This window comes from Streptomyces cinereoruber, from assembly GCF_009299385.1.
GTDB lineage: Bacteria > Actinomycetota > Actinomycetes > Streptomycetales > Streptomycetaceae > Streptomyces > Streptomyces bikiniensis.
Genome location: NZ_CP023693.1, coordinates 4,536,565 through 4,591,809 on the forward strand (window position 1 = coordinate 4,536,565; position 55,245 = coordinate 4,591,809).

61 protein-coding genes (2 of these 61 cut by a window edge) are annotated in these 55,245 nt (G+C 70.1%); 55 read left to right on the forward strand and 6 right to left on the reverse strand.

The features are described from left to right. Window positions 1–2,092: the 3' portion of a DNA-directed RNA polymerase subunit beta gene (gene rpoB / locus CP977_RS20550; RefSeq protein WP_062752790.1), read on the forward strand. Its footprint begins 1,391 nt before the window's first position; 2,092 of the gene's 3,483 nt are visible here — the last part of the coding sequence; its start codon lies beyond the left edge, outside the window; its stop codon occupies window positions 2,090–2,092. Window positions 2,093–2,192: 100 nt separating this feature from the next. Then, complete coding sequence (locus CP977_RS20555; protein WP_109185162.1) at window positions 2,193–6,092, forward strand: DNA-directed RNA polymerase subunit beta'; 3,900 nt, start codon at window positions 2,193–2,195, stop codon at window positions 6,090–6,092. A gap of 446 nt (window positions 6,093–6,538) precedes the next feature. Here the strand turns inward: CP977_RS20555 and CP977_RS20560 are convergent, their stop codons facing one another. Further along, window positions 6,539–8,488, reverse strand: coding sequence for an Lsr2 family DNA-binding protein (locus CP977_RS20560; RefSeq protein WP_167308904.1), 1,950 nt, complete (start codon window positions 8,486–8,488; stop codon window positions 6,539–6,541). 746 nt (window positions 8,489–9,234) lie between these two features. On the opposite strand from CP977_RS20560, the gene rpsL reads away from it, so the two are divergent. The 4 genes from rpsL to tuf all read left to right on the forward strand — a co-directional run bounded on the left by rpsL (window position 9,235) and on the right by tuf (window position 13,589). After that, a complete protein-coding gene (gene rpsL, locus CP977_RS20565) occupies window positions 9,235–9,606 on the forward strand; it encodes a 30S ribosomal protein S12 (RefSeq protein ID WP_003948652.1) in 372 nt (123 codons plus the stop codon). A 2-nt stretch (window positions 9,607–9,608) separates the two neighbouring features. After that, a complete protein-coding gene (gene rpsG, locus CP977_RS20570) occupies window positions 9,609–10,079 on the forward strand; it encodes a 30S ribosomal protein S7 (RefSeq protein WP_015035567.1) in 471 nt (156 codons plus the stop codon). Window positions 10,080–10,118: 39 nt separating this feature from the next. Beyond that, window positions 10,119–12,245 carry an elongation factor G gene (gene fusA, locus CP977_RS20575; protein WP_062752784.1) on the forward strand — a complete coding sequence of 709 codons (2,127 nt, stop codon included), beginning with the start codon at window positions 10,119–10,121 and terminating at the stop codon, window positions 12,243–12,245. A gap of 150 nt (window positions 12,246–12,395) precedes the next feature. Further along, complete coding sequence (tuf, locus tag CP977_RS20580) at window positions 12,396–13,589, forward strand: elongation factor Tu (protein ID WP_030208973.1); 1,194 nt, start codon at window positions 12,396–12,398, stop codon at window positions 13,587–13,589. A gap of 107 nt (window positions 13,590–13,696) precedes the next feature. Here the strand turns inward: tuf and CP977_RS20585 are convergent, their stop codons facing one another. Beyond that, complete coding sequence (locus tag CP977_RS20585; RefSeq protein ID WP_152370632.1) at window positions 13,697–15,685, reverse strand: PIG-L family deacetylase; 1,989 nt, start codon at window positions 15,683–15,685, stop codon at window positions 13,697–13,699. 310 nt (window positions 15,686–15,995) lie between these two features. Here CP977_RS20585 and gdhA point away from each other — a divergent pair, with 310 nt between their 5' ends. The 32 genes from gdhA to truA all read left to right on the forward strand — a co-directional run bounded on the left by gdhA (window position 15,996) and on the right by truA (window position 34,926). Continuing rightward, the gene (gdhA, locus tag CP977_RS20590) at window positions 15,996–17,363 is read left to right on the forward strand and encodes an NADP-specific glutamate dehydrogenase (protein ID WP_062752780.1); all 1,368 of its coding nucleotides are present in this window, start codon (window positions 15,996–15,998) and stop codon (window positions 17,361–17,363) included. Window positions 17,364–17,801: 438 nt separating this feature from the next. Then, on the forward strand, window positions 17,802–18,110 hold the full coding sequence (rpsJ, locus tag CP977_RS20595) for a 30S ribosomal protein S10 (protein WP_003948644.1): 309 nt from the start codon (window positions 17,802–17,804) through the stop codon (window positions 18,108–18,110). A gap of 13 nt (window positions 18,111–18,123) precedes the next feature. Beyond that, window positions 18,124–18,768, forward strand: coding sequence for a 50S ribosomal protein L3 (gene rplC, locus CP977_RS20600; protein WP_062756924.1), 645 nt, complete (start codon window positions 18,124–18,126; stop codon window positions 18,766–18,768). Between the two features lie 7 nt (window positions 18,769–18,775). After that, a complete protein-coding gene (gene rplD, locus CP977_RS20605; RefSeq protein ID WP_062752778.1) occupies window positions 18,776–19,426 on the forward strand; it encodes a 50S ribosomal protein L4 in 651 nt (216 codons plus the stop codon). After that, window positions 19,426–19,749, forward strand: coding sequence for a 50S ribosomal protein L23 (gene rplW / locus CP977_RS20610; protein ID WP_030208983.1), 324 nt, complete (start codon window positions 19,426–19,428; stop codon window positions 19,747–19,749). The genes rplD and rplW overlap by 1 nt, the downstream gene beginning before the upstream one ends. 39 nt (window positions 19,750–19,788) lie before the next feature. Next, the gene (gene rplB, locus CP977_RS20615) at window positions 19,789–20,625 is read left to right on the forward strand and encodes a 50S ribosomal protein L2 (protein WP_030208986.1); all 837 of its coding nucleotides are present in this window, start codon (window positions 19,789–19,791) and stop codon (window positions 20,623–20,625) included. A gap of 12 nt (window positions 20,626–20,637) precedes the next feature. Continuing rightward, window positions 20,638–20,919, forward strand: a complete 282-nt coding sequence (rpsS, locus tag CP977_RS20620; RefSeq protein WP_015035577.1) for a 30S ribosomal protein S19 — start codon at window positions 20,638–20,640, stop codon at window positions 20,917–20,919. A 42-nt stretch (window positions 20,920–20,961) separates the two neighbouring features. Next, window positions 20,962–21,309 carry a 50S ribosomal protein L22 gene (rplV, locus tag CP977_RS20625; RefSeq protein WP_062752775.1) on the forward strand — a complete coding sequence of 116 codons (348 nt, stop codon included), beginning with the start codon at window positions 20,962–20,964 and terminating at the stop codon, window positions 21,307–21,309. Next, entirely contained in the window at window positions 21,309–22,157 is an 849-nt protein-coding gene (gene rpsC / locus CP977_RS20630; protein ID WP_017239578.1) for a 30S ribosomal protein S3, read from the forward strand. The genes rplV and rpsC overlap by 1 nt, the downstream gene beginning before the upstream one ends. 5 nt (window positions 22,158–22,162) lie before the next feature. Then, complete coding sequence (rplP, locus tag CP977_RS20635; RefSeq protein ID WP_015035580.1) at window positions 22,163–22,582, forward strand: 50S ribosomal protein L16; 420 nt, start codon at window positions 22,163–22,165, stop codon at window positions 22,580–22,582. Beyond that, on the forward strand, window positions 22,582–22,806 hold the full coding sequence (gene rpmC, locus CP977_RS20640; protein ID WP_017239580.1) for a 50S ribosomal protein L29: 225 nt from the start codon (window positions 22,582–22,584) through the stop codon (window positions 22,804–22,806). The genes rplP and rpmC overlap by 1 nt, the downstream gene beginning before the upstream one ends. After that, a complete protein-coding gene (gene rpsQ / locus CP977_RS20645; protein ID WP_030208995.1) occupies window positions 22,806–23,087 on the forward strand; it encodes a 30S ribosomal protein S17 in 282 nt (93 codons plus the stop codon). The genes rpmC and rpsQ overlap by 1 nt, the downstream gene beginning before the upstream one ends. A 99-nt stretch (window positions 23,088–23,186) precedes the next feature. Then, window positions 23,187–23,555, forward strand: a complete 369-nt coding sequence (rplN, locus tag CP977_RS20650) for a 50S ribosomal protein L14 (RefSeq protein WP_003956455.1) — start codon at window positions 23,187–23,189, stop codon at window positions 23,553–23,555. Between the two features lie 2 nt (window positions 23,556–23,557). Then, window positions 23,558–23,869, forward strand: a complete 312-nt coding sequence (rplX, locus tag CP977_RS20655; protein ID WP_030208998.1) for a 50S ribosomal protein L24 — start codon at window positions 23,558–23,560, stop codon at window positions 23,867–23,869. Then, entirely contained in the window at window positions 23,866–24,423 is a 558-nt protein-coding gene (rplE, locus tag CP977_RS20660) for a 50S ribosomal protein L5 (protein WP_104860432.1), read from the forward strand. The genes rplX and rplE overlap by 4 nt, the downstream gene beginning before the upstream one ends. A gap of 5 nt (window positions 24,424–24,428) precedes the next feature. Continuing rightward, window positions 24,429–24,614: a type Z 30S ribosomal protein S14 gene (locus CP977_RS20665; protein ID WP_003948630.1), complete on the forward strand. Its 186-nt coding sequence runs from the start codon at window positions 24,429–24,431 to the stop codon at window positions 24,612–24,614. A 220-nt stretch (window positions 24,615–24,834) separates the two neighbouring features. After that, entirely contained in the window at window positions 24,835–25,233 is a 399-nt protein-coding gene (rpsH, locus tag CP977_RS20675; RefSeq protein WP_030209003.1) for a 30S ribosomal protein S8, read from the forward strand. A 21-nt stretch (window positions 25,234–25,254) separates the two neighbouring features. Continuing rightward, window positions 25,255–25,794: a 50S ribosomal protein L6 gene (rplF, locus tag CP977_RS20680; protein WP_062752773.1), complete on the forward strand. Its 540-nt coding sequence runs from the start codon at window positions 25,255–25,257 to the stop codon at window positions 25,792–25,794. A 4-nt stretch (window positions 25,795–25,798) separates the two neighbouring features. Continuing rightward, entirely contained in the window at window positions 25,799–26,182 is a 384-nt protein-coding gene (gene rplR / locus CP977_RS20685) for a 50S ribosomal protein L18 (RefSeq protein ID WP_030209008.1), read from the forward strand. A 45-nt stretch (window positions 26,183–26,227) separates the two neighbouring features. Then, entirely contained in the window at window positions 26,228–26,830 is a 603-nt protein-coding gene (gene rpsE / locus CP977_RS20690) for a 30S ribosomal protein S5 (protein WP_015035588.1), read from the forward strand. Next, entirely contained in the window at window positions 26,830–27,012 is a 183-nt protein-coding gene (rpmD, locus tag CP977_RS20695; protein ID WP_015035589.1) for a 50S ribosomal protein L30, read from the forward strand. Before rpsE ends, rpmD begins: the two co-directional genes overlap by 1 nt. A gap of 1 nt (window position 27,013) precedes the next feature. Beyond that, entirely contained in the window at window positions 27,014–27,469 is a 456-nt protein-coding gene (gene rplO / locus CP977_RS20700; RefSeq protein ID WP_030209011.1) for a 50S ribosomal protein L15, read from the forward strand. Window positions 27,470–27,687: 218 nt separating this feature from the next. After that, window positions 27,688–29,007: a preprotein translocase subunit SecY gene (secY, locus tag CP977_RS20705; protein ID WP_062752767.1), complete on the forward strand. Its 1,320-nt coding sequence runs from the start codon at window positions 27,688–27,690 to the stop codon at window positions 29,005–29,007. Then, window positions 29,007–29,654, forward strand: a complete 648-nt coding sequence (locus CP977_RS20710; protein WP_062752764.1) for an adenylate kinase — start codon at window positions 29,007–29,009, stop codon at window positions 29,652–29,654. Before secY ends, CP977_RS20710 begins: the two co-directional genes overlap by 1 nt. A 98-nt stretch (window positions 29,655–29,752) precedes the next feature. Next, a complete protein-coding gene (map, locus tag CP977_RS20715) occupies window positions 29,753–30,604 on the forward strand; it encodes a type I methionyl aminopeptidase (protein WP_062752761.1) in 852 nt (283 codons plus the stop codon). A 182-nt stretch (window positions 30,605–30,786) separates the two neighbouring features. Further along, the gene (infA, locus tag CP977_RS20720; protein ID WP_003956442.1) at window positions 30,787–31,008 is read left to right on the forward strand and encodes a translation initiation factor IF-1; all 222 of its coding nucleotides are present in this window, start codon (window positions 30,787–30,789) and stop codon (window positions 31,006–31,008) included. 63 nt (window positions 31,009–31,071) lie between these two features. Next, complete coding sequence (gene rpmJ / locus CP977_RS20725) at window positions 31,072–31,185, forward strand: 50S ribosomal protein L36 (protein WP_003956441.1); 114 nt, start codon at window positions 31,072–31,074, stop codon at window positions 31,183–31,185. 189 nt (window positions 31,186–31,374) lie between these two features. Beyond that, window positions 31,375–31,755 (forward strand): 30S ribosomal protein S13, encoded by a 381-nt coding sequence (gene rpsM / locus CP977_RS20730; protein WP_030209021.1) that lies wholly within the window; start codon window positions 31,375–31,377, stop codon window positions 31,753–31,755. A 66-nt stretch (window positions 31,756–31,821) separates the two neighbouring features. Next, on the forward strand, window positions 31,822–32,226 hold the full coding sequence (rpsK, locus tag CP977_RS20735; RefSeq protein ID WP_003956432.1) for a 30S ribosomal protein S11: 405 nt from the start codon (window positions 31,822–31,824) through the stop codon (window positions 32,224–32,226). A gap of 119 nt (window positions 32,227–32,345) precedes the next feature. After that, window positions 32,346–33,368, forward strand: a complete 1,023-nt coding sequence (locus CP977_RS20740) for a DNA-directed RNA polymerase subunit alpha (RefSeq protein ID WP_030209023.1) — start codon at window positions 32,346–32,348, stop codon at window positions 33,366–33,368. 147 nt (window positions 33,369–33,515) lie between these two features. Next, entirely contained in the window at window positions 33,516–33,986 is a 471-nt protein-coding gene (rplQ, locus tag CP977_RS20745) for a 50S ribosomal protein L17 (RefSeq protein ID WP_062752759.1), read from the forward strand. Between the two features lie 82 nt (window positions 33,987–34,068). Beyond that, window positions 34,069–34,926 carry a tRNA pseudouridine(38-40) synthase TruA gene (gene truA, locus CP977_RS20750; RefSeq protein ID WP_152370633.1) on the forward strand — a complete coding sequence of 286 codons (858 nt, stop codon included), beginning with the start codon at window positions 34,069–34,071 and terminating at the stop codon, window positions 34,924–34,926. Here the strand turns inward: truA and CP977_RS20755 are convergent. Further along, complete coding sequence (locus CP977_RS20755) at window positions 34,897–35,970, reverse strand: hypothetical protein (protein ID WP_183953223.1); 1,074 nt, start codon at window positions 35,968–35,970, stop codon at window positions 34,897–34,899. The genes truA and CP977_RS20755 overlap by 30 nt on opposite strands. Before the next feature lie 56 nt (window positions 35,971–36,026). Between CP977_RS20755 and CP977_RS20765 the strand changes: the two genes are divergently transcribed. The 4 genes from CP977_RS20765 (at window position 36,027) to glmM (ending at window position 40,405) form a co-directional block, all read left to right on the forward strand. Further along, window positions 36,027–37,649 carry an ABC-F family ATP-binding cassette domain-containing protein gene (locus CP977_RS20765; RefSeq protein ID WP_183953224.1) on the forward strand — a complete coding sequence of 541 codons (1,623 nt, stop codon included), beginning with the start codon at window positions 36,027–36,029 and terminating at the stop codon, window positions 37,647–37,649. Between the two features lie 243 nt (window positions 37,650–37,892). After that, on the forward strand, window positions 37,893–38,336 hold the full coding sequence (rplM, locus tag CP977_RS20770) for a 50S ribosomal protein L13 (RefSeq protein ID WP_062752749.1): 444 nt from the start codon (window positions 37,893–37,895) through the stop codon (window positions 38,334–38,336). A gap of 44 nt (window positions 38,337–38,380) precedes the next feature. Continuing rightward, window positions 38,381–38,893 carry a 30S ribosomal protein S9 gene (gene rpsI, locus CP977_RS20775; protein WP_062752747.1) on the forward strand — a complete coding sequence of 171 codons (513 nt, stop codon included), beginning with the start codon at window positions 38,381–38,383 and terminating at the stop codon, window positions 38,891–38,893. Window positions 38,894–39,046: 153 nt separating this feature from the next. Beyond that, entirely contained in the window at window positions 39,047–40,405 is a 1,359-nt protein-coding gene (gene glmM / locus CP977_RS20780) for a phosphoglucosamine mutase (RefSeq protein ID WP_062752745.1), read from the forward strand. A 70-nt stretch (window positions 40,406–40,475) separates the two neighbouring features. Here glmM and CP977_RS20785 read toward each other — a convergent pair whose 3' ends face one another. Together CP977_RS20785 and coaA are read right to left on the reverse strand one after the other, a co-directional pair. Then, window positions 40,476–41,429, reverse strand: coding sequence for a DUF389 domain-containing protein (locus CP977_RS20785; RefSeq protein WP_109185168.1), 954 nt, complete (start codon window positions 41,427–41,429; stop codon window positions 40,476–40,478). A 41-nt stretch (window positions 41,430–41,470) separates the two neighbouring features. Continuing rightward, a complete protein-coding gene (coaA, locus tag CP977_RS20790; protein WP_062752741.1) occupies window positions 41,471–42,502 on the reverse strand; it encodes a type I pantothenate kinase in 1,032 nt (343 codons plus the stop codon). Between the two features lie 173 nt (window positions 42,503–42,675). Between coaA and CP977_RS20795 the strand changes: the two genes are divergently transcribed. The 8 genes from CP977_RS20795 to CP977_RS20830 all read left to right on the forward strand — a co-directional run bounded on the left by CP977_RS20795 (window position 42,676) and on the right by CP977_RS20830 (window position 51,043). After that, on the forward strand, window positions 42,676–43,449 hold the full coding sequence (locus CP977_RS20795; RefSeq protein WP_062752739.1) for a hypothetical protein: 774 nt from the start codon (window positions 42,676–42,678) through the stop codon (window positions 43,447–43,449). Between the two features lie 86 nt (window positions 43,450–43,535). Beyond that, window positions 43,536–45,383: a glutamine--fructose-6-phosphate transaminase (isomerizing) gene (gene glmS, locus CP977_RS20800; RefSeq protein WP_062752737.1), complete on the forward strand. Its 1,848-nt coding sequence runs from the start codon at window positions 43,536–43,538 to the stop codon at window positions 45,381–45,383. A gap of 24 nt (window positions 45,384–45,407) precedes the next feature. Continuing rightward, window positions 45,408–45,776, forward strand: a complete 369-nt coding sequence (locus CP977_RS20805; protein WP_062752735.1) for a holo-ACP synthase — start codon at window positions 45,408–45,410, stop codon at window positions 45,774–45,776. 231 nt (window positions 45,777–46,007) lie between these two features. Then, complete coding sequence (locus tag CP977_RS20810) at window positions 46,008–47,459, forward strand: bifunctional ADP-dependent NAD(P)H-hydrate dehydratase/NAD(P)H-hydrate epimerase (RefSeq protein ID WP_062752733.1); 1,452 nt, start codon at window positions 46,008–46,010, stop codon at window positions 47,457–47,459. Between the two features lie 338 nt (window positions 47,460–47,797). Then, entirely contained in the window at window positions 47,798–48,946 is a 1,149-nt protein-coding gene (alr, locus tag CP977_RS20815; protein WP_062752731.1) for an alanine racemase, read from the forward strand. Between the two features lie 12 nt (window positions 48,947–48,958). Beyond that, entirely contained in the window at window positions 48,959–50,164 is a 1,206-nt protein-coding gene (locus CP977_RS20820; protein ID WP_152370636.1) for an alpha/beta fold hydrolase, read from the forward strand. Window positions 50,165–50,173: 9 nt separating this feature from the next. Next, window positions 50,174–50,722, forward strand: a complete 549-nt coding sequence (gene tsaE / locus CP977_RS20825; protein WP_062752728.1) for a tRNA (adenosine(37)-N6)-threonylcarbamoyltransferase complex ATPase subunit type 1 TsaE — start codon at window positions 50,174–50,176, stop codon at window positions 50,720–50,722. A gap of 138 nt (window positions 50,723–50,860) precedes the next feature. After that, entirely contained in the window at window positions 50,861–51,043 is a 183-nt protein-coding gene (locus CP977_RS20830) for a hypothetical protein (protein WP_062752726.1), read from the forward strand. A 32-nt stretch (window positions 51,044–51,075) separates the two neighbouring features. Here the strand turns inward: CP977_RS20830 and CP977_RS20835 are convergent, their stop codons facing one another. Further along, window positions 51,076–51,618, reverse strand: coding sequence for a L,D-transpeptidase (locus CP977_RS20835; protein ID WP_062752724.1), 543 nt, complete (start codon window positions 51,616–51,618; stop codon window positions 51,076–51,078). A 120-nt stretch (window positions 51,619–51,738) separates the two neighbouring features. On the opposite strand from CP977_RS20835, the gene tsaB reads away from it, so the two are divergent. The 5 genes from tsaB to CP977_RS20860 all read left to right on the forward strand — a co-directional run. Next, window positions 51,739–52,398, forward strand: a complete 660-nt coding sequence (gene tsaB, locus CP977_RS20840) for a tRNA (adenosine(37)-N6)-threonylcarbamoyltransferase complex dimerization subunit type 1 TsaB (protein WP_062752722.1) — start codon at window positions 51,739–51,741, stop codon at window positions 52,396–52,398. 35 nt (window positions 52,399–52,433) lie between these two features. Further along, on the forward strand, window positions 52,434–52,895 hold the full coding sequence (gene rimI, locus CP977_RS20845) for a ribosomal protein S18-alanine N-acetyltransferase (RefSeq protein ID WP_030209071.1): 462 nt from the start codon (window positions 52,434–52,436) through the stop codon (window positions 52,893–52,895). Beyond that, on the forward strand, window positions 52,895–54,010 hold the full coding sequence (tsaD, locus tag CP977_RS20850) for a tRNA (adenosine(37)-N6)-threonylcarbamoyltransferase complex transferase subunit TsaD (protein ID WP_109185175.1): 1,116 nt from the start codon (window positions 52,895–52,897) through the stop codon (window positions 54,008–54,010). The genes rimI and tsaD overlap by 1 nt, the downstream gene beginning before the upstream one ends. A gap of 11 nt (window positions 54,011–54,021) precedes the next feature. Further along, window positions 54,022–54,267, forward strand: coding sequence for a hypothetical protein (locus CP977_RS20855; protein WP_183953237.1), 246 nt, complete (start codon window positions 54,022–54,024; stop codon window positions 54,265–54,267). A gap of 162 nt (window positions 54,268–54,429) precedes the next feature. Next, window positions 54,430–55,245: the 5' portion of a polysaccharide deacetylase family protein gene (locus CP977_RS20860; protein ID WP_152370637.1), read on the forward strand. It continues 42 nt past the right edge of the window; 816 of the gene's 858 nt are visible here — the first part of the coding sequence; its start codon is at window positions 54,430–54,432; the stop codon falls past the right edge of the window.

Consider the following 55,245-nt stretch of genomic DNA (forward strand, 5'->3'; position numbering starts at 1 on the left):
CTACGGACGCATGTGCCCGATCGAGACCCCCGAAGGCCCGAACATCGGTCTGATCGGTTCGCTCGCCTCGTACGGCCGCGTCAACGCGTTCGGCTTCATCGAGACGCCGTACCGCAAGGTCGTCGACGGCCAGGTCACCGACGAGGTCGACTACGTCACCGCCGACGAGGAGGACCGCTTCGTCATCGCGCAGGCCAACGCCGCGCTCGACGACGAGCTGCGCTTCTCCGAGAACCGCGTCCTGGTCCGCAAGCGCGGCGGCGAGGTCGACTACGTCGAGCCGTCGGACGTGGACTACATGGACGTCTCGCCGCGCCAGATGGTGTCGGTCGCGACCGCCATGATCCCCTTCCTGGAGCACGACGACGCCAACCGTGCCCTCATGGGCGCGAACATGATGCGTCAGGCGGTGCCCCTGATTAAGTCGGAGGCCCCGCTCGTCGGCACCGGCATGGAGTACCGCTGCGCCACCGACGCCGGCGACGTGCTCAAGGCCGAGAAGGACGGTGTCGTCCAGGAGCTGTCGGCCGACTACATCACGGTCGCCAACGACGACGGCACGTACATCACGTACCGCCTGCACAAGTTCTCCCGCTCGAACCAGGGCACCTCGGTGAACCAGAAGGTCGTCGTGGACGAGGGCGACCGCGTCATCGAGGGCCAGGTCCTCGCCGACGGTCCCGCCACCGAAGACGGCGAGATGGCGCTCGGCAAGAACCTGCTCGTGGCGTTCATGCCGTGGGAGGGCCACAACTACGAGGACGCGATCATCCTGTCGCAGCGCCTCGTGCAGGACGACGTCCTCTCCTCGATCCACATCGAGGAGCACGAGGTCGACGCCCGTGACACCAAGCTGGGCCCCGAGGAGATCACCCGGGACATCCCGAACGTCTCCGAGGAGGTCCTCGCCGACCTCGACGAGCGCGGCATCATCCGCATCGGTGCCGAGGTCGTCGCCGGCGACATCCTGGTCGGCAAGGTCACGCCCAAGGGCGAGACCGAGCTGACCCCGGAGGAGCGCCTGCTCCGCGCGATCTTCGGCGAGAAGGCCCGCGAGGTCCGCGACACCTCCCTGAAGGTGCCCCACGGCGAGATCGGCAAGATCATCGGCGTGCGCGTCTTCGACCGCGAGGAGGGCGACGAGCTTCCCCCGGGCGTGAACCAGCTGGTCCGCGTCTACGTCGCCCAGAAGCGCAAGATCACCGACGGTGACAAGCTCGCCGGCCGTCACGGCAACAAGGGCGTCATCTCGAAGATCCTGCCGATCGAGGACATGCCGTTCCTGGAGGACGGCACCCCGGTCGACATCATCCTCAACCCGCTCGGCGTCCCGTCCCGAATGAACCCGGGACAGGTCCTGGAGATCCACCTCGGCTGGCTCGCCAGCCGCGGCTGGGACGTCTCCGGCCTCGCGGACGAGTGGGCGCAGCGCCTCCAGGCCATCGGCGCCGACCAGGTCGCCCCCGGCACCAACGTCGCGACCCCGGTCTTCGACGGTGCGCGCGAGGACGAGCTCGCGGGCCTGCTCAACCACACCATCCCGAACCGCGACGGCGAGCGCATGGTGCTCCCGACCGGCAAGGCGAGGCTGTTCGACGGCCGCTCCGGCGAGCCGTTCCCGGACCCGATCTCCGTCGGGTACATGTACATCCTCAAGCTCCACCACCTGGTCGACGACAAGCTCCACGCGCGTTCGACCGGCCCGTACTCGATGATCACCCAGCAGCCGCTGGGTGGTAAGGCCCAGTTCGGTGGCCAGCGCTTCGGTGAGATGGAGGTGTGGGCGCTGGAGGCATACGGCGCCGCGTACGCCCTCCAGGAGCTGCTGACGATCAAGTCCGACGACGTGACCGGCCGCGTGAAGGTCTACGAGGCCATCGTCAAGGGCGAGAACATCCCTGAGCCCGGCATCCCCGAGTCCTTCAAGGTGCTCATCAAGGAGATGCAGTCCCTGTGCCTCAACGTGGAGGTGCTGTCCTCGGACGGCATGTCCATCGAGATGCGCGACACCGACGAGGACGTCTTCCGCGCAGCGGAGGAGCTCGGCATCGACCTGTCCCGGCGCGAGCCGAGCAGCGTCGAAGAGGTCTGACGGGAGTCCGGCCGGGGGGACCCTTCACGGTCCCCCCGCCGGCCCCAGGACCCCCGTATCAGACCCACAGCCTTACAACCCTGAGAGGGATTGACGCATAGTGCTCGACGTCAACTTCTTCGACGAGCTCCGGATCGGTCTGGCCACCGCTGACGACATCCGTCAGTGGAGCCACGGCGAGGTCAAGAAGCCGGAGACCATCAACTACCGCACGCTCAAGCCCGAGAAGGACGGACTCTTCTGCGAGAAGATCTTCGGTCCGACCCGGGACTGGGAGTGCTACTGCGGCAAGTACAAGCGCGTCCGCTTCAAGGGCATCATCTGCGAGCGGTGTGGCGTCGAGGTCACCCGCGCCAAGGTGCGCCGCGAGCGGATGGGCCACATCGAGCTCGCCGCCCCCGTCACCCACATCTGGTACTTCAAGGGCGTCCCGTCGCGCCTCGGGTACCTGCTCGACCTCGCCCCGAAGGACCTGGAGAAGGTCATCTACTTCGCGGCGTACATGATCACGTACGTCGACGACGAGCGCCGTACGCGTGACCTGCCCTCCCTGGAGGCGCACGTCTCCGTCGAGCGCCAGCAGATCGAGAACCGTCGCGACTCCGACCTGGAGGCCCGCGCCAAGAAGCTCGAGAACGACCTCGCCGAGCTGGAGGCCGAGGGCGCCAAGGCCGACGTGCGCCGCAAGGTGCGCGAGGGTGCCGAGCGCGAGATGAAGCAGCTGCGCGACCGCGCGCAGCGCGAGATCGACCGTCTGGACGAGGTCTGGTCGCGCTTCAAGAACCTCAAGGTCCAGGACCTGGAGGGCGACGAGCTCCTCTACCGCGAGCTGCGTGACCGCTTCGGCACGTACTTCGACGGCTCGATGGGTGCCGCGGCGCTGCAGAAGCGCCTGGAGTCCTTCGACCTGGAGGAGGAGGCCGAGCGCCTCCGCGAGATCATCCGCACCGGCAAGGGCCAGAAGAAGACCCGTGCGCTCAAGCGCCTCAAGGTCGTCTCCGCGTTCCTGCAGACCGCGAACAGCCCCAAGGGCATGGTTCTCGACTGCGTGCCGGTCATCCCGCCGGACCTGCGTCCGATGGTGCAGCTGGACGGTGGCCGCTTCGCGACCTCCGACCTGAACGACCTGTACCGCCGCGTGATCAACCGCAACAACCGCCTGAAGCGGCTTCTCGACCTCGGCGCGCCCGAGATCATCGTGAACAACGAGAAGCGCATGCTCCAGGAGGCCGTGGACGCGCTCTTCGACAACGGCCGTCGTGGTCGCCCGGTGACGGGCCCCGGCAACCGTCCGCTGAAGTCGCTGTCCGACATGCTCAAGGGCAAGCAGGGTCGTTTCCGTCAGAACCTGCTCGGCAAGCGAGTCGACTACTCGGCCCGTTCCGTCATCGTCGTCGGCCCGCAGCTCAAGCTGCACCAGTGCGGTCTGCCGAAGGCCATGGCCCTGGAGCTCTTCAAGCCGTTCGTGATGAAGCGCCTGGTGGACCTGAACCACGCGCAGAACATCAAGTCGGCCAAGCGCATGGTCGAGCGCGGCCGCACGGTCGTGTACGACGTCCTCGAAGAGGTCATCGCCGAGCACCCGGTCCTGCTGAACCGTGCGCCCACGCTGCACCGCCTCGGCATCCAGGCCTTCGAGCCGCAGCTGGTCGAGGGCAAGGCCATCCAGATCCACCCGCTCGTCTGCACCGCGTTCAACGCGGACTTCGACGGTGACCAGATGGCCGTCCACCTGCCGCTCTCCGCGGAGGCGCAGGCAGAGGCCCGCATCCTGATGCTGTCCTCGAACAACATCCTCAAGCCGGCCGACGGCCGCCCGGTCACGATGCCGACCCAGGACATGGTCCTCGGTCTGTTCTTCCTGACCACCGACGGCGACCTCCGTGACACCAAGGGCGAGGGCCGCGCGTTCGGCTCCACGGCCGAGGCGATCATGGCGTTCGACGCCGGTGAGCTCGCGCTGCAGTCGCCGATCGACATCCGCTTCCCGGTGGGCACCATCCCGCCGCGCGGCTGGACCCCGCCGGCGCGCGAGGAGGGCGAGCCCGAGTGGCAGCAGGGGGACTCGTTCCGCCTGCGCACCACCCTGGGCCGCGCGCTCTTCAACGAGCTGCTGCCCGAGGACTACCCGTTCGTCGACTACTCGGTGGGCAAGAAGCAGCTCTCCGAGATCGTCAACGACCTGGCCGAGCGCTACCCCAAGGTCATCGTGGCGGCGACGCTCGACAACCTGAAGGCGTCGGGCTTCTACTGGGCGACCCGCTCCGGCGTCACCGTGGCCATCTCCGACGTCGTCGTCCCCGAGGCGAAGAAGGAGATCGTCGCCGGGTACGAGGCGCAGGACGAGAAGGTCCAGAAGCAGTACGAGCGCGGTCTGATCACCAAGGAAGAGCGCACGCAGGAGCTCATCGCGATCTGGACCAAGGCGACCAACGAGGTCGCCGAGGCGATGAACGCGAACTTCCCCAAGACCAACCCCATCTTCATGATGGTCGACTCGGGTGCCCGAGGAAACATGATGCAGATGCGGCAGATCGCGGGTATGCGCGGTCTGGTGTCGAACGCGAAGAACGAGACCATCCCGCGTCCCATCAAGGCGTCCTTCCGCGAGGGCCTCTCCGTCCTCGAGTACTTCATCTCGACGCACGGTGCCCGTAAGGGTCTCGCCGACACCGCCCTGCGTACCGCCGACTCGGGTTACCTGACCCGTCGTCTGGTGGACGTCTCGCAGGACGTCATCATCCGCGAGGAGGACTGCGGCACCGAGCGCGGTCTGAAGCTGCGGATCGCGGCGAAGGACGAGACGGGTGTCCTGCGCAAGACCGAGGACGTCGAGACCTCCGTGTACGCGCGGATGCTCGCCGAGGACGTCGTCGTGGACGGCAAGGTCATCGCGCCGGCCAACGTCGACCTGGGCGACGTGCTCATCGACGCCCTGGTCAACGCGGGCGTCGAGGAGGTCAAGACCCGTTCGGTCCTGACCTGTGAGTCCGCCGTCGGCACCTGTGCGTTCTGCTACGGCCGTTCGCTCGCCACCGGCAAGCTGGTCGACATCGGCGAGGCGGTCGGCATCATCGCCGCCCAGTCCATCGGTGAGCCCGGTACCCAGCTGACGATGCGTACCTTCCACACCGGTGGTGTGGCCGGTGACGACATCACCCAGGGTCTGCCCCGTGTCGTCGAGCTCTTCGAGGCCCGGCAGCCGAAGGGTGTCGCACCGATCTCGGAGGCGGCCGGCCGCGTCCGCATCGAGGAGACCGAGAAGACCAAGAAGATCGTCGTCACCCCGGACGACGGCAGCGACGAGACGGCGTTCCCGATCTCGAAGCGCGCCCGTCTGCTCGTGGGCGAGGGCGACCACGTCGAGGTGGGCCAGAAGCTCACCGTGGGTGCCACCAACCCGCACGACGTGCTCCGGATCCTCGGTCAGCGCGCGGTCCAGGTCCACCTGGTCGGCGAGGTCCAGAAGGTCTACAACTCGCAGGGCGTGTCGATCCACGACAAGCACATCGAGATCATCATCCGGCAGATGCTGCGCCGCGTGACGATCATCGAGTCCGGCGACGCGGAGCTGCTGCCGGGCGAGCTGGTCGAGCGGTCGAAGTTCGAGACCGAGAACCGTCGTGTGGTCACCGAGGGCGGTCACCCCGCCTCCGGCCGTCCGCAGCTGATGGGCATCACCAAGGCCTCGCTGGCGACGGAGTCCTGGCTGTCGGCCGCCTCCTTCCAGGAGACGACCCGAGTGCTGACGGACGCGGCGATCAACGCCAAGTCCGACAGCCTCATCGGCCTCAAGGAGAACGTCATCATCGGTAAGCTCATCCCGGCCGGTACGGGTCTGTCCCGCTACCGCAACATCCGGGTCGAGCCGACCGAGGAGGCCAAGGCCGCGATGTACTCGGCCGTCGGCTACGACGACATCGACTACTCGCCGTTCGGCTCGGGCTCCGGCCAGGCCGTGCCGCTGGAGGACTACGACTACGGTCCGTACAACCAGTAGGCGGGTCGCTTGACGCCCGAGGGCGGTCATCCCGATCACGGGGTGGCCGCCCTCGGCGGTTTCCGGCCGCTTCGGCAGGTCGGAGCCCCGCGCCCTCGGAGCCCGCGTCCACGGCTCCTGCACGGCCGCGGCGGCATGGCCGGCAAGCGGTACCTGCTCGGCCTCACCGTCGACCGGCCCGAGGACCTGAACCGCCTGCCCGAAGCCGCGTCGTAAGCGGTCGAGCCCACCGGGGCCCGACTTCACAGGACTGCGCTTCCTGCCGCACGAGGAGCTTGCCGGCCTTGCGTACGGCTGCGAACCGACCGCCGGCGACCTCGCCTTCGCGCGCCGCTTCGTCGACTGCCACACCCTCGATCACGGCGTCCAGCACGTCGACGCCCGTCCCACCCCCGACGGCGGGCTGCTCCTTGCCGAACTGGAGGGCCCCGACCCGCACTTCTCCCTCATTCAAGGTCACGGGCTCGCAGATAGTCCGTGACCAGGCGCTCCGGCAACCTGCCCCGCTCGTTGACGGCACGCCCCCGGGCCTTGGCCCATGCCCGGACCGCAGACGCCTGGATGTTGCTGGAGGCCTGCTGCTGGTGGGGCACGGAGGTCTGCCCCGACGGCACGGGGCCCGGCCGCTCCGGGGGAGCGAGCGTCCCCTCCGGGCCGTGGTCTCCGGGCGGCCCCTCCTCGCCGGCCGACTCGATGGCGGTGGCCAGCGCGCGCAGACGGGCGGCGATCAGCGAGGGCGGCGCCGTGATGACATGACCGCCGCCTCGTCGTTCCACTCCGGAGAGGAACGGGGTCTCCAGGAAGGCGAGGGCGGCCCCGGTCTCGTCCGGGTCCAGAGGTGTTCCCAGAGTCTTCCTGGTCTCCCGCCAGATGTCGTTGATGCCCAGCGCGCCGGTGGTGTGCCTGACCTCGACGGGATCGTTCCCGCTCTTCCACAGCGTGTGCACCACCAGGCCCAGGGTCTCCTGCCTCCGCTCCGCCGCCCTCCAGGTGCGTTCCAGCGCGTCCGCTTCTCCCCGGATGACGAGTGCGGCGAGCTCGCGCGGCGCGAGCGGCGTACGGGCGTGCCGCACGAGGGCGTCGGCGAGCTCGCGCGCGGTGAGCAGGGCCACTTTCTCGCTCGCGGCCTCCTGCACGAGCCTGGCGTCGAACCCAGGGCCGACCAGCACGGTCCCCTGCGCCGTGTGGCGGGTGCGGTGCTCACCCAGTCTCCGGAACCTGACGTCCTGATCGGTCACAAGTCCGGCGCCGTCGGTCTTGGCCTCCACGGCGATCCGGTACCTCTCGGTCGGCGATCGCCACAGCTCGACGACCGCATCCGTCCTCTTGGGCCCGCTGTGGGTCTCGACATCGACGCCGAGGACACGAAAGGCAGCCGCGACGGCTCGTTCGAAGCGTCGGTAGTCGGAGCTGTCGACGGCTGCCCGGACGACCTCGGCGGCCAGCGATCCGACGTTGTGCGCGGGGTCCCCACCGGCCGCGGCAGGTGCCGGCGTTCCGGGGACTCCCGGGGTGGCCGCGGCGTCGACGTGTGCCACCGGGCCGGGGTTCGTCGGCCTGAGCAGTGGCAACGTGCGGACCAGCGCGGCACCCAACTCCGTTCGCCGGACGGTGAGGCCGATCCGCTCGGCCAGGCCGGTCTCGAGGAACAGGGCGACGCGGCGCGTGACGTCCTGGTGTGTGAGCGGGATGTCGGGATACCGCTCCGCCAGGACGAGGGCGAGCGCGGACGAGGGCGCGCTGTTCTCCAGCGCGTCGAGCGTTTCCCCCAGCAGGGCGACGTGGAGGTGCAGCAGACGGACAAGATCCACGGGCTCGTCGGACTCCAGGCAGCTGGTCGCGTACTCCGTGGCGGCGAACGTGTCGGTGCCCACCTGGGTCAGGAGGCCGAGCGAGCGCAGCGTGCTCAGTGTCTGCTCCGCGGAGGATTCCAGGACGCCGAATTCCTCGACGCAGAATGCCTTGAAGTCGGCTCGGGTGATGTCCGGCACCGCCGCGTTGACGAGGCGGGCCAGCACGTCCATCCGCACACCCCCTGCGATGTAGCCCAGCAGGCGCTTTCTCGAGCGCAGCGCGGCCTGGTCCATGCCGCTCAGGGCCGGGGCCAGCGAGGCCGGGAGCGGGGGGAGTTCCACGAGCTCCGGCGCGGGAGGGCGCCGGTGCGGGAGCCGGTCCCGATCGGCGGTCTCCAAGCGCTCCAGGAACTCCCGTCCGCGTTCCGTCGCGACGATCCTGCCGTTGGTCCAGTACTCGACGAGTCCGGCCGCGCGCAGCCAGTACACGCGTCGGCGGACTTGGTCGAGGGAGTTCCACGACAGGCCGTATTCCGTCCCCGCGACCTTGTTCAGCTCGGTGTGGTTGATGCCGTCTCCCACCTCGGCGAGTGCCTCCCCCATGAACCTGACGTTCGCGTGGAGAACGGCGATGAGATGGAGCTCGTCCCCGGAATCGAGGAAGTGCCGGGCCGCACGCGTGAGTGTCGGACGGGGAGGGCGGCCTTCTCGTGTCAGCAGTCCGCAGGATCCGAGTGCGTGCGCCGCGTTCCGCAGCGGGACCGACCTCTCGGAGCCGGGCCAGGTGAACGGACGGTCGATCGTTCCGTCTTCCAGGATGCTCAGCAGGAGGGCGCGGAGGTTCCCGATGATCTCCTGAGGGGTGCCGGGAACGTAGGGCGAGGCACTGGCTCGCGTCAGCCATGGGAGCGGTGTCGGGAACCCTGTAGCTGCTCGCTGCTCTGATGAATCCATGACTCCTCTTCGTGATGGACGGGATTCGAGAGGCGATGATCCCCGACTGCGTCACGTTTTGGAGTGCATGGATTGCTCTGGGTGACCGAGTTCAGTCTTTCGGGGCCGTTGAGCCTTCGGGTTCCGTGTGGTTGCTGCCGACCGGGGGCGGGAGCGCGTGGGCATTTGTTTTGACCGGAGTCCGTGCGATAGGTACGCTCAGACCTTGTGCCTGGGGTGTGCCCGGGCTTGTGCGCGTGTCTACAGCCGCTGTACGAGTCCGAGACCGGCCACCGTGATCCGCGCCGTTCTTTCCGCTTCCGGCGGGGGTCCGCAGGATTCGACACACCCGACCGCGTGGGTCGGTGAATGTTCCAGGTTAGTTTTACCGACGGCACACAGAAACCGGAGAAGTAGTGCCTACGATCCAGCAGCTGGTCCGCAAGGGCCGGCAGGACAAGGTCGAGAAGAACAAGACGCCCGCACTCGAGGGTTCCCCTCAGCGTCGCGGCGTCTGCACGCGTGTGTTCACGACCACCCCGAAGAAGCCGAACTCGGCCCTCCGCAAGGTCGCGCGTGTGCGTCTGACCTCGGGCATCGAGGTCACGGCCTACATCCCGGGTGAGGGTCACAACCTGCAGGAGCACTCCATCGTGCTCGTGCGCGGTGGCCGTGTGAAGGACCTGCCGGGTGTTCGCTACAAGATCATCCGCGGTTCCCTCGACACGCAGGGCGTCAAGAACCGTAAGCAGGCTCGCAGCCGCTACGGCGCCAAGAAGGAGAAGTAAGAATGCCTCGTAAGGGCCCCGCCCCGAAGCGCCCGGTCATCATCGACCCGGTCTACAGCTCTCCTCTTGTCACCTCGCTGATCAACAAGATCCTGCTGGACGGCAAGCGTTCCACCGCCGAGCGCATCGTGTACGGCGCCATGGAGGGTCTTCGCGAGAAGACCGGCCAGGACCCGGTCATCACGCTGAAGCGCGCGCTGGAGAACGTCAAGCCGGCCCTCGAGGTCAAGTCCCGCCGTGTCGGTGGCGCCACCTACCAGGTGCCGATCGAGGTCAAGCCGGGCCGCGCGTCCACGCTCGCCCTCCGCTGGCTCGTCGGTTACTCCCGCGCCCGTCGCGAGAAGACGATGACCGAGCGCCTCATGAACGAGCTCCTCGACGCCTCGAACGGCCTCGGTGCTGCCGTCAAGAAGCGTGAGGACACGCACAAGATGGCCGAGTCCAACAAGGCCTTCGCGCACTACCGCTGGTAGTCGCAACCCACATCGAGACCGAGAGAAGACTGAGCCGATATGGCTACCACTTCGCTTGACCTTGCCAAGGTGCGCAACATCGGCATCATGGCTCACATCGACGCGGGCAAGACGACCACCACCGAGCGGATCCTGTTCTACACCGGTGTCTCGTACAAGATCGGTGAAGTCCACGACGGCGCTGCCACGATGGACTGGATGGAGCAGGAGCAGGAGCGCGGCATCACGATCACGTCCGCCGCGACGACCTGCCACTGGCCGCTCGAGAATGTCGATCACACGATCAACATCATCGACACGCCGGGCCACGTCGACTTCACCGTCGAGGTGGAGCGTTCGCTGCGCGTGCTCGACGGTGCTGTCACCGTGTTCGACGGTGTGGCCGGCGTCGAGCCCCAGTCCGAGACCGTCTGGCGTCAGGCGGACCGCTACGGCGTTCCGCGTATCTGCTTCGTCAACAAGCTCGACCGCACCGGCGCCGACTTCCTGCGCTGCGTCGACATGATCGTGGGCCGCCTCGGCGCCACCCCGATCGTCATGCAGCTCCCGATCGGTGCCGAGGCCGACTTCCAGGGCGTCGTCGACCTGGTCCGCATGAAGGCGCTCGTCTGGTCCGCCGAGGCCAGCAAGGGCGAGATGTACGACGTCGTCGACATCCCGGCCGAGCTGACCGAGCTGGCCGACGAGTACCGCGCCAAGCTGGTCGAGACCGTCGCGGAGAACGACGAGGAGCTCATGGAGCTCTTCCTCGAGGGCGTCGAGCCCACCGAGGAGCAGCTGTACGCGGCTGTCCGTCGCATCACCATCGCCTCCGGCAAGGGCGGCGAGACCACGGTCACCCCCGTGTTCTGCGGCACCGCCTTCAAGAACAAGGGCGTCCAGCCCCTGCTCGACGCGGTCGTGCGCTACCTCCCCTCGCCCCTGGACGTCGAGGCCATCGAGGGCCAGGACGTCAAGGACCCCGAGGTCGTCGTCCGGCGCAAGCCGTCCGACGAGGAGCCGCTGTCGGCGCTCGCGTTCAAGATCGCGAGCGACCCGCACCTCGGCAAGCTCACCTTCGTCCGGATCTACTCCGGTCGCCTGGAGGCCGGCACCGCGGTGCTGAACTCCGTCAAGGGCAAGAAGGAGCGCATCGGCAAGATCTACCGCATGCACGCGAACAAGCGTGAGGAGATCGACTCGGTGGGCGCCGGCGACATCGTCGCCGTCATGGGCCTCAAGCAGACCACCACCGGTGAGACGCTGTGCGACGAGAAGAACCCGGTCATCCTGGAGTCCATGGACTTCCCGGCGCCGGTCATCCAGGTCGCCATCGAGCCCAAGTCCAAGGGTGACCAGGAGAAGCTGGGTGTCGCCATCCAGCGTCTCGCGGAGGAGGACCCCTCCTTCCAGGTCCACTCGGACGAGGAGACCGGCCAGACCATCATCGGTGGCATGGGCGAGCTCCACCTCGACATCCTCGTCGACCGCATGCGTCGCGAGTTCAAGGTCGAGGCGAACGTCGGCAAGCCGCAGGTCGCGTACCGCGAGACGATCCGCAAGACCGTCGAGCGCGTGGACTACACCCACAAGAAGCAGACCGGTGGTACCGGTCAGTTCGCCAAGGTGCAGATCGCGATCGAGCCCATCGAGGGTGGCGACGCCTCCTACGAGTTCGTGAACAAGGTCACCGGTGGCCGCATCCCGAAGGAGTACATCCCTTCGGTCGACGCGGGTGCGCAGGAGGCCATGCAGTTCGGCATCCTGGCCGGCTACGAGATGACCGGCGTCCGCGTCATTCTTCTCGACGGTGGCTACCACGAGGTCGACTCCTCCGAGCTCGCGTTCAAGATCGCCGGTTCGCAGGCCTTCAAGGAGGCCGCGCGGAAGGCTTCGCCGGTCATCCTCGAGCCCATGATGTCCGTCGAGGTCACCACGCCCGAGGACTACATGGGTGAGGTCATCGGCGACATCAACTCCCGCCGTGGCCAGATCCAGGCCATGGAGGAGCGCAGCGGCGCTCGCGTCGTGAAGGGCCTCGTGCCCCTTTCGGAGATGTTCGGCTACGTCGGAGACCTCCGCAGCAAGACCTCGGGTCGCGCAAGCTACTCGATGCAGTTCGACTCCTACGCCGAGGTTCCGCGGAACGTCGCCGAGGAGATCATCGCGAAGGCCAAGGGCGAGTAACTCTTCCGAGTCCACGCTTTAGGCTTGACCCAGTCACCGGGGCCCGGTCCCCGAAACCCGAGGAATCGGACCCCGGTTGACTGGCATCCCAGCAAAGATCACCTGGCGCCGATGAAGCAAGGCGTTCAGAACCACTCCAGGAGGACCCCAGTGGCGAAGGCGAAGTTCGAGCGGACTAAGCCGCACGTCAACATCGGCACCATCGGTCACATCGACCACGGTAAGACGACCCTCACGGCCGCCATTACCAAGGTGCTGCACGACGCGTACCCGGACCTGAACGAGGCCTCGGCCTTCGACCAGATCGACAAGGCTCCCGAGGAGCGCCAGCGCGGTATCACGATCTCGATCGCGCACGTCGAGTACCAGACCGAGTCGCGTCACTACGCCCACGTCGACTGCCCCGGTCACGCGGACTACATCAAGAACATGATCACGGGTGCCGCGCAGATGGACGGCGCCATCCTCGTGGTCGCCGCCACCGACGGCCCGATGCCGCAGACCAAGGAGCACGTGCTCCTGGCCCGCCAGGTCGGCGTTCCGTACATCGTCGTCGCCCTGAACAAGGCCGACATGGTGGACGACGAGGAGATCCTGGAGCTCGTCGAGCTCGAGGTCCGTGAGCTCCTCTCCGAGTACGAGTTCCCGGGCGACGACCTGCCGGTCGTCCGCGTCTCGGCGCTCAAGGCGCTCGAGGGCGACAAGGAGTGGGGCGAGAAGCTCCTCGGCCTCATGCACGCCGTGGACGAGTCCATCCCGCAGCCCGAGCGTGACGTCGACAAGCCGTTCCTGATGCCGATCGAGGACGTCTTCACGATCACCGGTCGTGGCACCGTCGTCACCGGTCGTATCGAGCGTGGTGTCCTCAAGGTCAACGAGACCGTCGACATCATCGGCATCAAGACCGAGAAGACCACCACCACGGTCACCGGCATCGAGATGTTCCGCAAGCTGCTCGACGAGGGCCAGGCCGGTGAGAACGTCGGTCTGCTCCTCCGTGGCATCAAGCGCGAGGACGTCGAGCGCGGCCAGGTCATCATCAAGCCCGGCTCGGTCACCCCGCACACCAAGTTCGAGGCCCAGGCCTACATCCTGTCGAAGGACGAGGGTGGCCGTCACACCCCGTTCTTCAACAACTACCGCCCGCAGTTCTACTTCCGTACCACGGACGTGACCGGCGTCGTGACCCTCCCCGAGGGCACCGAGATGGTCATGCCGGGCGACAACACCTCCATGTCCGTCGAGCTGATCCAGCCCGTCGCCATGGAGGAGGGCCTGAAGTTCGCCATCCGTGAGGGTGGCCGGACCGTCGGCGCCGGCCAGGTCGTCAAGATCACCGCCTGATCTTGCACTGACCTGGTGACTCGCAGGAGTCGCTGAGCAGCAAGGGGAAGCCCCGCACCGGAAGGTGCGGGGCTTCTTCGCGTTCCCGGAGTCGTGCCCCGGAGCCTTTACGGCTTCCAGCTCCAGGGCCGCCCGTCCGCGCCGAGCCCCACCACGGTCGCGCCCCGCGCCCCCAGGTGCAGCGCGGCCGGAGTCGCCGCCCCGCCCCTCGCCGTACGGACCCGGGTCCGGCCCCCGGCCCGCAGCACCGTCCGGCCGCGCGCGTCCGTGCCGAGCAGCACGGTGCCGAGCGCCGCCGACCGCGCGGCGACCACCTCCCCGTACCCGTCGAGACCGGTGTCGCCGGCCGGGCCGAGCAGCCGGGCGTCCGCCGGGGGACGGTGGAACAGCTCGCCGTCCGCGCTCGCCGGCGCGGACCCGGAGAGCGGCAGCCGCTCCCGCCGCTCCCGCCCGTCCACCCAGTGCCGTACGGACTCCCGGCCCGCCGCGTACACGTGGACGCGTCCCGCCGCGTCCACCGAGACGGCCGGGCCGTCCTGGACCTCGGCTTCCCCGGGGAGCGTCCGCCACGGGCCCCAGGAGCCGTCGGCCGCCCGGACCCGGGTCGAGAGGCGCTTGTCCGCGTTCCGTACGAAGAGGTGGACCCGGCCGTCGGGGGCCGCGACCGCTACCGGGGAGCCGATCCTGCGCCCCCGGTCGTCCCCGCGCTCCGGGTTCCCCAGGTCCCGCCAGGGGAGGAACGGGCCGCCGGGGGACCGCTGTTCGAGGAGGACGACCTCGCGCCGGTTGGCGCCGCCGTGCCCGTCGAGCGCGGCGAACCGCACCCCGAGGAGCAGCACCCGGCCGTCGGGCAGGACCGCGGAGCCGAGCGCCGGGGCGAGCGGGCCGCCGCCCAGGTCCTCCGGATCGCCCCAGACGCCGCCGGGCGTCGACTCGCGCCAGCGGACCGCGCGCAGGCCCAGGACCCCGTACGCCGCGAGCCGGCCGTCCGGCTCCTCGGCGAGGGCCGGGCGGGCGCCGGGCCAGCGGTGGTGGGTGGAGCGGACCCAGCCCTTGCGGTTGGTCAGCGGGCGGTCGCCGCCGACGCCGTAGTCGCCGCAGCCCGAGGGGTTCCCGCACTGCCAGGAGGGGTCGCCGCCGTACGGGACGAGCCGGGCCGCCTTCTCCTCGAGGACGCCCGGGGGGAGGTTCTTGGGCCAGTGCCGGTTGTAGTAGCCGCGGAAGGACGTCGTCGTGAACGCCGGTATCGGCTCGCCGTCCCGGACCGCGTCCGAGACCCGGCGGCACAGCGCCGCCCAGGTGAAGCAGGCGACCGCCGTGTGGTCCCCGTGGTCGGCGTAGCCGGGCTGCTCGGAGTCCCGCCGCCGGGTGGCCTCGTCGCTGTGCTGGACGTCCGGGTCGGGGTCCAGGGTGTGCACCACGGTGGGCCGGTAGCGGGCGAGCAGCCCTGCGAGGACGCCGACCAGGCCGTCGTAGTCGTAGGTGTCCACGCGGGTGACGGGGGAGCCGGCGGACAGATGGGTCCGCAGCTCCAGGGCGCGGTCCTCCCAGAGCGCGGGCAGGGCCATGTACCGGCGGAGGGTGTGCATCGGCAGGTTGAGGAAGACCAGCTCGACCCGGCGCCCGCCGTGCACCAGGGTGTCGACCTCGGCCCGCCGGCCGCCGGGGAGCGCCAGCGTCCCCCGCCGCCACGGCGTGAACAGCGGCAGGCCGAGCGCCGCCGCGTACGACTGGCGCAGGCCCTGGTGGCGGGCGGCGGAGTAGGCGGCCCGGTCCGGGGGCGTCTCGGGCATGCCCGCGATCCGGTTGACGCCGGTGTGCTCGCCGGCCGTCACGTACACGGAGACGAGCGGGACGCCCGCGTCGAGCAGCCGCTGCGAGTCCGGGTTCATGAAGTACAGGTCGTCGTCCGGGTGCGCGGCGAACTGCATCAGGAGCGCCCGGCGGGCCGGTGCGGAGGCGATCGGCTTCCCCGGCGCCGGATCGGCGGTCGGCGCGCTCCGGCGCGGCGCCGGTACGGAACACCCGGCGGCGGCCGCGGTGGCGGCGAGGGCGGTGGCGAGCACCGTCCGTCGGCGGGGTCGGGTGTGCTGCACTGCGGGGCCCTTCGCTCGGCGGTCCCCTGGAAGACGGAAATCCGTGCGAAGGGGTTGTGCGTGTGCGAGGGAGCCGTGTGCGCGGGAGGAGGAGAGGAGGGGTGTACGAGGGGTTCCCGGCCGTCTCGGATGGCGGACCCCGGCGTCCGCTTACTGGTGCTTGCATTCACATGGATGTAACAGTGGGCACGGCGGCGGGGACGACGGAGTCCCGGAGCGGCCGTCCATCCCTCCCCGCGCGCGGCAACGGCGCCGAGCGCTCCCACCCGGTTCTCCGCCGGCGTACAGCCGTGCCAGAAGGGGGTTCCACGTGCCGAACCGACCCGACCCGCAGCCCGCCCGCTCCACCCTCGACGCCCTCCGCGCCGAGATCGAGCACCGCAATCCGGCCCAGCCCGAGTTCCACCAGGCCGTCCACGAGGTGCTCGACAGCCTCGCCCCGGTGCTCGCGGCCCGGCCCGAGTTCGCCGAGCCGGGGCTCCTGGAGCGGATCGTCGAGCCCGAGCGGCAGATCGTCTTCCGGGTGCCGTGGCAGGACGACCGGGGCCGTACGCACGTCAACCGGGGCTTCCGCGTCGAGTTCAACAGCGCCCTCGGCCCGTACAAGGGCGGCCTGCGCTTCCACCCCTCCGTGAACCTGGGGATCGTCAAGTTCCTCGGCTTCGAGCAGATCTTCAAGAACGCCCTGACCGGGCTCGGCATCGGCGGCGGCAAGGGCGGCAGCGACTTCGACCCGCACGGGCGCAGCGACGCCGAGGTCATGCGGTTCTGCCAGTCGTTCATGACCGAGCTGTACCGGCACCTCGGCGAGCACACCGACGTGCCGGCCGGTGACATCGGCGTCGGCGGCCGGGAGATCGGCTACCTCTTCGGCCAGTACCGGCGGATCACCAACCGCTGGGAGGCCGGCGTCCTCACCGGCAAGGGCACGGGCTGGGGCGGCTCCGCGATCCGCCCGGAGGCCACCGGGTACGGCAGCGTGCTCTTCACGGCGGCGATGCTCCGCGAGCGCGGCGAGGACCTGGAGGGCCAGACGGCCGTCGTCTCCGGCTCCGGCAACGTGGCGCTGTATACGATCGAGAAGCTGCTCGCCCTCGGCGCCAACCCGCTCACCTGCTCCGACTCCAGCGGTTACGTGTACGACGACAAGGGCATCGACCTCGCCCTGCTGAAGCGGATCAAGGAGGTCGAGCGCGGCCGGGTCGCCGACTACGCCGAGCGCCGGGGCGCCTCCGCGCGCTTCGTGCCCGGCGGCCGGGTCTGGGAGGTCCCCGCCGACGTCGCCCTGCCGTCCGCGACGCAGAACGAGCTGGACGAGAACGACGCGGCGACCCTGGTCCGCAACGGCGTGAAGGCCGTCGCCGAGGGCGCCAACATGCCCACCACGGCGGAGGCGGTCCACCTGTTCCAGCGGGCCGGCGTCGCCTTCGGCCCGGGCAAGGCCGCCAACGCGGGCGGCGTGGCCGTCAGCGCCCTGGAGATGGCCCAGAACCACTCCCGCACGTCCTGGAGCGCGGAGAGGGTGGAGGCGGAGCTGGCCGACATCATGACCTCGATCCACACCGCCTGCCACGAGACGGCCGAACGGTACGGCGCGCCGGGCGACTACGTCACCGGCGCCAACATCGCGGGCTTCGAACGGGTCGCCGAGGCGATGCTGGCGCAGGGCGTCATCTGATCCCCGGGGCCGATGGAGGGGCGCACGGCTTCGGCGCGTGCGCCCCGGCGCATAGGTGTACGTGACGTGGGGTACAGTCTTGGACCCCGATTGGCGGCGGGATGGCCGCGTATGGCAGACTGTCGGGGTTGCTCGGTTGAGTGCCGATGCTGCGCGCCTCCCGTCGGGAGGACCGGAAGCGAGTCCCACAGTACTCGTCGCCCCTCGTCAGGGGCGGACGTACGGGAATCTTCTGGGAAGCGTCAGCGGGGTACCGGCCAGGCACTCGGTGGGTGTCTGCCCCCGGCTCGCGGTCTCGGGACCGCGCCCCCTTGGTTGGGAAATCCTCAGGGACTTCTACGTAGAGGGAGCGCGACACGCCCGACCGCGTGGGTCGGAGGCAGAGTCGTGAGAGCCCCCGGGTCCAGAGCGTTACGAGACAAAGGACTACTAGTAGCCATGGCGGGACAGAAGATCCGCATCCGGCTCAAGGCCTACGACCACGAGGTCATCGACTCCTCGGCGAAGAAGATCGTCGAGACGGTGACCCGCACTGGTGCGTCGGTCGCGGGCCCGGTGCCGCTGCCCACTGAGAAGAACGTGTACTGCGTCATCAAGTCGCCGCACAAGTACAAGGACTCGCGCGAGCACTTCGAGATGCGCACGCACAAGCGCCTCATCGACATCCTCGACCCCACGCCGAAGACCGTCGACTCGCTCATGCGTCTCGACCTGCCGGCGGGCGTCGACATCGAGATCAAGCTCTGAGGTGACGCGCGAGATGGCTAAGAACATCAAGGGCATCCTGGGCGAGAAGCTCGGCATGACGCAGGTCTGGGACGAGAACAACCGGGTCGTCCCGGTGACCGTCGTCAAGGCCGGCCCCAATGTCGTGACCCAGGTGCGTACGAACGACACCGACGGCTACGAGTCGGTCCAGATCGCCTTCGGCGAGATCGACCCGCGCAAGGTGAACAAGCCCCTCAAGGGCCACTTCGCCAAGGCCGACGTCACCCCGCGCCGCCACCTGGTGGAGCTCCGCACCGCTGACGCCTCCGAGTACACGCTCGGCCAGGAGATCACCGCCGAGGTCTTCGAGGCCGGCGTGAAGGTCGACGTCACCGGCAAGAGCAAGGGCAAGGGCTTCGCCGGTGCGATGAAGCGCCACAACTTCCGTGGTGGCAAGGCGTCGCACGGTGCCCACCGCGTGCACCGCAAGCCCGGTTCCATCGGTGGCTGCGCCACCCCGGGCCGTGTCTTCAAGGGCATGAAGATGGCTGGTCGCATGGGCAACGAGCGTGTGACCACCCAGAACCTGACCGTCCACGCCGTTGACGCCGAGAAGGGTCTGCTGCTCATCAAGGGCGCCGTCCCCGGCCCCAACGGTGGCCTCGTCCTGGTCCGCACCGCGGCCAAGGGGGTTTGAGGAACCGATGAGCACCATTGACATCCTTTCGCCGGCAGGCGACAAGGCCGGGACCGTCGAGCTCCCCGCGGAGATCTTCGGCGCCAAGGTCAGCGTCCCGCTGATCCACCAGGTCGTCGTCGCGCAGCTGGCCGCGGCCCGTCAGGGCACGCACAAGACCAAGACCCGTGGCGAAGTCCGCGGTGGTGGCAAGAAGCCTTACCGCCAGAAGGGCACCGGCCGCGCCCGTCAGGGTTCGACCCGCGCCCCGCAGTTCGCCGGTGGTGGCGTCGTCCACGGCCCGCAGCCGCGTGACTACTCGCAGCGGACCCCGAAGAAGATGAAGGCCGCCGCCCTCCGCGGTGCCCTCTCGGACCGGGCCACGCACTCCCGCATCCACGTCGTCACCGGCGTGGTCGAGGGTGAGGTCTCCACCAAGGCCGCCAAGACGCTGTTCGGCAAGATCTCGGAGCGCAAGAACCTGCTCCTGGTCGCCGAGCGCTCCGACGAGGCCGCGTGGCTGTCCGCTCGTAACCTGCCCCAGGTGCACATCCTGGAGCCGGGCCAGCTCAACACGTACGACGTGATCGTCTCCGACGACGTGGTCTTCACCAAGGCCGCCCTCGAGTCCTTCGTGTCTGGCCCCCAGACCGCTGAGACCGAAGGGAGCGACGCCTGATGAGCGAGGCCGTCGTCACCAGCAAGACCTTCTCGGACCCGCGTGACATCCTCGTCAAGCCGGTCGTCTCGGAGAAGAGCTACGCCCTGCTCGACGAGAACAAGTACACGTTCATCGTCGCGCCCGGCTCCAACAAGACCCAGATCAAGCAGGCCGTCGAAGCGGTCTTCTCGGTCAAGGTCACCGGGGTCAACACGATCAACCGCCAGGGCAAGCGCAAGCGCACCCGCACCGGTTTCGGCAAGCGCGCCAACACCAAGCGCGCCATCGTGACCCTTGCTGAGGGCAACCGAATCGACATCTTCGGCGGCCCGACCGCCTGACGGCGGTCGAGTCGTCCGATATCGGACGAGGACTGAGAAATGGGTATCCGCAAGTACAAGCCGACTACGCCGGGCCGTCGTGGCTCCTCCGTAGCCGACTTCGTCGAGATCACGCGGTCCACGCCGGAGAAGTCGCTGGTCCGCCCCCTGCACAGCAAGGGCGGCCGTAACAACACCGGTCGTGTGACCGTCCGTCACCAGGGCGGTGGCCACAAGCGCGCCTACCGCGTGATCGACTTCCGTCGTCACGACAAGGACGGCGTGCCGGCCAAGGTCGCTCACATCGAGTACGACCCCAACCGCACCGCGCGCATCGCGCTGCTCCACTACGTGGACGGCGAGAAGCGCTACATCATCGCCCCCAAGGGTCTGACGCAGGGTGACCGCGTCGAGAACGGCCCCGGCGCGGACATCAAGCCCGGCAACAACCTGGCGCTCCGCAACATCCCGGTCGGTACCACGATCCACGCGATCGAGCTCCGTCCCGGTGGCGGCGCCAAGTTCGCGCGCTCGGCCGGTGCCTCCGTGCAGCTGCTGGCGAAGGAGGGCACGATGGCCCACCTCCGCATGCCCTCCGGCGAGATCCGCCTGGTCGACGCCCGCTGCCGCGCCACCATCGGCGAGGTCGGCAACGCCGAGCAGTCGAACATCAACTGGGGCAAGGCCGGACGCAAGCGCTGGCTGGGTGTTCGCCCGACCGTCCGCGGTGTGGCGATGAACCCGGTCGACCACCCGCACGGTGGTGGTGAGGGCAAGACCTCCGGTGGTCGCCACCCGGTCTCCCCGTGGGGTCAGAAGGAGGGTCGTACTCGTTCGCCGAAGAAGGCTTCGAACAAGTACATCGTCCGCCGCCGCAAGACGAACAAGAAGCGCTAGGAGCGGGTTTAGATGCCGCGCAGTCTCAAGAAGGGACCCTTCGTCGACGGCCACCTCGTCAAGAAGGTGGACGCCCAGAACGAAGCCGGTACCAAGAACGTCATCAAGACCTGGTCCCGTCGCTCGATGATCATCCCGGCCATGCTCGGCCACACGATCGCGGTGCACAACGGCAAGACCCACATTCCGGTGTTTGTCACCGAGTCGATGGTCGGCCACAAGCTCGGCGAGTTCTCGCCGACGCGCACCTTCCGGGGTCACGTGAAGGACGACCGGAAGTCGAAGCGCCGCTAGTAGCGGGGTGGAATGACCATGACAGACACTGGAAGGACAACCATGGAAGCCAGGGCCCAGGCGCGGTACATCCGCGTCACGCCCATGAAGGCCCGCCGCGTGGTGGACCTTATCCGTGGCATGGACGCCACGGAGGCTCAGGCGGTCCTGCGTTTCGCCCCGCAGGCCGCGAGCGTGCCGGTCGGCAAGGTGCTGGACAGCGCCATTGCCAACGCCGCGCACAACTACGACCACAGTGACGCCACTTCGCTGTACATCAGCGAGGCGTACGTGGATGAGGGCCCGACCCTGAAGCGGTTCCGTCCGCGCGCCCAGGGCCGTGCCTACCGGATCCGTAAGCGGACCAGCCACATCACCGTGGTCGTCAGCAGCAAGGAAGGAACCCGGTAATGGGCCAGAAGGTTAACCCGCATGGGTTCCGGCTCGGCATCACCACGGACTTCAAGTCCCGCTGGTACGCCGACAAGCTGTACAAGGACTACGTCAAGGAAGACGTCGCCATCCGCCGGATGATGACGTCCGGCATGGAGCGCGCCGGCATCTCGAAGGTGGAGATCGAGCGCACCCGTGACCGTGTGCGTGTGGACATCCACACCGCGCGTCCCGGCATCGTCATCGGCCGCCGCGGCGCCGAGGCCGACCGCATCCGCGGCGACCTCGAGAAGCTCACGGGCAAGCAGGTCCAGCTGAACATCCTCGAGGTCAAGAACCCCGAGATGGACGCCCAGCTGGTCGCCCAGGCCGTCGCCGAGCAGCTCTCCTCCCGCGTCTCCTTCCGCCGTGCCATGCGCAAGAGCATGCAGGGCACCATGAAGGCCGGCGCCAAGGGCATCAAGATCCAGTGCGGCGGTCGCCTCGGCGGCGCCGAGATGTCCCGCTCGGAGTTCTACCGCGAGGGCCGCGTGCCCCTGCACACGCTCCGCGCGAACGTCGACTACGGCTTCTTCGAGGCCAAGACGACCTTCGGCCGCATCGGCGTGAAGGTCTGGATCTACAAGGGCGACGTCAAGAACATCGCCGAGGTCCGCGCCGAGAACGCCGCGGCCCGTGCCGGCAACCGCCCGGCCCGTGGCGCCGGCGCCGGCGACCGCCCGGCCGGCCGTGGTGGCCGCGGTGGCGAGCGTGGCGGCCGCGGCCGCAAGCCGCAGCAGCAGTCCGCGCCGGCTGCGGAGGCCCCCAAGGCCGACGCTCCCGCCGCCGCTGCCGCTCCGGCTGAGAGCACCGGAACGGAGGCCTGACCGACATGCTGATCCCCCGTAGGGTCAAGCACCGCAAGCAGCACCACCCCAAGCGCTCTGGCATGAGCAAGGGTGGTACGCAGGTCGCGTTCGGCGAGTACGGCATCCAGGCCCTCACGCCGGCGTACGTGACCAACCGCCAGATCGAGGCGGCCCGTATCGCGATGACCCGCCACATCAAGCGTGGCGGCAAGGTCTGGATCAACATCTACCCGGACCGCCCCCTCACGAAGAAGCCCGCCGAGACCCGCATGGGTTCCGGTAAGGGTTCTCCCGAGTGGTGGATCGCGAACGTCAAGCCGGGTCGGGTGATGTTCGAACTGTCCTACCCGAACGAGAAGATCGCGCGCGAGGCTCTGACCCGTGCGGCTCACAAGCTGCCGATGAAGTGCAAGATCGTCAAGCGCGAGGCAGGTGAGCTGTGATGTCGGCCGGTACCAAGGCGTCCGAGCTGCGCGAGCTGGGCAACGAGGAGCTTCTCAACAAGCTCCGCGAGGCCAAGGAAGAGCTGTTCAACCTCCGCTTCCAGGCGGCGACGGGCCAGCTCGAGAACCACGGTCGGCTCAAGTCCGTCCGTAAGGACATCGCCCGGATCTACACCCTGATGCGTGAGCGCGAGCTGGGCATCGAGACGGTGGAGAACGCCTGATGAGCGAGAGCAACGTGACTGAAAAGACCGAGCGCAACGCTCGCAAGGTCCGCGAGGGCCTGGTCGTCAGCGACAAGATGGACAAGACCGTCGTCGTCGCTGTCGAGGACCGCGTCAAGCACGCGCTGTACGGCAAGGTCATCCGCCGTACCAACAAGCTCAAGGCCCACGACGAGCAGAACGCCGCCGGCATCGGTGACCGCGTCCTCCTGATGGAGACCCGGAAGCTGTCCGCCACGAAGCACTGGCGCGTCGTCGAGATCCTCGAGAAGGCCAAGTAATCACCTGAAGGGTTTCCTTCAGGTTCAGTTCCGCCAGGCTCGGTCGGGGCTTCCGCGTGAAGCCCCGGCCGGGAACCGGCAGACAATCAGGAGATAGACGTGATCCAGCAGGAGTCGCGACTGCGTGTCGCCGACAACACTGGTGCCAAGGAAATCCTTTGCATCCGTGTTCTCGGTGGCTCGGGTCGCCGCTACGCGGGCATCGGTGACGTCATCGTCGCCACCGTCAAGGACGCGATCCCCGGTGGCAACGTGAAGAAGGGTGACGTCGTCAAGGCGGTCATCGTTCGCACCGTCAAGGAGCGCCGCCGCCAGGACGGCTCGTACATCCGCTTCGACGAGAACGCCGCCGTCATCCTCAAGAACGACGGCGACCCTCGCGGCACCCGTATCTTCGGCCCGGTCGGCCGTGAGCTGCGCGAGAAGAAGTTCATGAAGATCATCTCGCTCGCGCCGGAGGTGCTGTAAGCATGAAGATCAAGAAGGGCGACCTGGTCCAGGTCATCACCGGTAAGGACAAGGGCAAGCAGGGCAAGGTCGTCACGGCCTTCCCCCGCGAGAACCGCGTCCTCGTCGAGGGTGTCAACCGGGTCAAGAAGCACACCAAGGCCGGCCCCTCGCAGGCCGGCGGCATCGTCACGACCGAGGCCCCGATCCACGTGAGCAACGTTCAGCTCGTCGTGGAGAAGGACGGCAAGAAGGTCGTCACGCGTGTCGGTTACCGCTTCGACGACGAGGGCAACAAGATCCGCGTTGCCAAGCGGACGGGTGAGGACATCTGATGGCTACCACCACTCCGCGTCTCAAGACGAAGTACCGCGAGGAGATCGCGGGCAAGCTGCGTGAGGAGTTCTCGTACGAGAACGTCATGCAGATCCCCGGCCTCGTGAAGATCGTGGTCAACATGGGTGTCGGCGACGCCGCCCGTGACTCGAAGCTGATCGACGGCGCGATCCGCGACCTCACGACGATCACCGGTCAGAAGCCGGCCGTCACGAAGGCCCGCAAGTCCATCGCGCAGTTCAAGCTCCGCGAGGGCCAGCCGATCGGCGCCCACGTCACGCTCCGTGGCGACCGCATGTGGGAGTTCCTGGACCGCACCCTGTCGCTCGCGCTCCCGCGCATCCGCGACTTCCGCGGCCTGTCCCCCAAGCAGTTCGACGGCCGTGGCAACTACACCTTCGGTCTCACGGAGCAGGTCATGTTCCACGAGATCGACCAGGACAAGATCGACCGTGTCCGGGGTATGGACATCACCGTGGTGACCACGGCGACCAACGACGACGAGGGCCGTGCCCTTCTGCGTCACCTCGGCTTCCCGTTCAAGGAGGCGTAAGCGAGATGGCGAAGAAGGCTCTCATCGCGAAGGCTGCCCGCAAGCCCAAGTTCGGCGTGCGCGGTTACACGCGCTGCCAGCGCTGTGGTCGTCCCCACTCCGTGTACCGCAAGTTCGGCCTGTGCCGCGTGTGCCTTCGTGAGATGGCTCACCGTGGCGAGCTGCCGGGCGTGACCAAGAGCTCCTGGTAATCCCCTTCTGTCCATAGGACGTTAGGGATTCCCGGAGTCTCTCGGTAAGCATTGGGTCGGCGGAGGCCCACCCCCGCATGCCTTAGGCTTGTGGGGTTGGGCGTCCGCCGCCCGTACGACTTACTACGCCGTAGGTCCCCGCGCCGCACCCGTCCCGCCCCTGTGTGGGGAGAGGGATGGCGCACTGGAAACCCCGGCGAGAGAGGCCGAAGGCCAATTCATGACCATGACTGATCCGATCGCAGACATGCTCACGCGTCTGCGTAACGCGAACTCGGCATACCACGACACCGTGACGATGCCGCACAGCAAGATCAAGTCTCACATCGCGGAGATCCTCCAGCAGGAGGGCTTCATCACGGGCTGGAAGGTCGAGGACGCCGAGGTCGGCAAGAACCTCGTCCTCGAGCTCAAGTTCGGTCCGAACCGTGAGCGCTCCATCGCGGGCATCAAGCGGATCTCGAAGCCGGGCCTCCGGGTCTACGCGAAGTCCACCAACCTGCCGAAGGTCCTCGGCGGCCTGGGCGTGGCGATCATCTCCACGTCCCACGGTCTCCTGACCGGCCAGCAGGCAGGCAAGAAGGGCGTAGGTGGGGAAGTCCTCGCCTACGTCTGGTAGTCGGGAACGGAGGAATAGCTAATGTCGCGTATTGGCAAGCTGCCTATCCAGGTTCCCGCCGGCGTGGACGTCACCATCGAGGGCCGCACGGTCACGGTGAAGGGTTCCAAGGGCACCCTGAGCCACACCGTCGCCGCGCCGATCGAGATCGTCAAGGGTGAGGACGGCGTTCTCAACGTCTCCCGCCCGAACGACGAGCGTCAGAACAAGGCCCTCCACGGCCTGTCCCGCACGCTGGTGGCCAACATGATCACCGGCGTGACCCAGGGTTACGTCAAGGCGCTCGAGATCAGCGGTGTCGGTTACCGCGTCGCCGCGAAGGGCTCCAACCTGGAGTTCCAGCTCGGTTACAGCCACCCGATCCTGGTCGAGGCCCCCGAGGGCATCTCGTTCAAGGTCGAGTCGCCGACCAAGTTCTCGGTCGAGGGCATCGACAAGCAGAAGGTCGGCGAGGTCGCCGCCAACATCCGCAAGCTGCGCAAGCCCGACCCGTACAAGGCCAAGGGCGTCAAGTACGCGGGCGAGGTCATCCGCCGCAAGGTCGGAAAGGCTGGTAAGTAAAGCCATGGCATACGGTGTGAAGATCGCCAAGGGCGACGCCTACAAGGGCGCCGCCAAGAAGCGCCGCCACATCCGCATCCGCAAGAACGTGTCGGGTACGGCGGAGCGTCCGCGCCTCGTCGTGACGCGTTCCAACCGCGGCATCACCGCTCAGGTCATCGACGACCTCAAGGGTCACACCCTTGCGTCGGCGTCGACCCTGGACGCGTCGATCCGCGGTGGCGAGGGCGACAAGTCCGCGAAGGCCAAGCAGGTCGGTTCCCTGGTCGCCGAGCGCGCCAAGGCCGCCGGCGTCGAGGCCGTGGTGTTCGACCGCGGTGGCAACAGGTACGCCGGGCGCATTGCCGCTCTGGCTGACGCCGCCCGCGAAGCCGGGCTGAAGTTCTGAGCCCCGGTTCCGGGACCAACGGACGTAACAGAGAGAGGTAATCCAATGGCTGGACCCCAGCGCCGCGGAAGCGGTGCCGGTGGCGGCGAGCGGCGGGACCGGAAGGGCCGCGACGGTGGCGCTGCCGCCGAGAAGACCGCGTACGTTGAGCGCGTCGTCGCGATCAACCGCGTCGCCAAGGTTGTCAAGGGTGGTCGTCGCTTCAGCTTCACCGCGCTGGTCGTGGTGGGCGACGGTGACGGCACCGTAGGTGTCGGTTACGGCAAGGCCAAGGAAGTTCCCGCGGCCATCGCCAAGGGCGTCGAGGAAGCCAAGAAGAACTTCTTCAAGGTTCCCCGCATCCAGGGCACCATCCCGCACCCGATCCAGGGCGAGAAGGCCGCGGGCGTCGTCCTGCTCAAGCCGGCTTCCCCCGGTACCGGTGTGATCGCCGGTGGCCCGGTGCGCGCCGTCCTCGAGTGCGCCGGCGTTCACGACATCCTGTCGAAGTCGCTCGGCTCCGACAACGCGATCAACATCGTGCACGCGACCGTGGAGGCCCTCAAGGGCCTGCAGCGTCCCGAGGAGATCGCGGCCCGCCGCGGTCTGCCCCTCGAGGACGTCGCCCCCGCGGCTCTGCTCCGTGCGCGTGCAGGGGCGGGTGCGTAATGGCTCGCCTCAAGGTCACGCAGACGAAGTCGTACATCGGCAGCAAGCAGAACCACCGCGACACCCTGCGTTCGCTCGGCCTCAAGAAGGTCAACGACGTGGTTGTCAAGGAGGACCGCCCCGAGTTCCGCGGCATGGTGCACACCGTCCGCCACCTCGTGACGGTCGAGGAGGTTGACTGACATGGCGGAGAACAACCCGCTGAAGGCCCACAACCTCCGTCCCGCCCCCGGTGCCAAGACCGCGAAGACCCGTGTCGGTCGTGGTGAGGCGTCGAAGGGTAAGACGGCCGGTCGTGGTACGAAGGGCACGAAGGCCCGCTACCAGGTTCCGGAGCGCTTCGAGGGCGGGCAGATGCCCCTCCACATGCGCCTCCCGAAGCTGAAGGGCTTCAAGAACCCCTTCCGCACCGAGTACCAGGTCGTGAACCTGGACAAGCTGGCCGCGCTCTACCCGCAGGGTGGCGAGGTCACGGTGGCCGACCTGGTCGCCAAGGGTGCGGTGCGCAAGAACCAGCTCGTCAAGGTCCTGGGCCAGGGCGAGGTCTCCGTGGCGCTGCAGGTGACGGTCGACGCCGTCTCCGGCTCCGCCAAGGAGAAGATCGCCGCCGCCGGCGGCACCGTCACCGAGCTCGTCTGAGACGACTGCTCGATGGCTTGAACATCCGACCGGGGATGCCTCTCAAAAGGGGCATCCCCGGTTGGTCGTTCCTAGGGGGGCATGGTCGCCGGTAAGGTGGCGTGCACTGTCCAGGCTCCATGCGGTATGCCCGCACGGAGCCGACGACTGAATCATCTATTCGTCGAACCTCAAGACCGTCACCCTTGACGCATAGCGCGGGGGTCGCAGGAGGCACCGTGCTCACCGCGTTCGCCCGGGCGTTCAAGACGCCCGACCTGCGCAAGAAGCTGCTCTTCACGCTCGGCATCATCGTGCTGTACCGGCTCGGGGCCCACATCCCCGTCCCCGGCGTCAGCTACGAGGCCGTCCAGCAGTGTGTCAAGCAGGCCAGCGAGGGCAACAACAGCCTGTTCGGCCTGGTCAACATGTTCAGTGGCGGGGCGCTGCTGCAGATCACCATCTTCGCGCTCGGCATCATGCCGTACATCACGGCGAGCATCATCCTGCAGCTGCTGACCGTCGTGATCCCGCGCCTCGAAGCCCTCAAGAAGGAGGGGCAGTCCGGTACCGCGAAGATCACGCAGTACACCCGGTACCTGACGATCGCCCTCGCCATCCTCCAGGGCACCGGCCTCGTCGCCACCGCCAAGAGCGGCGCCCTCTTCAGCGGCTGCATCGTCGCCGACCAGGTCGTGCCCGACCAGTCGATCTTCACGATCGCCGTCATGGTCCTCACGATGACCGCAGGTACGGCCCTCGTCATGTGGCTCGGTGAGCTCATCACCGACCGCGGCATCGGCAACGGCATGTCGATCCTGATGTTCATCTCGATCGCCGCCGGCTTCCCGGGCGCCCTGTGGGCCATCAAGGAGAGCGGCAAGCTCGCGCAGGGCTGGATCGAGTTCGGCGTCGTCATCCTCATCGGCTTCGTGATGGTGGCCCTGGTGGTCTTCGTCGAGCAGGCCCAGCGGCGCATCCCGGTCCAGTACGCGAAGCGCATGATCGGCCGGCGCTCCTACGGCGGTACGTCCACGTACATCCCGCTGAAGGTGAACCAGGCGGGTGTGATTCCTGTCATCTTCGCGTCGTCGCTGCTCTACATTCCGGCGCTCGTGGCGCAGTTCTCCAGCTCCACCGCCGGCTGGAAGACCTGGATCGAAGCCCACTTCGTCAAGGGTGACCACCCGTATTACATCGCCACGTACTTCCTCCTGATCGTGTTCTTCGCCTTCTTCTACGTGGCGATCTCGTTCAACCCCGAGGAAGTCGCCGACAACATGAAGAAGTATGGTGGCTTCATCCCGGGTATCCGGGCCGGTCGACCTACTGCCGAGTACCTGAGCTACGTGCTCAACAGGATCACTTGGCCGGGCTCGCTGTACTTGGGTCTGATCGCTCTCGTGCCGACGATGGCGTTGGCAGGCTTCGGTGGCGCCAATGCCAACTTCCCCTTCGGCGGGACGAGCATCCTCATCATCGTGGGTGTGGGGCTGGAGACCGTGAAGCAGATCGAGAGCCAGCTCCAGCAGCGCAATTACGAAGGGTTCCTCCGCTGATGCGAATCGTCCTCGTCGGACCGCCCGGTGCGGGCAAGGGCACGCAGGCCGCGTTCCTTGCCAAGAACCTGGACATCCCGCACATCTCCACGGGTGATCTGTTCCGCGCCAACATCTCCCAGGGCACGGAGCTGGGGCTCAAGGCCAAGGCGTTCATGGACGCCGGCGACCTGGTGCCCGACGAGGTGACCATCGGGATGGCCAAGGACCGCATGGAGCAGCCGGACGCCGTCAACGGCTTCCTGCTCGACGGCTTCCCCCGCAACGTGGCCCAGGCCGAGGCGCTGGACGCCGTCCTGAAGGCCGAGGGCATGGAGCTGGACGCGGTCCTGGACCTGGAGGTCCCCGAGGACGAGGTCGTGAAGCGGATCGCGGGTCGCCGCATCTGCCGCAAGGACAGTGCGCACGTCTTCCACGTGACGTACAACGCGCCGAAGACCGAGGGCGTCTGCGACGTCTGCGGCGGCGAGCTCTACCAGCGCGACGACGACTCCGAGGAGACCGTCCGCCGGCGCCTGGAGGTCTACCACACGCAGACCGAGCCGATCATCGACTACTACCGGGCGCAGAACCTGGTCGTGACGATCTCGGCGCTCGGCAAGGTGGACGAGGTCACCGCCAAGGCGATGGCCGCGCTCAAGAAGTAACCCCGGTTCGTTCGACACGGCCGCGGTGCCCCTCGGGGGCGCCGCGGCCGTATCGTTGTTCCGTCCCCCTTTTACCCAGTGGAAAGGCCCCGGCCACGATGGTGCAGATCAAGACCCCCGAGCAGATCGCGAAGATGCGCGAGGCGGGGCTGGTCGTCGCCGCCATCCACGCGGCGACCCGCGAGGCGGCCGTGCCGGGCGCCACGACCCGGGACCTGGACGAGGTCGCGCGCAAGGTGATCGCCGAGCACGGGGCGAAGTCGAACTTCCTCGGGTACGGCGGGTTCCCCGCGACGATCTGCACCTCGGTGAACGAGGTGGTCGTCCACGGCATCCCCGACGACAAGACCGTCCTCAAGGACGGCGACATCATCTCGATCGACTGCGGCGCGATCGTGGACGGCTGGCACGGCGACGCGGCGTACACGGCCTTCGTGGGCACCGGTCACGCCCCGGAGCTGGTCGAGCTCTCCCGGGTGACCGAGGAGTCGATGTGGGCCGGGATCGCGGCCATGAAGACCGGCAACCGCCTGGTGGACGTCTCCCGGGCGATCGAGACCTACATCAAGCGGCAGCCGCGGCCGGCGGTCGGCGACCACAGCCTGGGCCGGTACGGGATCATCGAGGACTACGGCGGCCACGGCATCGGCACCGAGATGCACATGGACCCGCACCTGCTGAACTACGTCTCCCGCAAGCGCGGCAAGGGCCCGAAGCTGGTCCCCGGCTTCTGCCTGGCGATCGAGCCCATGGTCTCCCTGGGCACCCCCCGCACGGAGGTCCTGAAGGACGACTGGACCGTCATCACGACGGACGGCACCTGGTCCTCCCACTGGGAGCACAGCGTCGCCGTGACGGAGGAGGGGCCCCTGGTCCTGACGGCGGTCGACGGAGGCAAGGCGAAGCTGGCGGAGCTGGGAATCGTGGCGGCTCCGGATCCGTTGGCCTGAGTCTGGAAGGTACGCATTTTCTACGGCGTGGCGGCTTGCGTAACGATCATTTCGGGTGGGCAGACTTCCCGATTCGTCTTTTGCTTGCGCCTGACGTAGACTGATGCGTCGGCTCTCGTGTACCCGTGTGTCCGCGCACGGCGGCGAAAGTCGATCAAGGTAGCCGATTCGAAAGGCGAAGCGTGGCCAAGAAGCAAGGTGCCATCGAGATCGAGGGCACCGTGATCGAGTCCCTCCCGAACGCCATGTTCAAGGTGGAGCTCCAGAACGGTCACAAGGTCCTCGCGCACATCTCCGGCAAGATGCGGATGCACTACATCCGAATCCTCCCGGACGACCGGGTCGTCGTGGAGCTCTCTCCGTACGACCTGACGCGTGGCCGGATCGTCTACCGCTACAAGTAGATCTTGCCCGCACCCCGCCTCCGCGCGCGGGTGGTGGCACTGACCCGGAGAACCTCACATCCCATGAAGGTCAAGCCGAGCGTCAAGAAGATCTGCGACAAGTGCAAGGTGATCCGCCGTCACGGCCGGGTCATGGTCATCTGCGACAACCTGCGCCACAAGCAGCGCCAGGGCTGACGCACGCCGACCGACCTGCATCTCGCAGTTCTTCGCGCGACGCATAGCAACACGTACATACGCAGAGCCCGTCCGACCGCGTCCCGCGGTTGACGGCACCTCCGGCGGGGGCCGGGGACCCGACCTGTACCTCATACGGCAGCCGGGAACGGTTCTGCAGCAGACCCCCGAGAACACAGGAGCCATTGAATGGCACGCGTTTCCGGTGTTGACATCCCGCGCGAAAAGCGTGTGGTGGTCGCACTCACCTACGTCTTCGGCATCGGGCGCACCCGGTCCGAGGAGATTCTCGCCGCCACCGGCGTGAACCCGTCCACCCGTGTCCGTGACCTTGCCGAGGAAGACCTCGTCAAGATCCGCGAGTACGTGGACGCCAACCTCCGTACCGAGGGTGACCTCCGCCGTGAGATCGCCGCCGACATCCGCCGCAAGGTCGAGATCGGCTGCTACCAGGGCCTCCGCCACCGTCGCGGCCTGCCCGTCCGCGGTCAGCGCACCAGCACGAACGCCCGTACCCGCAAGGGCCCGCGTCGCGCCATCGCCGGCAAGAAGAAGCCGGGCAAGAAGTAGTCCTCAGCGGACGCTTGACCAAGCGGTCTTCGCTGTAGGACCGACCACCTCCCGTAGGAGTTATAGATGCCCCCCAAGGGTCGTCAGGGCGCTGCCAAGAAGGTGCGCCGCAAGGAAAAGAAGAACGTCGCTCACGGCCACGCGCACATCAAGAGCACGTTCAACAACACGATCGTCTCGATCACGGACCCCTCGGGCAACGTGATCTCCTGGGCCTCCGCCGGCCACGTCGGCTTCAAGGGCTCGCGCAAGTCCACCCCCTTCGCCGCGCAGATGGCCGCCGAGTCGGCCGCCCGCCGCGCGCAGGAGCACGGCATGCGCAAGGTCGACGTCTTCGTCAAGGGTCCCGGCTCCGGCCGTGAGACCGCGATCCGCTCCCTCCAGGCCACCGGCCTCGAGGTCGGCTCGATCCAGGACGTCACCCCCACGCCGCACAACGGCTGCCGTCCCCCCAAGCGCCGCCGCGTCTGACGCACGGCCTGCTTGATCCAGGACTTCGGGCGGTACGGCTCTTCGGGGCCGTGCCGCCCGTACCCTTGCAGTACAAGTCGGACGTCAAATAGTGGGCGTCCACGACTGAAGGACACAACATGCTTATCGCTCAGCGTCCGTCGCTGACCGAAGAGGTCGTCGACGAGTTCCGCTCCCGGTTCGTGATCGAGCCGCTGGAGCCGGGCTTCGGCTACACCCTCGGCAACTCCCTCCGCCGTACCCTCCTCTCCTCGATCCCGGGTGCCGCCGTCACCAGCATCCGCATCGACGGCGTCCTGCACGAGTTCACCACCGTGCCCGGCGTCAAGGAGGACGTCACCGACCTCATCCTGAACATCAAGCAGCTGGTCGTCTCCTCGGAGCACGACGAGCCGGTCGTGATGTACCTGCGCAAGCAGGGCCCGGGTCTGGTCACCGCCGCCGACATCGCGCCCCCGGCCGGTGTCGAGGTGCACAACCCCGACCTCGTCCTGGCGACCCTGAACGCCAAGGGCAAGCTGGAGATGGAGCTGACCGTCGAGCGCGGTCGCGGCTACGTCTCCGCCGTGCAGAACAAGCAGGCGGGCCAGGAGATCGGCCGCATCCCGGTCGACTCCATCTACTCGCCGGTGCTCAAGGTCACGTACAAGGTCGAGGCGACCCGTGTCGAGCAGCGCACCGACTTCGACAAGCTGATCGTCGACGTCGAGACCAAGCAGGCCATGCGCCCGCGCGACGCCATGGCGTCCGCCGGCAAGACCCTGGTCGAGCTGTTCGGTCTGGCGCGCGAGCTCAACATCGACGCCGAGGGCATCGACATGGGCCCGTCCCCGACGGACGCCGCCCTGGCCGCCGACCTGGCGCTGCCGATCGAGGAGCTGGAGCTCACCGTCCGCTCCTACAACTGCCTCAAGCGCGAGGGCATCCACTCCGTGGGCGAGCTCGTGGCGCGCTCCGAGGCGGACCTGCTCGACATCCGCAACTTCGGCGCGAAGTCGATCGACGAGGTCAAGGCGAAGCTGGCCGGCATGGGCCTGGCGCTCAAGGACAGCCCGCCCGGGTTCGACCCGACCGCCGCCGCCGACGCGTTCGGTGCGGACGACGACGCGGATGCCGGGTTCGTCGAGACCGAGCAGTACTGACGGTCCGGATTTGGCTGCCGACCGGCTTCGGCTGGTCGCGCAGTTCCCCGCGCCCCTTGGGGCGCGGGGTCTCCGACGGGTGACCGCCCGCTCGGACACTGACATCGGTACCTCATACGGCCGGTGCAGATCACAAGGAGAAACACCATGCCGCGTCCCGCGAAGGGTGCCCGCCTCGGCGGTTCCGCCGCGCACGAGAAGCTGCTCCTCGCCAACCTGGCGAAGTCGCTCTTCGAGCACGGCCGCATCACCACGACCGAGGCCAAGGCCCGCCGCCTGCGTCCGGTCGCCGAGCGCCTGATCACCAAGGCGAAGAAGGGCGACATCCACAACCGTCGCCTGGTGCTGCAGACGATCACCGACAAGGGCGTCGTCCACACCCTCTTCACCGAGATCGCCCCGCGTTACACGGAGCGCCCGGGTGGCTACACCCGCATCACCAAGATCGGCAACCGTCGTGGCGACAACGCCCCGATGGCCGTGATCGAGCTGGTCGAGGGCGAGATCGCCAAGAAGGCGACCGTCGCCGAGGCCGAGGCCGCCACCAAGCGCGCCGTCAAGGAGGCCGACGAGGCCGCCGCCACCGAGGCTCCGGCCGAGGAGTCGAAGGACGCGTAAGCGTTTTCCGGCTGTTTTCGTGTGCGGGCCCGTACCCCTCGTGGGTGCGGGCCCGTTCCCGTGTGTTTGAGAGGATCACCGCGTGAGCGACGACGTGCAGGACGGTTTCGTACGGGTCCGGCTGGACCTTTCGTACGACGGCAGGGACTTCTCCGGCTGGGCCAAGCAGGCCCACGGGCAGCGGACCGTCCAGGGGGACATCGAGGACGCCCTGCGGACCGTGACCCGGTCCAAGGAGACGTACGAGCTGACCGTCGCCGGGCGGACCGACGCCGGCGTGCACGCGCGCGGCCAGGTCGCCCACGTCGACCTGCCCGTGGAGCTGTGGGAGGAGCACCGCGACAAGCTGCTGCGGCGGCTCGCCGGCCGCCTCGCGCACGACGTGCGGATCTGGTCCCTGACCGAGGCCCCCGGCGGCTTCAACGCCCGCTTCTCCGCGATCTGGCGCCGCTACGCCTACCGCGTCACCGACGACCCCGGCGGCGTCGACCCGCTGCTGCGCGGACACGTCCTCTGGCACGACTGGGCCCTCGACATGGACGCCATGAACGAGGCCGCCGCCGCGCTCGTCGGCGAGCACGACTTCGCCGCGTACTGCAAGCGGCGCGAGGGCGCCACCACCATCCGCACCCTCCAGGAGCTGCGCTGGGAGCGGCGGCCCGACGGCGTCCTCGAAGCGACCGTCAAGGCGGACGCCTTCTGCCACAACATGGTCCGCTCGCTCGTCGGCGCGCTGCTCTTCGTCGGCGACGGGCACCGGCCCGTGGACTGGCCGGGCAAGGTGCTCGCGGCCGGCGTCCGGGACTCGGCCGTGCACGTCGTGCGGCCGCACGGCCTCACCCTCGAAGAGGTCGGCTACCCGGCCGACGAGCTGCTCGCCGCCCGCAACCGGGAGGCGCGCAACAAGCGGTCACTGCCGGGGAGCGCCGGCTGCTGCTGAGGCCTGGGACTTGCCGCGGGCGTAGATCTGGTTGAAGGCGAAGGTGCCCAGGTCGTCGCTGGAGCGGAAGACGCCCCGGTCGGCCGTGGTGACCTTCTTGCCGTTGGTGAAGCCGGCCTGGGTGAAGTACGCGTACCGGCCGATCGCGTTCGACCGGCGCAGGCAGACCGTGGCGCGGCAGAAGTCGCCCACGCCCGCGCCGGTCAGGGGCGCGATGCCGCCGGTGGCCTGGTTCTTCGCCTTGAGGGCGGCGGCCTCGGAGGGGAAGACGGCGACGCCGACGGTGACCGCCACGCCGTCCCTGACGTAGGTGGCCCGGAGCACCTTCTGGCAGCCGTTCTTCTTCAGGACGGCGCCGAGGCCGCCCTGGGTGACGGCCGCGCAGTTCGCCGTGGCGGAGGTCGCGCCCTTCGTGTACGGGCGCCCGTCCATGGTCAGCTTCCTGCCCGGGAAGAGGCCCTCGGCGGTGAGCGGGGCCCTGTCCTTCTTCGGGTCCGAGATGTAGTCCTTCGGGTTCGGCGGGGGCGGGGGCGCCACCGAGGAGAAGGTCGGCTCGGGGGTGGGGGACCCGGTGGGGGAGGCCGGGGCGGTGGGGGTCCCGCCGCCGTTCTTCGCGGTGTCGTCCTCCTTGCCGGTGGCCACCACGGCGGTGGCGACGACCGCGCCGACGACCAGGGCGGCCAGGACCCCGCCGCCGATCGTCAGCAGGCGCTTGCGGCGGGCGCGGGAGGCCGAGGCGTCGGCCAGGGCGCTCCAGTCGGGGGTGGGGCCGCCGCCTTGGGGGCCGCCGCCCTGGGGGCCGGGGAAGGGGCCGGGGGCCGGGGCGCCCGGGAAGGGGGCCGGTGCGCCGCCGCCCTGGGGGCCGGGGTATCCGTAGCCGCCCGCCCCCTGCCCGTACCCCTGGCCCTGTCCCTGCTGTCCCTGCTGTCCGTGGCCGCCGGGCTGCTGCCCGTACGCCTCCCGGCCCTGTTCGCCGTACCCCTGCTGCCCCTGCTGTCCCTGTCGCTGAGGCTCCTGCGGCCACTGCGGTCCCCCAAAGCTCATGCCGCGCATCCTAAACCGGTTGGGCCGGGCCGACGCGGGCGGTGACAATGCACTCCATGGGACACGTCGAGGCCGCACATCTTGAGTACTACCTTCCCGACGGGAGGGTCCTGCTCGGGGACGCCTCCTTCCGGGTGGGGGAGGGGGCCGTCGTCGCCCTCGTCGGGGCCAACGGCGCCGGCAAGACCACGCTCCTCCGGTTGATCTCCGGGGAGCTCCAGCCGCACGGCGGCTCCGTCACCGTCAGCGGCGGGCTCGGCGTGATGCCGCAGTTCGTCGGTTCCGTACGGGACGGCTCGACCGTCCGCGACCTGCTCGTCTCCGTCGCGCAGCCCCGGATCCGGGAGGCCGCGAAGGCGGTGGACGAGGCCGAGCACCTGATCATGACGGTGGACGACGAGGCCGCGCAGATGGCGTACGCGCAGGCCCTCTCCGACTGGGCCGAGGTGCAGGGGTACGAGGCCGAGACCCTGTGGGACATCTGCACCACGGCCGCGCTCGGCGTCCCGTACGAGAAGGCGCAGTTCCGGGAGGCCCGGACGCTCTCCGGCGGCGAGCAGAAGCGGCTCGTGCTCGAAGCGCTGCTGCGCGGCCCCGACGAGGTGCTGCTCCTGGACGAGCCGGACAACTACCTCGACGTGCCCGGCAAGCGGTGGCTGGAGGAGCGGCTGCGGGAGACCCGCAAGACCGTGCTCTTCATCTCCCACGACCGGGAGCTGCTGTCCCGGGCCGCGCAGAAGATCGTCGCGGTCGAGCCCGGCCCGGCCGGTTCCGACGTGTGGGTGCACGGCGGCGGCTTCGGCACCTTCCACGAGGCGCGCCGTGAGCGGTTCGCGCGCTTCGAGGAGCTGAAGCGGCGCTGGGAGGAGAAGCACGCCCAGCTGAAGAAGCTCGTGGTGAACCTGCGGCAGGCCGCCTCGGTCAGCCACGAGATGGCCTCGCGGTACGCGGCGGCGCAGACCCGGCTGCGGAAGTTCGAGGAGGCCGGGCCGCCGCCGGAGCCGCCGCGCGAGCAGGACATCCGGATGCGGCTGCGCGGCGGACGGACCGGGGTGCGGGCGGTGACCTGCGAGAACCTCGAACTGACCGGGCTGATGAAGCCGTTCTCCCTGGAGGTCTTCTACGGGGAGCGGGTCGCCGTCCTCGGCTCGAACGGCTCCGGCAAGTCGCACTTCCTGCGGCTGCTCGCCGGGGACGATTCGGTCGCGCACACCGGGACGTGGAAGCTGGGCGCCCGGGTCGTGCCCGGCCACTTCGCGCAGACCCACGCCCACCCGGAGCTGGCCGGGCGCCCGCTCGTGGACATCCTGTGGACCGAGCACGCCAAGGACCGGGGCGGGGCGATGTCCGTGCTGCGCCGGTACGAGCTGGAGCGCCAGGGCGACCAGCCCTTCGACAAGCTCTCGGGCGGCCAGCAGGCCCGGTTCCAGATCCTGCTGCTCGAACTGGCGGGGACGACGGCGCTGCTCCTGGACGAGCCGACGGACAACCTGGACCTGGAGTCGGCCGAGGCGCTCCAGGACGGTCTGGAGGCGTACGAGGGGACGGTGCTCGCCGTCACGCACGACCGCTGGTTCGCGAAGAGCTTCGACCGGTACCTGGTCTTCGGCTCGGACGGGGTCGTGCGGGAGACGCCGGAGCCGGTGTGGGACGAGCGACGGGTGGAACGGGCGCGGTAGGGGGCGCTGTGAGGGGATGCGGCGGGGCCCGCGCGTTTTGACCCGTCCGGGGTGGCGCGGGTACTGTTGCGGTTTGTTATGCGCAGTGGCTTCGTCGTTCTCACGCGAAGGGCCCCGCGCAAGTTCCCTGGAGCAGTTACCAGTGGCTCGCATACGGGCGGTGTCCCGGCAGTGCAGGCCCCAGCTGCATGATCGCTTCAGGTGTGTCTGGACTCCATCCACTGAAGAAGCGAAGGCTACGAAGTGCGTACGTACAGCCCCAAGCCCGGCGATGTCACTCGCCAGTGGCACATCATCGACGCGCAGGACATCGTCCTGGGCCGCCTGGCGACCACGGCCGCGAACCTCCTCCGAGGCAAGCACAAGCCCGTGTACGCCCCCCACATGGACATGGGCGACTTCGTCATCATCATCAACGCCGACAAGGTCCACCTGTCCGGCAACAAGAAGACCCAGAAGCTGGCGTACCGCCACTCCGGCTTCCCGGGCGGTCTGCGCTCCGTCCGCTACGACGAGCTGCTGGACAAGAACCCCGAGAAGGCCGTCGAGAAGGCCATCAAGGGCATGATCCCCAAGAACTCCCTGGGCCGTCAGATGCTCTCGAAGCTGAAGGTCTACGCGGGCGAGAACCACCCGCACGCTGCCCAGCAGCCCGTTCCGTTCGAGATCACCCAGGTCGCGCAGTAGTTCCGGCCACACCCCCTAAGAACGAAAGAAATCTGAGGAGCATCGTGGCCGAGACCACCCCCGAGACCCCCGTCGACGAGTTCGAGGGCGTCGAGGAGTACACCACCGAGACCGAGCTCGTCGAGGGTGAGTACACCTCCGAGTCGCTCGCGTCCCGCTTCGGCGACCCGCAGCCGGCCGCCGGCCTGGGCCGTCGCAAGAACGCCATCGCCCGCGTCCGGATCGTTCCGGGCACCGGCAAGTGGAAGATCAACGGTCGCACCCTTGAGGACTACTTCCCCAACAAGGTGCACCAGCAGGAAGTCAACGAGCCCTTCAAGGTGCTCGAGCTCGACAACCGCTACGACGTCATCGCCCGCATCTCGGGCGGCGGCGTCTCCGGTCAGGCCGGTGCCCTGCGCCTTGGCGTGGCCCGCGCGCTGAACGAGGCGGACGTCGAGAACAACCGCCCGGCGCTGAAGAAGGCCGGCTTCCTCTCCCGCGACGACCGTGCGGTCGAGCGCAAGAAGGCCGGTCTCAAGAAGGCCCGCAAGGCCCCGCAGTACAGCAAGCGTTAATCGCCTGCTCGGTCTGCTTTCCGTACGCCCCGGCGGCACTGCCCGTGCCGTCGGGGCGTACGGTTTTTCGTACTCTCCTTTCACAAGCCTCTTCACAAGCCCTTCTTTCATGGGCTTCATGGGCGCCCGGGCACGTATTTTCGGAGGACAGCAGTGGGACGACTCTTCGGCACGGACGGCGTACGCGGCGTCGCCAACGCGGACCTGACGGCGGAGCTGGCGCTCGGCCTCTCCGTCGCGGCGGCGCACGTGCTCGCCGAGGCGGGCACCTTCGAGGGGCACCGGCCGACCGCCGTGGTCGGGCGCGACCCGCGCGCGTCCGGAGAGTTCCTGGAGGCCGCCGTCGTGGCCGGTCTCGCCAGCGCCGGCGTCGACGTGCTGCGCGTCGGCGTCCTTCCCACCCCGGCCGTGGCCCACCTCACCGGCGTCCTCGGCGCCGACCTCGGCGTGATGCTCTCCGCGAGCCACAACGCCATGCCCGACAACGGCATCAAGTTCTTCGCGCGCGGCGGCCACAAGCTGGCCGACGAACTGGAGGACAGGATCGAAGCCGTGTACGAGGAGCACCGCACGGGCGCCCCCTGGGACCGCCCGACCGGGGCCGGCGTCGGCCGCGTCCGCGACTACGACGAGGGCTTCGACACCTACGTCGCCCACCTCGTCGCGGTCCTCCCCAACCGCCTCGACGGCCTGAAGGTCGTCCTGGACGAGGCCCACGGCGCCGCCTCCCGCGTCTCGCCCGAGGCCTTCGCCCGGGCCGGTGCCGAGGTCGTCACCATCGGCGCGCAGCCGGACGGCCTCAACATCAACGACGGCTGCGGCTCCACCCACCTCGACCTGCTCCGGGCCGCCGTCGTCGAGCACGGCGCCGACCTGGGCATCGCGCACGACGGCGACGCCGACCGCTGCCTCGCCGTGGACGCGGCGGGCAACGAGGTCGACGGCGACCAGATCCTCGCCGTGCTCGCCCTCGCCATGCGCGAGGCCGGCACCCTGCGCGGCGACACGGTCGTCGCGACCGTCATGTCCAACCTGGGCTTCAAGCTCGCCATGGAGCGCGAGGGCCTGAACCTCGTCCAGACGTCGGTCGGCGACCGCTACGTCCTGGAGGCCATGAAGGAGCACGGCTTCGCGCTCGGCGGCGAGCAGTCGGGCCACGTCATCGTGCTCGACCACGCCACCACCGGCGACGGCACCCTCACCGGCCTCATGCTGGCCGCCCGGGTCGCCGCCACCGGCAAGTCCCTCGCGGACCTCGCCGGCGTGATGGAGCGGCTGCCGCAGGTCCTCGTCAACGTGAAGGACGTCGACAAGTCGCGCGTCACCACCTCCGCCGACCTGGCCGCCGCCGTCACCGAGGCCGAGCGCGAACTCGGCTCCACCGGCCGGGTGCTGCTGCGCTCCTCGGGCACCGAGCCGCTGGTCCGCGTCATGGTCGAGGCCGCCGACATCGAGCAGGCCCGTTCGGTCGCGCAGCGCCTCGCGGACGTCGTGAAGTCCGTTCTCGGCTAGCATTTCTGAGGCACCGTCATGCGGGGACGGCCCCGCCGCACCGGACTCCGGTACGGCGGGGCCCTCTCCGTCAGCGGCCCTTGCGCGACGGGCGGCGCCAGCGGCCGCGCTGGGTGTCCCACAGGGCCCGCTGCGCGTACAGCGTCGCCGTCCCGGCGAGGACGATGCCGAAGAGGTTGAGCGCCAGCTGCTCGATCGAGCCCCACATCTGGCCGAGCTCGCCGTAGGCGAGCGCCACCGCCGCGTTCGCGCCCGCCGGGACCGTCGTCACCGAGATCGCCACGCCCACCAGGGCCCCCGACTTGGCGGAGGTCAGGGAGAGCGTGCCGGCCGCGCCCGCGAGCAGCGCCACGACGAAGGAGAACGGGTCGGGCTGCCAGATGAACCGGGTGTTGGGCCGCTCGGCGTCGAGCTGAGCCCGGCTGAACAGGTCGAGCGCGTCCATCGCCAGGCTGAACAGCGTGGTGGCCGCGATCGCCACCGCGAAGCCCACGAACAGCGCGAGCAGCGAGCGCACGGCCAGCCGCGGGGCGCGCCGCACCGCCGCCGTGCAGATCCCGGCGAGCGGGCCGAACTCCGGGCCGACCGCCATCGCGCCCACGATCAGGACCGCGTTGTCCAGGACGACGCCGCAGGCCGCGATCATCGTGGCCAGGACCATGAACGCGCAGTACGTGACGGAGAGCGTCGACTCCTCGTGCGTCGCCTCCGTCAGCTCCTCCCAGAGCACCGCGTCGGCGGCCTCGCCCGGCGACTCCCGCTCGGCCGCGTCGGCCCGCTCGGACAGCGACAGGTCGATGCTCTGGACGGCGATCGAACCGTCCTTGTCGATCCCGAGGCCGCGCAGCTCGCGCAGCAGCTCGTCGCCCGCCTCGCGGGCCACGTCGCACATCACGACGTCCCCGGCCGGGTCGCGGGCCGCGCCGGGCAGCACCACCAGGTGGGCGGTCCCGACGGTCGACTCGATCAGGTCGGCCGCGGCCCGGGTGCGGTCGGGCGGGACGATCATCCGCAGATGCAGCATGCGCAGAGCCTACGGAGCGTGGGTGCCGGTCCGGGGGAGCTTCAGAGCTTGCGCAGGCTCAGCTTCTGCACCTTGTGGTCGGGGCCCTTGCGGACGACGAGGGTGGCCCGGCCGCGGGTGGGCGCCACGTTCTCCAGGAGGTTCACCTTGTTGATGGTCCGCCACATCGTGCGGGCGTAGTCGAAGGCCTCCTCCTCGGAGACCTGGGTGTAGCGGCGGAAGTACGAGGAGGGGTCCTGGAACGCGGTGTCGCGCAGCTTGCGGAAGCGGTTCAGGTACCAGCGCTCGATGTCCTCCGCCCGCGCGTCCACGTACACCGAGAAGTCGAAGTAGTCGGCGAGGCCGACGCGGGTCCGGCCGTCCTTGCCGGGCAGGGCGGGCTGGAGGACGTTCAGGCCCTCCACGATCAGGATGTCCGGGCGGCGCACCACCAGCCGCTCGCCGGGCACCCGGTCGTAGATCAGGTGCGAGTAGACCGGGGCCGTGACCTCGTCCTTGCCCGCCTTGATGTCCGCGACGAACCGGGTCAGGGCCCGGCGGTCGTACGACTCGGGGAAGCCCTTGCGGGACATCAGGCCGCGCGCCTTCAGCTCCTCCATCGGGTAGAGGAAGGCGTCCGTGGTCACCAGCTCCACGCGCGGGTGCTCCGGCCAGCGGGCGAGGAGGGCCTGGAGGAGGCGGGAGACGGTGGACTTGCCGACGGCGACCGAGCCGGCGACCCCTATGACGAAGGGGGTGCCGCGCTGCTCGGCGCTCTCGCCGAGGAAGGTGTTCAGGGCGCCGCGCAGACCGCTGGTGGCCTGCACGTACAGGTTGAGCAGCCGGGACAGCGGCAGGTAGACGTCCCGCACCTCGTCGAGGTCGATGACGTCCCCGAGGCCGCGGAGCCGCTCGACCTCCTCGGCGGTGAGGGGCAGCGGCGTCTTGTCGCGCAGGGCGCTCCACTCGGCCCGGGTGAGGTCGACGTACGGGGTCGCCTCGGACGGACGGCGGTGTCCGTTTCCGTGGCGGGGGCCCTGGGGCCCGCCCCCGGGGCCGTCCCCGTTGGCGCTTCGTGGCGGCGAAGTGATCACACCGCCATTGTCGGGGGTCGGGGGCGGCCGTGGGTGGTGGGGTCGGTCACGCGGCGAAGGGATTGGACGTGGCCGGGTCCGTGGGCAATCATGCGGGGGCCGCGTGGGCTCCTGATCGCACGCGGGGGGAGCCGCCGCCGGGCGGCACGAAGAGAAGCAGAGAGTCACCACGCATGCGTACGTCCATCCGAAACGCCGCCGTCGCCGCGACCGCCGTCTCGCTCGCCCTGCTCGCCACCGCCTGCGGCGGCGGGGAGAGCGCCGACAAGGGCAAGGACGCCGGCAAGGGCTCGGCGGCGCCGAGCGCCTCCGCCACGTCCGAGGCCCCGGCCGCCAAGGCGCTCTCCGACGCCGAGCTGGAGAAGCTGATCGTCGAGAAGGCCGACCTCAAGGGCTACCAGGTCCAGAAGACCGAGGCCGGGGACGTCGTCCCGGCGTCCGAGGTCGTCACCGAGAAGGCGAGCTGCGCCCCGATCGCCCACGCGATGTCCTTCATCTCGCCCGGCTCGCCCGCCGCGTCGGCCGAGCGCCAGGTGCTCGCGGAGCCGAAGAAGGACGCCACGGCCGACCCGGAGGAGGCGCTCCTCGGGGCGCTCGGCGTCGAGATGAGCGCGGTGGTGCTCGGCTCGTACGACGGGCAGGGCGCCCAGGAGGCCCTGGCCTCGGTGAAGAAGGCCGGCGCCGAGTGCGCCGACGGCTTCACGGTCTCCCACAAGTCGGAGAAGAACAAGGTCCTGAAGGTCGACACGGAGAGCTTCACCGCCGGCGAGGAGGCGGCCTCCTTCACCCTCACCAGCGACCTGGAGGGCGAGCGGCTCATCAGCAGGCTCGTCGTCCTCCGCCAGGGCAACACGCTCGCGTCCTTCTCGACCGTCAGCTTCGCCCCCGGCGGGGTCAAGGAGTTCCCGAAGGCCCTCATCGACGCGCAGGTGAAGAAGCTGGGCTGACGCCCGGCAGGAACCCCGTCAGCCCCACCGGACGGAGCCCGTGTCGGCTCCGTCCGGTGGGGCGGATTCCGCCGTAGTCTTCCGACATGTGCGGAATCGTGGGATACGTCGGCGGGCAGTCGGCGCTTGATGTGGTGGTCGCGGGCCTCAAGCGGCTCGAATACCGGGGCTACGACTCGGCCGGTGTCGCGGTGCTCTCCGACGGGGGGCTCGCCGCGGCGAAGCGGGCGGGGAAGCTCGTCAACCTGGACAAGGAGCTGGCCGAGCGGCCGCTGCCCGGCGGCTCCGTGGGGATCGGGCACACCCGCTGGGCCACCCACGGCGGCCCGACCGACGCCAACGCGCACCCGCACCTGGACAACGCCGGGCGGGTCGCCGTCGTCCACAACGGCATCATCGAGAACTTCGCCGTGCTGCGCGAGGAGCTGGCCGGGCGCGGCCACGACCTGACGTCCGAGACGGACACCGAGGTCGTCGCGCACCTGCTCGCCGAGGAGTTCTCCTCCACCGGCGACCTGGCCGAGTCCATGCGGCTGGTGTGCCGGCGGCTCGACGGGGCGTTCACCCTGGTCGCCGTGCACGCCGACCAGCCGGACACCGTCGTCGGCGCCCGCCGCAACTCCCCGCTCGTCGTCGGCGTCGGCGAGGGCGAGAACTTCCTCGCCTCCGACGTCTCCGCCTTCATCGCCCACACCCGCTCCGCGATCGAGCTGGGCCAGGACCAGGTGGTCGAGCTGACCCGGGAGGGCGTCACCGTCACCGGCTTCGACGGGACGCCCGCCGACGTGCGGGCCTACCACGTCGACTGGGACGCCTCCGCCGCCGAGAAGGGCGGCTACGACCACTTCATGCTCAAGGAGATCGCCGAGCAGCCCAAGGCCGTCGCCGACACCCTCCTCGGCCGGATCGACGCCTCCGGGCGGCTCACCCTGGACGAGGTGCGCATCCCCGACACCGTGCTCCGCGAGGCCGACAAGATCGTCGTCGTCGCGTGCGGCACCGCCTTCCACGCCGGGCTCATCGCCAAGTACGCCATCGAGCACTGGACCCGCATCCCCTGCGAGGTCGAGCTGGCCAGCGAATTCCGCTACCGGGACCCGATCCTCGGCCCGCGCACCCTGGTGATCGCGATCTCCCAGTCCGGCGAGACCATGGACACCCTGATGGCGCTGCGGCACGCGCGCGAGCAGGGCGCGAAGGTCCTCGCCGTCTGCAACACCAACGGCTCCACCATCCCGCGCGAGTCCGACGCCGTGCTCTACACGCACGCCGGGCCCGAGGTCGCCGTCGCCTCCACCAAGGCCTTCCTGACCCAGCTCGTCGCCTGCTACCTGCTCGCGCTCCACCTCGGGCAGGTCCGCGGCACCCAGTGGGGCGACGAGGTCCTCGCCGTCGTGCGCGAGCTCGCCCGGATCGGCGAGGAGGTCGAGCGCGTCCTGGAGACGATGGAGCCCGTGCGGGCCCTCGCCCGCTCCCTCGCCCACAAGGACACGGTCCTCTTCCTCGGCCGGCACGTCGGCCATCCGGTGGCCCTGGAGGGCGCCCTGAAGCTCAAGGAGCTGGCGTACATGCACGCCGAGGGCTTCGCCGCCGGGGAACTCAAGCACGGGCCGATCGCGCTCATCGAGGAGGACCTGCCGGTCGTGGTCGTGGTCCCCTCGCCCGAGGGCCGGTCCGTCCTCCACGACAAGATCGTCTCCAACATCCAGGAGATCAGGGCGCGCGGCGCCCGTACGATCGTGATCGCCGAGGAGGGCGACGAGGCGGTCGTCCCCTACGCCGACCACCTCGTCCGCATCCCCGCCACGCCCACGCTGCTCCAGCCGCTGGTCGCCACGGTGCCGCTCCAGGTCTTCGCCTGCGAGCTCGCCACCGCGCGGGGCAACGAGGTCGACCAGCCGCGCAACCTGGCCAAGTCCGTGACCGTGGAGTGAGGGGGATCGGGGAGTGAGTGGGAAATGATCATCGGGGTGGGGATCGACGTGGCGGAGATCGACCGGTTCGCCGCGTCGATCGAACGGACGCCGGGGCTGCTGAGCCGGCTCTTCGTCGAGGACGAGCTGCTGCTCCCGAGCGGCGAGCGGCGCGGGGTCGCCTCGCTCGCCGTCCGCTTCGCCGCGAAGGAGGCCCTGGCGAAGGCGCTCGGCGCACCGGCCGGACTGCTCTGGACGGACGCCGAGGTGTACGTCGAGGAGACCGGGCAGCCGCGCCTGCGGGTGCGGGGGACGGTGGAGGCCCGGGCGGTGGAGCTGGGCGTGCGGCACTGGCACGTGTCGCTGAGCCACGACGCGGGGGTGGCGTCGGCGGTGGTGATCGCGGAGGGGTGAGCGGTGCGACCCGGGGCCCGGCCGTTTCCGAACGGCCGGGCCCCGGGTCGTGTGGCGCGCGGCTGCCAGGGCCGGCGACGGGATGTGTGTACCGCGCGCGTGCGGAGTGGTGTGACGCCATCCGGCTTACTTAGGTAAGCCTAAGCTAAATTGAATGGCGGGCGGTGTCAACCCTCCGCCGGGCGGGCCTCCTCCGGGCGGCCCCCCGCCGCCTGCGGCAGACTGCTGGACATGCGTACCGCTTACCGCGTGGAGACCGTCCGGGCCGCCGAGGCCGCCCTCATGGCCCGCCTCCCGGAAGGCGCCCTCATGGGCAGGGCCGCCGCCGGACTCGCCGCCGCCTGCTGCTCGTTGCTCGGGAAGGGACGGGTGTACGGGGCGCGGGTCGTCCTCCTCGTCGGGACCGGCGACAACGGCGGCGACGCGCTGTACGCCGGAGCCCGGCTCGCCCGGCGCGGCGCGGGCGTGACCGCCGTGCTGCTCGGCGCCCGCGCCCACGAGGGCGGGCTCGCGGCGCTCCGGGCGGCGGGCGGGCGGATCGCGGACGACCCCTTCGAGCCGCTGGCCGGCGCCGACCTCGTCCTCGACGGGATCACCGGCATCGGCGGGCGCGGCGGGCTGCGGCCCGACGCCGTGCCCGTCGCGCGGGCCGCGCGCGGCTCCGACGCGGTCGTGGTCGCCGTGGACCTGCCGAGCGGCGTCGACGCCGACACCGGGGAGGTCGCCGGGGAGGCGCTGCGGGCCGACGTGACGGTCACCTTCGGGACGTACAAGCCGGGGCTGCTCGTCGATCCGGCGCACGAGTACGCGGGCGCGCTGCGGCTCGTGGACATCGGGCTCGACGCGACCCTGCCGGGGCTGCCGGACCTGGAGGCGCTCCAGCACGAGGACGTGGCGCGGCTGCTGCCGGTGCCGGGCGCCGAGAGCGACAAGTACCGGCGCGGGGTCGTCGGCGTCGTCGCCGGCTCCGACCGCTACCCCGGCGCCGCCGTCCTCGCCGTGACCGGGGCGCTGCGGGGCGGGGCGGGGGCCGTGCGGTACGTCGGGGCCGGCGGGGACGCGGTGCTCGCCGCGCACCCCGAGACCCTGGTGCACCCCTGGCCGCCGCGGAAGGCCGGACGGGTCCAGTCCTGGGTCGTCGGGCCGGGTCTCGGGGAGGAGGCGGGGGCGCGGGAGGCGGTCGCGGAGGTCCTCGCCTCGGACGTGCCGGTCCTGGTCGACGCGGACGGGCTGCGGGGCCTCGACCCGGAGGTCGTACGGGGCCGGGGCGCGCCCACGCTCCTCACCCCGCACGCGGGCGAGGCGGCGGCGCTGCTCTCCGTCCCCCGGGAGGAGGTCGAGGCGGGGCGGCTCGCGGCGGTCCGCGAACTGGCGGACCGCTTCGGCGCGACGGTCCTCCTGAAGGGCTCCACGACCCTGGTGTACGGGGGCGCCGGCCGTCCCGTACGGGTGAACCCGACCGGGACGTCCTGGCTCGCCACCGCCGGGAGCGGCGACGTCCTCTCCGGCCTGGCGGGCTCGCTGCTCGCGGCGGGCCTCCCGCCCGTCGACGCGGCCTCCTGCGCGGCCTACCTCCACGGCCTCGCGGCCCGCCGCGCCTCGTCGGGCACGGCTCCGGTGACGGCGACGGAGGTGGCGGGGGCGGTGCGGGGAGCGTGGGGGGACGTGATGTCCCCGGCGTAGGGGCGGTTTTCCTCCCCGCCCCGCCCCGCCCCTTCCCGAAGCCCTGCCGGGGGCGGGTGGGCGGTGCGGCGGGATCTTCCCGGGGGCTCCGACCCCGGACCCCCGAGCGGCGCCGGCTCCACGGCACCGGGCCCCGCTCCGCACCCGCCTGGTGAGGCCGGGCCTTGCTCCGCACCCGGTGCGGCGACTCGCCCGGGTTCGTGGGGGAACGTTCCTTTTCGGGCTCGGTGTTGGTGGGTGGGGCGGCCTGGTCGGGGCGCCGGGGCCGCTCGTGAGGGTGATCGGGGCTACAGCCCGGGAAAGCGGTGTCGGGGGGCGCACCTGAGAGACTGGGCGCGATGACTGAGACACCGCCGCCCCGCAGAGCCCGCGCCGAGATCGACCTCGGTGCGCTGCGTGCGAACGTCCGCACGCTGCGCGCCCGCGTCGCCCCCCACGTCCGGATCATGGCCGTGGTCAAGGCCGACGCGTACGGACACGGCGCCCTGCGCTGTGCCCGGGCCGCCCTGGAGGCGGGGGCGGACTGGCTCGGGACGGCCACCCCGCACGAGGCGCTCGCGCTGCGGGCCGCCGGGATCACGGACGTCCCCGTCATGTGCTGGCTCTGGACCCCCGGCGACCCCTGGGACCGGGGCATCGAGGCCGGGCTCGACATGTCCGTCAGCGGGATGTGGGCCCTGCGGGAGGTCGTCGCCGCCGCCCGGGCCACCGGGAAGAGCGCGCGCGTGCAGCTCAAGGCCGACACCGGCCTCGGCCGCAACGGCTGCCAGCCCGCCGACTGGCCCGAGCTCGTCGGCGAGGCGCTGAAGGCCGAGGCCGAGGGGCTGATCGAGGTCACCGGCCTCTGGTCGCACTTCGCCTGCGCCGACGAGCCCCACCACCCCTCCATCGCCGCCCAGCTCGACGTCTTCCGCTCGATGCTCGACTACGCCGAGAAGGCCGGCGTCGAGCCCGAGGTCCGGCACATCGCCAACTCGCCGGCCACCCTCACCCTCCCCGAGGCCCACTTCGACCTCGTCCGGCCCGGCATCGCCCTCTACGGCATCTCGCCCAGCCCCGAACTCGGCACCTCCGCCGAACTCGGCCTGCGGCCCGTCATGTCGCTCAAGGCGAGCGTCGCCCTCGTCAAGCAGGTCCCGGCCGGACACGGCGTCAGCTACGGCCACCACTACGTCACCGAGGGCGAGACCACCCTCGGACTCGTGCCGATCGGGTACGCCGACGGCGTCCCCCGGCACGCCTCCGGCCGCGGCCCCGTCCTCGTCGGCGACACCGTCCGCACGATCGCCGGCCGCGTCGCCATGGACCAGTTCGTGCTCGACCTCGGCGGGGAGACCCCCGAGCCCGGCACCGAGGCCGTGCTCTTCGGCCCCGGCGACCGGGGCGAACCGACCGCCGAGGACTGGGCGGTGGCCGCCGACACCATCGCGTACGAGATCGTCACCCGGATCGGCGCGCGCGTCCCGCGCGTCTACCCGGGCGAATGAGAGGAAGCGTCCGTGGGGGAGTCCAGTAGTGGAGGCACCTGGCGCCGTGCCGGGTTCGCCGGCGCCGCGATAGGCGTCCTGGCGGCCGGAGCCGCCGCCGGGGTCGCCGTCGAACGGCTCACCGTCGGCCGTTCCGTACGCCGGAAGGCGCGGCTCGCCCTGGACTCCGCCGACCCCTACGGCGGGCTCCGCGGCACCCCCGGCCGCGCCCTCGCCGACGACGGGACCGTTCTCTACTACGAGGTCGACGAGGTCGGTGAGGCCGGTGAGGTCGGTGCCGGTGACCGCGCCGAGGCCTCCGCCCGGCTCCGGCGGCTCTTCGGGCGCCGCGAACCCGCCCCCGTCACCGTCGTCTTCAGCCACGGCTACTGCCTCAACCAGGACTCCTGGCACTTCCAGCGGGCCGCCCTGCGCGGTCTCGTACGGACCGTCCACTGGGACCAGCGCAGCCACGGGCGCTCGGGGCAGGGCGTCACCCAGGCCGGCCCCGACGCCGTCCCCGTCTCCATCGACCGGCTCGGACGCGACCTCAGGGCCGTCGTGGACGCCGCCGCCCCCGACGGCCCCCTCGTGCTCGTCGGGCACTCCATGGGCGGCATGACGGTGATGGCGTTCGCCGAGCAGTACCCGGAGCTGATGCGCGAGCGCGTCGCCGGCGTCGCCTTCGTCGGCACCTCGGCCGGAAAGCTGCACGAGGTGACGTACGGACTGCCCGTCCTGGGCGTCAACGCCGTCCGGCGGATCCTGCCGAGCGTCCTGCGGACCCTCGGCGCCCAGGCGGAGCTGGTCGAGCGGGGTCGCCGGGCGACGGCCGACCTCTTCGCCGGGCTCGTCAAGAAGTACTCGTTCGCCTCGAAGGACGTGGACCCGGCGGTCGCCCGCTTCGCCGAGCGGATGATCGAGTCCACCCCCATCGACGTGGTCGCCGCCTTCTACCCGGCCTTCGCGGAGCACGACAAGTCCGCCTCCCTGCCCGCCCTCCGCGACCTGCCGGTGCTCGCGCTCGCCGGGGACCGCGACCTCGTCACCCCCAGCTCCCACACCGAGGCCATCGCCGCCCTGCTCCCCGACGCCGAGCTGGTGATCGTCCCGGACGGGGGCCACCTGGTGATGCTGGAGCACCCGGAGGCCGTCACCGACCGCCTCGCCGACCTGCTCGTACGGGCCGGGGCCGTGCCGCGGCCGGCGGCGGCGGGGACGGAGCCCGGCGAAAGCTAGATTGGCGGTATGGAAGCAGCGCACCCGTCCGTACCCCCCGTGCCCGGCGACGCCACGCCCGTCTCCGACACCACGCCCGTCTCCGAGGCCACCCTCTCCGTCGACTCCCCGGAGCAGATGCAGGAGCTGGGCCGCCGGCTCGCCGAGGTGCTCCGCCCCGGCGACCTCGTCATGCTCACCGGTGAGCTCGGCGCCGGGAAGACCACCCTCACCCGCGGCCTCGGCGAGGGGCTCGGGGTGCGCGGCGCCGTCACCTCCCCGACCTTCGTCATCGCCCGCGTCCACCCGTCCCTGGTCGGCGGCCCGGCCCTGGTCCACGTCGACGCGTACCGCCTCGGCGGCGGGCTGGACGAGATGGAGGACCTCGACCTGGACGTGTCGCTGCCCGAGTCCGTGGTGGTCGTGGAGTGGGGCGACGGCAAGGTCGAGGAGCTGACCGACGACCGGCTGCACCTGCTGATCCACCGCGTCACCGGCGACACCGACGACGACCGGCGCACGGTCGTGCTGCGCGGCGTCGGGGAGCGCTGGACGGGGGAGGACCTGGGCGCGCTCTGACCCCGCCCGCCCCGCCGCCCCCCGTAGCCCCCACGTATGTTCCGACAACGTGTCGGCAAAATGTTGCGTGGGTCGTGCGCGCCGTGGTCCCATGGACGCACGAGCTGGTTAGGTGTACCTAACCTACGGGAGGCAGGCATGGCGACGCCGGAGCGCGCGGAACCCGGTCGGGAGCACGTCACGATGAGCGAGCTGCTGGCGTCCTGCGTGGCGGCCCGCACCCTCTCGACCCCGCCGAGACCGCAGGCCGAGGACGACGCGCGGGACCGGGACGGCGGGTACGACGCGTACGGGCGCGCGGAGGAGGACGAGGCCGCCTAGGGCCTGTCCGGCGGATCATGGCCGGGCGGGCCTCAGGGGACGACGACGACCTTCGTGCCGATCACCGCGAACGTCCACAGCGCGTTCCCGTCGGCGCGCTTCATGCGGACGCCGCCGGTCTTCTTCGTCGGGTCCGGCTCCGGCATCGAGCCGTCCACCGCCGCGCTGAAGCCGATCGCCACGTCCCGGGTCGTCGCGAACCGCACCACGTGCTCGATCTGCACCCCGTCCGAGCCGCGCACCGTGCCCGACCGCGAGGTCACCGCGTACGCGCCGGGCGGCGGGGACACCGTGCTCGGCATCACCGTGAACGTCCGGGTGGCCCTGCCGTTGCCGTTCACCAGCCACACCCGGCGGTCGGCCAGGCCGTACACCACCCGCTCCCCGGTGCCCGAGGCCGCCGGGACGGCGAGGGGGTCGCGGTCGGGCTGCTTCGGGCCGCCGCTGGGGGAGGTCGAGGGGGCCGTCGCGCTCGGGGCCTTCGGCTTGGCCGAGAGGTCCGCCGGGACGTTCGCGGAGGCCTGGTAGGCGAGGAAACAGACCGCGGCGACCGCCGCCGCCGTGAGCCCGGCCACGAATCCCGAGCTGCTCCGTGCCACCGTGCCCACCTCTCGTACGAATGTGTCGAAGGGTGACGGTAGCAGCCGCCGCCCCGGGGTTCGGGGCAGCGTGCCCGGGAGCCGTAGGCTGTTCGCGTGCTGTTGCTCGCCATGGATACCGCCACCCCCGCCGTCACCGTCGCCCTCCACGACGGCGAGGCCGTCGTCGCCTCGTCGAGCCAGGTCGACGCCCGCCGCCACGGGGAGCTGCTGCTGCCCGCCGTCGACCGGGTCCTCGCCGAGGCCGGGCTGAAGCTCGACGCGGTCACCGGCGTGGTCGTCGGCGTCGGCCCCGGCCCGTACACCGGTCTGCGCGTCGGCCTCGTCACGGCCGCGGCCTTCTCGTCCGCGCTCGGCGTGCCCGTGCACGGCCTGTGCACCCTCGACGGACTCGCGTACGCCTCCGGGATCGAGGAGCCCTTCGCCGTCGCCACGGACGCGCGCCGCAAGGAGGTGTACTGGGCGCGGTACGCCGACTCCCGCACCCGCGTGACCGACGCGGCCGTCGACCGGCCCGCCGACATCGCCGAAGCCCTCGCCGGGCTCCCGGTCGTCGGCGCGGGCGCCCGCCTCTACCCCGAGGCCTTCCCCGACGCCCGCGACCCCGAGCACCAGTCGGCCGCGGCGCTCGCCGCCCTCGCGGCGGAGAGGCTGGGTGCGGGGGACTCCGAGGGTTTCCTCGACCCGCTGCCGATGTACCTGCGCCGCCCCGACGCCCAGGTGCCCAAGAACTACAAGGTGGTCACCCCCAAGTGACCGGCCAAGTGACCGGCGGCGTCGAACTGCGCGAGATGCGCTGGTGGGACATCGCACCGGTGCTCGCCCTGGAGGACGAGCTGTTCCCCGAGGACGCCTGGTCGGCCGGGATGTTCTGGTCCGAGCTCGCGCACTCCCGGGGGCCGGGCGCCACCCGCCGGTACGTCGTCGCGGAGGACCCCGGCGGGCGGCTCGTCGGCTACGCCGGGCTCGCCGCCGCCGGCGGCCTCGGCGACGTGCAGACCATCGCCGTCTCCCGCGACCAGTGGGGGACCGGGCTCGGCGCCCGGCTCCTCACCGACCTGCTCCAGCACGCCACCGCCTTCGAGTGCGACGAGGTCCTGCTCGAAGTGCGCGTGGACAACACCCGGGCCCAGAAGCTCTACGAGCGCTTCGGCTTCGAGCCCATCGGTTTCCGGCGCGGCTACTACCAGCCCGGAAACGTCGACGCGCTCGTGATGCGACTGACCGTTCAAGGAACCGGAACCGATATCTGATGGCTGCTGACGAACCCCTCGTGCTCGGCATCGAGACCTCCTGCGACGAGACCGGCGTCGGCATCGTCCACGGGACCACCCTCCTCGCCGACGCCATCGCCTCCAGCGTCGACACCCACGCCCGCTTCGGCGGCGTCGTGCCCGAGATCGCCTCCCGCGCGCACCTGGAGGCGATGGTCCCGACGATCGAGCGCGCCCTGAAGACCGCCGGGATCTCCGCCGGGGACCTCGACGGCATCGCCGTCACCGCCGGTCCCGGCCTCGCGGGCGCGCTGCTCGTCGGCGTCTCGGCGGCCAAGGCCTACGCCTACGCCCTCGGCAAGCCGCTCTACGGCGTCAACCACCTGGCCTCGCACATCTGCGTCGACCAGCTGGAGCACGGCAAGCTGCCCGAGCCGACGATGGCCCTCCTGGTCTCCGGCGGGCACTCCTCGCTGCTGCTCTCCGCCGACATCACCTCCGACGTGCGCCCGATGGGCGCCACCATCGACGACGCGGCCGGCGAGGCCTTCGACAAGATCGCCCGCGTGCTCGACCTCGGCTTCCCCGGCGGACCGGTCATCGACCGGCTCGCCAGGGAGGGCGACCCGAAGGCGATCGCCTTCCCGCGCGGCCTGAGCGGCGCCAAGGACCCGGCGTACGACTTCTCCTTCTCCGGCCTCAAGACCGCCGTCGCCCGCTGGATCGAGGCGAAGAGGGCGGCCGGCGAGGAGGTGCCGGTGCGGGACGTGGCCGCGTCCTTCCAGGAGGCGGTCGTGGACGTCCTCACCCGCAAGGCCGTCCGGGCCTGCAAGGACGAGGGCGTCGACCACCTGATGATCGGCGGCGGCGTGGCCGCGAACTCGCGCCTGCGCGCCCTCGCCCAGGAGCGCTGCGAGCGCGCCGGCATCCGGCTGCGGGTGCCCCGGCCGGGCCTGTGCACGGACAACGGCGCGATGGTCGCGGCCCTCGGCGCCGAGATGGTCGCCCGGGGCAGGGCCGCCTCCGACCTGGAGCTGTCGGCGGACTCCTCGCTGCCGGTGACGGACCCGCACGTGCCGGGCGCCCACGCGCACGGCCACTCCCACGACCACGATCACGTGCACGAGGTCAGCAAGGAGAACCTGTACTCGTGAGGATCACCCTCATGTGGGAGGCGCGGGCCGCGCAGGGGCGGGGCCCCGAGCTCCTGGAGTGGGCCCGGGAACGGTCCCGGGTCCTCGCGTACGAGCCCGTGCGCCGGGAGGTCTTCCGCGCGCCCCAGGACCGGGTCCTCGTCCTCACCTGGTGGGAGGCGGAGACCTTCGACGCGGAGCTGCCCGAGCTGCCGGAGCCGGACGCGGAACTGATCACCCGGCCGGTCCACCGCTGGCGGTTCGAGGCGGTCGAGTAGGCGTACGGGCGGACGGACGCCCGGCCGGGGTCGAGTGGCCGTACGGGCGACGGACTCCCGGTCGCGGTCGAGCAGCCGTAAGGCCTGCCCGGCCGGGAGTCTCGTCGGTCACACGCGTGCCCGTCGGGCAACCTTTCGATCCGTGCGGGCATCTCCCGGCGCGTGAAGAAGACGATCGCGCTCTGGGCGGCGCTCACCGCCGCGGCCCTCCTGGTGACCGGCTGCACGGCGGAGCGGCCCCCCGCCGCCCCCGTACCCGCCCCGGCCCCGCCGACGTCGTCCGCGCCGACCCCGTCCCGGCCCGCCGCCGAGAACGGTGCCCCGGGCGCCCCGGCCGGGGCCGCCGCGTACCGGAAGTGGGGTCTGAAGCCCTTCGCGGCCCCGCCCGAGCCGCCGGCGGTGAAGCCGGTGGTCCGCAGACCGGGGCAGCCGGTGCCGGTGATCAGCGACATCCCGACCGACGAGAAGATCGTCTTCCTCACGATCGACGACGGGGCGGAGAAGGACCCCGGGTTCGTCACGATGATGAAGGAGCTCAAGGTCCCCTTCACGATGTTCCTGACGGACTCCGCCATCCGCACCGACTACGCCTACTTCTCCCCGCTCGTCGCCCAGGGCCACGGCGTCGCCAACCACACCCTCACCCACCCCAATCTGCGCACCCTCTCCCCGGAGGCCCAGCGCCGCGAGATCTGCGGCCAGCAGCAGAAGCTGAAGGAGCGGTACGGCACGGCCCCGCGCCTCTTCCGCCCGCCGTACGGCAACTGGAACGAGGCCACGCGCACGGCGGCCGGGAGCTGCGGGGTGGACGCGATCGTGCTGTGGCGCGAGTCCATGCAGATCCGGGACATGCAGTACCAGCGCGGCGACCGGAAGCTCCGCCCCGGCGACATCGTCCTGGCCCACTTCCGCGGCCCGTCCGAACTCAAGGGCCGCACGATGACCGAGATGACGGCCACGATGCTCCGCCGCATCCAG

Excerpts from the sequence above, each read along its gene's own strand:
- rpsG (WP_015035567.1), top strand. The coding sequence starts at position 9,609 with ATGCCTCGTAAGGGCCCCGCCCCGAAGCGCCCGGTCATCATCGACCCG.
- CP977_RS20785 (WP_109185168.1), bottom strand. The coding sequence starts at position 41,429 with ATGCTGCATCTGCGGATGATCGTCCCGCCCGACCGCACCCGGGCCGCG.
- rplO (WP_030209011.1), top strand. The coding sequence starts at position 27,014 with ATGGCGGAGAACAACCCGCTGAAGGCCCACAACCTCCGTCCCGCCCCC.
- CP977_RS20810 (WP_062752733.1), top strand. The coding sequence starts at position 46,008 with ATGCGTACCGCTTACCGCGTGGAGACCGTCCGGGCCGCCGAGGCCGCC.
- map (WP_062752761.1), top strand. The coding sequence starts at position 29,753 with ATGGTGCAGATCAAGACCCCCGAGCAGATCGCGAAGATGCGCGAGGCG.
- rplC (WP_062756924.1), top strand. The coding sequence starts at position 18,124 with ATGGCTAAGAACATCAAGGGCATCCTGGGCGAGAAGCTCGGCATGACG.
- rpmJ (WP_003956441.1), top strand. The coding sequence starts at position 31,072 with ATGAAGGTCAAGCCGAGCGTCAAGAAGATCTGCGACAAGTGCAAGGTG.
- CP977_RS20560 (WP_167308904.1), bottom strand. The coding sequence starts at position 8,488 with ATGGGGGAGGCACTCGCCGAGGTGGGAGACGGCATCAACCACACCGAG.
- rpsS (WP_015035577.1), top strand. The coding sequence starts at position 20,638 with ATGCCGCGCAGTCTCAAGAAGGGACCCTTCGTCGACGGCCACCTCGTC.
- CP977_RS20830 (WP_062752726.1), top strand. The coding sequence starts at position 50,861 with ATGGCGACGCCGGAGCGCGCGGAACCCGGTCGGGAGCACGTCACGATG.
- rplV (WP_062752775.1), top strand. The coding sequence starts at position 20,962 with ATGGAAGCCAGGGCCCAGGCGCGGTACATCCGCGTCACGCCCATGAAG.
- CP977_RS20710 (WP_062752764.1), top strand. The coding sequence starts at position 29,007 with ATGCGAATCGTCCTCGTCGGACCGCCCGGTGCGGGCAAGGGCACGCAG.
- tsaE (WP_062752728.1), top strand. The coding sequence starts at position 50,174 with ATGGAAGCAGCGCACCCGTCCGTACCCCCCGTGCCCGGCGACGCCACG.
- rplW (WP_030208983.1), top strand. The coding sequence starts at position 19,426 with ATGAGCGAGGCCGTCGTCACCAGCAAGACCTTCTCGGACCCGCGTGAC.
- rpsE (WP_015035588.1), top strand. The coding sequence starts at position 26,228 with ATGGCTGGACCCCAGCGCCGCGGAAGCGGTGCCGGTGGCGGCGAGCGG.
- rpsK (WP_003956432.1), top strand. The coding sequence starts at position 31,822 with ATGCCCCCCAAGGGTCGTCAGGGCGCTGCCAAGAAGGTGCGCCGCAAG.
- rplF (WP_062752773.1), top strand. The coding sequence starts at position 25,255 with ATGTCGCGTATTGGCAAGCTGCCTATCCAGGTTCCCGCCGGCGTGGAC.
- alr (WP_062752731.1), top strand. The coding sequence starts at position 47,798 with ATGACTGAGACACCGCCGCCCCGCAGAGCCCGCGCCGAGATCGACCTC.
- rplR (WP_030209008.1), top strand. The coding sequence starts at position 25,799 with ATGGCATACGGTGTGAAGATCGCCAAGGGCGACGCCTACAAGGGCGCC.
- rpsQ (WP_030208995.1), top strand. The coding sequence starts at position 22,806 with ATGAGCGAGAGCAACGTGACTGAAAAGACCGAGCGCAACGCTCGCAAG.
- glmS (WP_062752737.1), top strand. The coding sequence starts at position 43,536 with ATGTGCGGAATCGTGGGATACGTCGGCGGGCAGTCGGCGCTTGATGTG.
- rplX (WP_030208998.1), top strand. The coding sequence starts at position 23,558 with ATGAAGATCAAGAAGGGCGACCTGGTCCAGGTCATCACCGGTAAGGAC.
- CP977_RS20665 (WP_003948630.1), top strand. The coding sequence starts at position 24,429 with ATGGCGAAGAAGGCTCTCATCGCGAAGGCTGCCCGCAAGCCCAAGTTC.
- CP977_RS20805 (WP_062752735.1), top strand. The coding sequence starts at position 45,408 with ATGATCATCGGGGTGGGGATCGACGTGGCGGAGATCGACCGGTTCGCC.
- CP977_RS20855 (WP_183953237.1), top strand. The coding sequence starts at position 54,022 with ATGTGGGAGGCGCGGGCCGCGCAGGGGCGGGGCCCCGAGCTCCTGGAG.
- CP977_RS20765 (WP_183953224.1), top strand. The coding sequence starts at position 36,027 with ATGGGACACGTCGAGGCCGCACATCTTGAGTACTACCTTCCCGACGGG.
- rpsJ (WP_003948644.1), top strand. The coding sequence starts at position 17,802 with ATGGCGGGACAGAAGATCCGCATCCGGCTCAAGGCCTACGACCACGAG.
- CP977_RS20795 (WP_062752739.1), top strand. The coding sequence starts at position 42,676 with ATGCGTACGTCCATCCGAAACGCCGCCGTCGCCGCGACCGCCGTCTCG.
- rimI (WP_030209071.1), top strand. The coding sequence starts at position 52,434 with ATGCGCTGGTGGGACATCGCACCGGTGCTCGCCCTGGAGGACGAGCTG.
- rplQ (WP_062752759.1), top strand. The coding sequence starts at position 33,516 with ATGCCGCGTCCCGCGAAGGGTGCCCGCCTCGGCGGTTCCGCCGCGCAC.
- tsaD (WP_109185175.1), top strand. The coding sequence starts at position 52,895 with ATGGCTGCTGACGAACCCCTCGTGCTCGGCATCGAGACCTCCTGCGAC.
- CP977_RS20755 (WP_183953223.1), bottom strand. The coding sequence starts at position 35,970 with ATGAGCTTTGGGGGACCGCAGTGGCCGCAGGAGCCTCAGCGACAGGGA.
- rpmD (WP_015035589.1), top strand. The coding sequence starts at position 26,830 with ATGGCTCGCCTCAAGGTCACGCAGACGAAGTCGTACATCGGCAGCAAG.
- rplB (WP_030208986.1), top strand. The coding sequence starts at position 19,789 with ATGGGTATCCGCAAGTACAAGCCGACTACGCCGGGCCGTCGTGGCTCC.
- fusA (WP_062752784.1), top strand. The coding sequence starts at position 10,119 with ATGGCTACCACTTCGCTTGACCTTGCCAAGGTGCGCAACATCGGCATC.
- rpsM (WP_030209021.1), top strand. The coding sequence starts at position 31,375 with ATGGCACGCGTTTCCGGTGTTGACATCCCGCGCGAAAAGCGTGTGGTG.
- rpmC (WP_017239580.1), top strand. The coding sequence starts at position 22,582 with ATGTCGGCCGGTACCAAGGCGTCCGAGCTGCGCGAGCTGGGCAACGAG.
- rplD (WP_062752778.1), top strand. The coding sequence starts at position 18,776 with ATGAGCACCATTGACATCCTTTCGCCGGCAGGCGACAAGGCCGGGACC.
- CP977_RS20740 (WP_030209023.1), top strand. The coding sequence starts at position 32,346 with ATGCTTATCGCTCAGCGTCCGTCGCTGACCGAAGAGGTCGTCGACGAG.
- rpsH (WP_030209003.1), top strand. The coding sequence starts at position 24,835 with ATGACCATGACTGATCCGATCGCAGACATGCTCACGCGTCTGCGTAAC.
- rpsC (WP_017239578.1), top strand. The coding sequence starts at position 21,309 with ATGGGCCAGAAGGTTAACCCGCATGGGTTCCGGCTCGGCATCACCACG.
- rplP (WP_015035580.1), top strand. The coding sequence starts at position 22,163 with ATGCTGATCCCCCGTAGGGTCAAGCACCGCAAGCAGCACCACCCCAAG.